We start from the raw sequence: 57,671 nt of genomic DNA on the forward strand, positions 1-57,671 counted from the left end.
TCTCTCAACGCTGGCGGCGGCGATCAGCTCGAATACGATGCGCCCACCAACCGGTACTACAACGCAGCGAGCCGCTGGACGTCTTCTGGCAATGCGTCGACCAACGGCGCCTGCTCGGCGGCCTCGCCATGCACGCCGGTGCTCACTATCGTGGACGCAGGCAACCGCCGTGTTGTTACCCGCCTGAACACGGGCAATAACGCGCACTCAGTTGCGATCGATCCGGCGACCGGTCTCATCTTCGTTCCGTATTCTTCAGCGACATCGCCTGCGGGGTGTCCGGGTTGCGCAGCGAACGGGTTCGTCAATGGCGGGGTGTCGGTATTCGCGGCGCGATGAGACCCGTAACGGCAACAGACCGACGCGGCGGCATGGATGCGCTCGATGGCAGGCCATTTGCCTAAAAGCGTTCGCGATCGAACTCCGGCAGTGCACGCGTTCCTTCAATAGCGACGGCGTGCAGCAGTTCAGGATCCAGCCGTTCGTCGGGCAAGGCGATAAGCATGCCGACTTTGCGTTTGCATACGGCGCGCCGGCGGGCCCGATTGCTTTCGTCAGCACGATCAAGCTTCGCAAAGCGGGGTTCGATACGGCCGTTGATACCCGTGACGCATTTTGCAACGCGCAGCAGTATTTCATAGACCGGAAGCTCCTGCCCCCGCATCGTGATAGGTCCAGGGAGGCAGATCGCCGCGTCAATCCGTTGGCCTGGCCGACGCTCACGCACGTGACCGTCTCGGGTGTAGTGACACTCATCTGCGCGCTGATCGTTTATCAGGCCGCGTACCTCTCCGAAGTCATCCGCTCCGGCATTGAGGCGATTCCTCGCGGGCAATTCGAAGCGGCACGCGCGCTCGGACTCGGCTACATGACGACGCTGCGGCAGGTGATCGTGCCCACATTCACCGCTATCGAGCGACGAATGTCGGCAAAGCGATTGGAACAGTCGCACTGCATCGAGCGGTGACGGATCGCTAAGGCCGATGAACGGAATTCGTATCACCGCAGTCAATATGGGCCGCACCGCCGGTCGCCAAAAGCGCGTCGCACAACGCCTGCAAAGATAATCTTCGTCGTTTCGCTCGCCCATGACCCGGCTCGATATGGGACTTAAGTGGCATTCTTCGGCATTGACGAACCGTCGGACGTTGATCTTTTTCAGCTGCAAACGGCTGTCGGATGGATGCAGCCATGCCCGCGCTGCTGGACGTGTCTCTTCGCTCCGATCATCCCCTTCACACACGGCATTTCGGCGCAGGTCCACATGTTGGTCAGGATCAGACGGTCGCATCTTTTGTCGCTTTTTGCCTTCAGGGCGCAGTCATGCCAGCAATGAACCTACGCGCTGCATCGACCTGCAAAGTGGCAACGCACAGAAAGGATCCCAACATGTGTGGGACCGCTCTGAGTAGCGAAAACCCTGGCGAGATCGATCTTCCATGGTCAAACGTAGCTGGTATGATGACATCATGACGGCATAAGTGACGAGCGCAAAAACAAAAATAACGCATCGCCCGCGACTGGTTTTGCAGTGCACAAACGTTGACAAGGAGACAAACGATGAAGGCCTCAAAACGCTGGGTCGCGCTCGCCGCAGCCACGCTCACCCTCTTTACCGCGACGGGCACCGCACAGGCGGCCAACCTGATCGCCATCATTACCCCATCGCACGACAATCCATTTTTCAAGGCCGAAGCGGACACCGCCAATGCGCGCGCCAAAGCACTCGGCTACGACACGATCGTGCTGGTGCATGACGACGACGCGAACAAGCAGTCCAACCTCGTCGACACCGCAATCGCCCGCGGCGCCAAGGCGATCATTCTCGACAACGCCGGTTCCGAGGCATCGATCGCGGCGGTGCGTAAGGCGAAGGCGGCGGGCATCCCGTCTTTCCTGATCGATCGCGAAATCAACGCGACGGGTATCGCGGTTTCGCAAATCGTGTCGAACAACTACCAGGGCGCGCAGCTTGGCGGCCGCGCGTTCGTCAAGGCGCTCGGCGAGAAGGGCAACTACGTCGAACTCGTTGGACGCGAAGCCGATATCAACGCCGGTATCCGTTCGAAGGGCTATCACGACGTGATCGACCAGTTCCCGAACATGAAGATGGTCGAGAGGCAGTCGGCGAACTGGAGTCAGACGGAAGCGTATCGCGTCATGGAGACCGTTTTGCAGAGTCACCCGGACATCGAAGGCGTGATCGCGGGCAACGATACGATGGCGATGGGAGCCTCGGCGGCATTGAAGGCGGCCAAGCGCAGCGACGTCATCGTCGTCGGTTTCGACGGCAGCAACGACGTGCGCGATGCGATCATGCGCAACGACATCCGCGCGACCGTTCTGCAACCGGCGGCGCTGGCCGCGACGGAAGCGGTCGAGCAAGCCGATAAATACATGAAGACCGGTTCGACCGGCAAGCCCGAAAAGCAGTTGATCAACTGCTCGCTGATTACCAAGGCGAACGCCGGCAAGCTGGATATGTTCGCCCTGCGCTAAAGCGTGTCTGTCGCCCGGGGCGGCACGTCCCCGGGTTTTCCTCCGGCGTGGAATGAGGACATTCATGAGAGCTTCTGTATACGCGGCCATTCTGCTGGTCGCGGGCGGTGCGCTGTCCGGCTGCAAACTCGTCAAGCACGATCCTCAGGCATCCAAAGGGTCGCGCGATGCGTACGCGTCGGCCGGCTACGATCCGAACGCGATGGTCGCCTCCATGTGGAGCACGAAAGTGCTGCCCAGCGTCGAGAAGCGCGCGACCGATATCAAGGTGTTGCTTGACGCCATCAAGGCCGATCCCGACGCGGCCGGCAAAAAATATGGCTACCGGGGCAAGGACGACAGCGCGCCCTGGAATTTCCCGACCAGGGTGCGGGGCACCATTGTGTCGGTCGATACGGACTCGATTCAGGGCACGGTGGGCGTCGATACGGACGGCGACGGCAAGGCAGACGTGATCGTCGACATCGGCCCGACGGTGTTGGGAACGACTCTGCGCGATTCGCTCGACTTCGTCTCGTTCGCGGATTTTCGCAATCAGATCGAATACGCCCGATTCGGAACCGCGCTCAATGCCTACGCGGCGGCACATGTGATGAAGCCGTTGCCGCGCAACGACCTGAAAGGGCAGCCGATCACGGTGACAGGCGCGTTCTCCTACGACGGCGCGAGCGACCAGCCGGAAGTGGTGCCGCTGGCTCTCGCGCTCGGGAGCAAGCCATGAGCGCGGCCCTCGTGGAGAACGATGTCGTCCTTCAGGTCGAGGCGGTGACGAAGGTGTATCCCGGCACGGTCGCATTGAAGGAGGCGAGCTTCACCGTGCGGCGCGGCGCGGTCAACGTGCTTGTGGGAGAAAACGGCGCGGGCAAGTCGACGATGATGAAAATCATCGCCGGTGCGGAGCAGCCCAGCACGGGGCGGCTGCTTCTCGACGGCCAGCCCGTTCAGCTCGCGAGCAGTTCGGACGCGCTGCGTCACGGCATCGGCATCGTGTTTCAGGAACTCAACCTGTTCCCGAATCTGTCGATCGCGGAGAACGTCTTCATCGCGCATGAAATCACGCGCGGGCGCATCGACATCGATGCCGGCGCGCAGCGCCGCAAGGTGAGCGAGTTGCTCAAGCGCCTCGAACTCGACGTCAGCCCGGATACGCTGGTCGAGGATCTACGCATCGGTCAGCAGCAGCTCGTTGAAATCGCCAAGGCGCTGGCGCACGACGCGCGCATTCTGATTCTCGATGAGCCCACCTCCGCACTGAGCGCAGCCGAGGTCGATGTGCTGTTTCAGGTGATCGCGGATCTGAAGTCGCATGGCGTCGCGATTGTTTATATCTCGCACCGGCTCGAAGAGCTGATCCGTATCGGCGACTACATCACCGTGTTGCGCGATGGCCGCATCACCGGCCATCAGCCGATGAACGAGGTGGACGTGCCGTGGATCGTGCGGCAGATGGTCGGCCGCGAGACGAAGGATTTTTCACGCCCCATCGGACACGAACGCGGCACCGAAGTGCTGCGCGTGCATGACGTATCGCTGCCGCGCAAGGGAGCCGGCCTGCTTGTGGACCACGTGTCGCTGTCGCTGCATGCGGGCGAGATCGTCGGCATTTACGGGCTGATGGGAGCGGGGCGCTCCGAACTGTTCGAATGCATTCTCGGCTGTCATCCGCATGCAACGGGCGACGTCGTGCTCGACGGCAAGCCGTTGAACGGCAAGCCGGTTGCAAAGCGTGTGGCGCAAGGCCTCGCGCTGATCCCCGAAGACCGCAAGGCCGATGCGTTGCTGCCGATCCTGTCGATCGGCAGCAACATGACGCTGTCGAGCCTCGCCGATTTCGCGCGGGGCTTTCATATCGAGCGGCAGCGCGAGCAGAACGCCGTCACGCGTTTCATCCGCGATCTGGCGATCAAGGTGGCCGACTCGCATCTGCCTGTGAGTTCGCTCTCCGGCGGCAATCAGCAGAAGGTCGTCATCGCGCGGGCGTTGATGACGGCGCCGAAGGTGTTGCTGATGGACGAGCCGAGCCGCGGCATCGACGTCGGTGCGAAGGCGGACATCTTCAAGGTGATGCGCGATCTCGCCGTCAAGGGACTCGGCATTCTGTTCGTCACGTCCGACCTCGAAGAAGTGATGGCGCTGTCCGATCGCATTCTGGTGATGTCGAACGGGCGCATCACGGCGGAATTCGGTGCAAACGAAGCCACGCAGGACGCGCTCGTTGCGGCATCGGCGATCGGACACCGCGTCGACACGCGCGGAACCGGACAACGCGCCGCCGCCTGACCAGAATCGATGCAACCCGGGATGTAACCCAAAGACGCAGGCCTGACTGGACGATTGGAGACCTTTTCATGACCGTAGCGATCAAAAGCGCCGCGCCCGGCGCAAACCTCGGTGAAGCGCCGCTTTTACTCCTGCTCAAGCTGCGCACGTTCATCGCGCTCTTTGCCGTCGTCATTTTCTTTTCGTTCGCGGCGCACAACTTTCTGAGCATCGAGAACCTGCTGATCATGTCGCGTCACGTTGCGCTCAACGCGTTTCTCGCGATCGGCATGACCTTCGTCATCGTGGCGGGCGGCATCGATCTGTCGGTCGGCTCGATCGTCGGCCTGTCAGGGATGATCGCGGGCGGGCTGATTCTCAACGGGATTCCACTTGGCAGCAGCTACACGCTCTATCTGAGCGTGCCCGAGGTGATCGGCGTCGCGCTGTTGTCGGGCGTCGCGGTCGGCGCGGTGAACGGCCTGCTGATCACGCGGCTCAACGTCGCGCCGTTCATCGCCACGCTGGGCACGCTGTATATCGCGCGGGGCGCGGCGCTGTTGTCGTCGGGCGGCGAGACGTTTCCCAACCTGACCGGCAATCCGGATTTCGGCACCACAGGCTTTCCGATTCTCGGCAGTTCGTCCATTCTCGGCATTCCTCTCACGATCTGGCTGCTCGTCGTGGTCGGTGCATTCGCGGCCTATCTCGCGGCCCGCACGCCGCTGGGGCGGCAGATCTATGCGATCGGCAGCAACGAGCGCGCGGCGCAGCTCTCCGGCGTGCGCGTGAATCGCGTGAAGATGTTCGTCTATATGTTCTCGGGGTTTTGCGCGGCGATTGTCGGGCTGATCATTTCGTCGGAACTGGTCGCGTCGCATCCGTTGAGCGGCGAGACCTTCGAACTCAACGCGATCGCCGCGGCCGTACTGGGCGGAACATCGATGTCGGGCGGACGCGGCAAGATCGGCGGCACGATTATCGGCGCGTTCGTGATCGGCATTCTGTCCGACGGGCTCGTGATGATGGGCGTCAGTTCCTTCTGGCAGACCGTTATCAAGGGTGTCGTGATCGTCGCGGCGGTGGTGGTCGATCAGATCCAGCGGCGGGTTCAGCAGCGCTTCGCGTTGCAGAAACAGGCGGCGACAGGAGCGTGAGCGATGAGTGCAACGGACGCAACGCAGGTAATCAGCGCAACGACCACAACGACCACAACGGTGAAACGCTTCAAAGGTGCGTTGATCGGATGCGGCTTCTTCTCGCGCAATCATCTGCACGCATGGCGGGACATCGACGGCGCGGAGATCGTCGCGCTGTGCGATGCCGATAGCGAGCGGTTGAAGGCGGCAGGGCAGGCGTTCGGTATCGAGCGTCTGTACAGGGATGCAGCGGCGATGCTAAGCGCCGAGCAACTGGATTTCGTCGACATCGCCACGACTGCGCCGAGTCATCGTTCGCTTGTCGAGCTGGCCGCGCAAGCGGGCGTCGCGGCGATCTGCCAGAAGCCGTTCGCACTGACGCTCGCCGATGCGCGCGCAATGGTCGCCGCTTGCGAGCGGGCCGGCGTGCCGCTGATGGTCCATGAGAACTTTCGCTGGCAGCCGGCGATTCAGGCCGTGGGACGCGCGCTGCGTGACGGTGCGATCGGCACGCCGTTCTGGGGCCGCGTGTCGTTTCGTTCAGCGTTCGACGTATTCAGCGGGCAGCCGTATCTCGCGCGAAACGAACGTTTCATTGTGGAAGACCTCGGCATTCATATTCTCGACATCGCGCGCTTTCTGTTTGGCGACGTGACGCGTCTTGCCGCGGGGACCTCGCGCGTGAATTCCGCGATTGCCGGTGAAGACGTTGCGACCATTCTGCTCACACACGAAAGCGGCGTGACGAGCGTGGTGGATTGCAGCTACGCGTCGCGTCAGGCACGCGAGCTGTTTCCGCAGACGCTGGTCGAAGTGGACGGCGCTGAGGGCACGCTGCGGCTGTCGGCGGACTACCGGCTGGAGATTCACAACCGCGACGGCACGCGCACCGCAACAGCGGCGCCGCCGCCGTTGGCGTGGGCAAGCGTGCCGTGGGAGGCGATCCAGGCCAGCGTGGTGAATATCCAGCGCCACTGGATCGCGTGCCTTCGCAATGGAGGCGAGCCGCAGACGAGCGGCCGCGACAACCTGAAGACGCTTGCGCTCGTCGAAGCAACGTATCTCTCCGCGCGTGAAGGCCGCACGGTCGTGTTGAAATCGCTCGACGCAGAAGCGCCTGCGGTCACGTCCACTTCTTCCGGTGCGGTGCGGCGATGAATAGCCGTGACGCCTCGCTCGCCAACATTTACTACGGCACCTCGCAGATCGAGCCACGGGGGCAGACGCTGACGGCCGGCCCGTGGTCGGCGCTTTTCATCGACGGTGCGTTGCGCGATATTCGCTACGGCGGCACCGAAGTGATTCGCGCGATCAGCTGGCTGGTGCGCGACCGGGATTGGGGCACTTGCCGGCCGGACATTCGAGACGTCGAAGTCGACTCGCATGCGCGAGGCTTTCGCGTCTCATACGCCGCGCGCTGCGCGAATCCCGACGGCCATGTTCTGACCTACACGGTCCTGATCGAATGCGATGCGGACGGTGCGTTCGAATGCAGCGCTCAGGCGACGGCGCAAACGGATTTCGTCGCGGCGCGCTGCGGCTTCGTGGTTCTCCATCCGATCGAGGGCGTCGCCGGTGCGGCGGCGCGCGTGGAGCACGATGACGGCACGATTGAAGTATCGTCGTTTCCTGCGCTGATCGATCCGTGGCAACCGTTCACGCGTATCCGCACGATCGAGCATGCGCTTGCATCCGGCGAAACGGTGCGCTGCGCGTTCACGGGCGATGTGTTCGAGATGGAAGACCAGCGCAACTGGTCGGACGCATCGTTCAAGACTTACTCGCGTCCGCTCGAACTGCCGTGGCCGTATACGATCGAAACGGGCTGGACGGGCGAGCAGTCAGTATGTATCGAAGTCGACGGTGCGCCGCGCCAATTGAACGAGGTAGCGGCACCGCCGCGGCAGCATGGCGAAAGTCGGCATAGCGAAATACTGATCGACTTGCGTGGCATGAACGAGCCGATGCCTGATCTCGGCGTGGCGATCGCGCCCGACGAGATCGACGCGACGCTTGCCAATCTGTCATTGCTGGCCGAACTTGCGCCGCAGCGCCTGACGCTGCACTTCGATCCCGTCGCCGGTCATGGTGCGGCGGAACTCGTGCGGTTCGCGCAGTTGCAGCGGCGCGCCGCGATCCCGGCCGTGCTCGAATGCGCGCTGCCTGGGGTGAATGCGCCCGAACACGAATTGCAACGGATCGCGGCGCGGATTGGGGAAACCGGCCTCGAGTTGACCGGCATCGTTGTCAGTCCGTCCGTGCACCGGCAGTCGAACCCGCCGGGGAGCATCAGCCCGCCATGCCCGCCACTCGACGAGGTCTACCGCGCCGCACGCCGCGCGTTTCCCGGCCTGCGTCTGGGCGGCGGCATGCTGAGTTACTTCACGGAACTCAATCGAAAGCGGCCGCCGCTCGAGTTGGTCGATTGGGTCACGCACGCAACCTGTCCTATCGTTCACGCAGCCGACGACCGCAGCGTGATGCAAACGCTCGAGGCGATTCCCCACATCACGCGTTCCTGTCGCGCGTTGATTGGCGCGCGGCCGTATGCGATCGGTCCGGTATCGATCGGCATGCGGCAGAACCCGTATGGTTCGCGCGTGATGCCGAATCCGCAAGGCGAGCGCGTGGCGATGGCCGGCGACGACCCGCGTCAGCGCGGTCTGTTTGGCGCGGCGTGGCTGGCCGGTTATGCAATGGCGCTCGAAGGCGCGGCGCTCGAATGCCTGACCCTCGGCGCACTGACGGGGCCGCGTGGCCTGGTCGATATCGCGTCCAGTCCGGCGCGCTATCCGATGTTTCATGTCGCGGCCGCGATGGCGCGGATGGCCGGTATGGACCGGTTGCAGTGCGGCGCGGCGAATCCTCGCGAGGTGGCGTGTTTTGGCGCGCGCGACGGGAAGGGACGCCTGCGCCTGGTCGTCGCCAACCTCACGCCAGATCCATGCGCGGTCCGCCTGAGGTTCGCCGGCGGCGAGGTGGTGGGCGACATGAGCGTTTCGACGCTCGATGAATCGTCGTTCGAAGCGGCGCGAGGCGGGCAAATCCCGGTGGACTGTCTGAGCCCCGGGCACGGCACCGTGTCCCTCAAGCCCTTCGCCTGCGTGCAGGTAGCTGTCGGGCTGACGCCTTTCGGACGGCCCATCTCCGCTGCCCGCCACTCATAAACCGCTCGGTGAATACCCCACTGTCCGCACTTTAAGCATCATGGTCTACTCATCACACCAGTACATCACATGAGTGATGTGTCGAGGCGACCTGATTGGAGGATGTGAGATGCAAACCGTACCCGTGAATCAGGTCGAGCGATCGGCCATACGCAAGGTATCGATTCGCCTTGTGCCGTTCGTGGCGCTGATGTTCTTCATCAATTTTCTCGACCGCACGGCGATCTCGTTTGCCGGTCCGAACGGCATGACGAAGGACCTCGGCCTGAGCGCCGCGCAGTTCGGTCTCGCGGCCGGCGTGTTTTTCATCGGTTACATCGTGCTGGAGATTCCGAGCAATCTCGCGTTGCATAAGTTCGGCGCGCGCCGTTGGCTCGCTCGCATCATGGTGTCGTGGGGCATCGTCGCGTTGCTGTTCACGTGGGTCAGCAGTATTCCCGGCCTGTACACGCTGCGTTTTCTGCTCGGCGTGACGGAGGCGGGCTTTTTCCCGGGCGCGATTCTGTTCCTCAGCATGTGGGTGCCGTCGCGCTATCGCAGCCACATCCTCGCGCTGTTCTATCTCGCGCAGCCGCTGACGATCGTGATCGGCGCACCCGTTGCCGCGTTGCTGATCGAAGCGCATGGCCTCTTCGGACTTGCCGGCTGGCGCGTGATGTTCTTCGGTGTCGCCGTGCCCGCGATCGTGATCGGCGTGGTGGCGTGGTTCTATCTCGCCGACCGGCCGTCGCAGGCGCGCTGGCTGACCGCGGCCGAGAAGACCTGGCTCACCGCCGAACTCGAAGCGGAAGAACTCGCCCGCGCCAATGCGTCGACACAGCACTCGATGCATGCGCGAGCCGCGCTCAGAAGCGGCCGCGTATGGATGTTCGCGTTGATGTACTTCGGCCTGATCTACGGACTCTATGCGCTTGCCTTCTTTCTGCCGACGATCATCGGCGGCTTTGAAGGCCAGTTCGGCACGCACTTCAACGTGTTCCAGAAGGGCTTGATCACCGCGATCCCGTATCTGCCCGCCGCGCTCGCGCTGTATCTGTGGAGCCGCAACGCGACGAAGCATGGCGTGCGTGCATGGCACATCGGCGTGCCGGCACTGATCGGCGCGGCGAGCATTCCCCTCGCGCTGTACATGCAATCGCCTGCCGCGACCGTCGCCGTGATTACCGTCACCGCCTGCGCGATCTTTTCCGCGCTGCCGAACTTCTGGGCGCTGCCCGCGCGCTTTCTCTCCGGCGCCGCAGCCGCGGCGGGCATCGCGCTGATCAACACCATCGGCAATCTCGCCGGCTTCATGGCGCCGTACGTCACGGGCGCCGTGAAGGATGCGACGGGCTCGTATCACGCGCCGATGTTCGTCGTCGGTGTGCTGATGCTGATGAGCGCGGGACTGGCCTTCGCGTTCTGCAGCAGCGCGCGCCTGCCTAAGCCCGGTGACGGCATCGCGCCCGTCACGCTCGAGCCGCAATCGCATTCGAGCTGATCGCCACGAATTTCAATGAATCCATGCAAGGAGCTCACACCATGAAAGAGAAAATCGCACTGTTCGGCGCCGGCGGAAAGATGGGCTTTCGCCTCACCAGCAATCTGCTGAAGTCCGACTATCGCGTCGCGCATGTCGAGGTGAGCGAGGCGGGGCAAAAGCGCCTCAAGGAAGAACTGAACGTCGACTGCGTGTCGACCGATGCCGCGCTCGACGGCGCACAGGTGGTGATCCTCGCCGTGCCCGACACACTGATCGGCAAGCTCAGTCATGAGATCGCGCCGAAGCTGCCGGCGGGCACGATGGTGATGACGCTCGACGCCGCCGCGCCGTTCGCAGGCCATCTGCCTGAGCGGCCCGATCTGACGTATTTCGTCGCGCACCCGTGTCATCCAATCATTTTCAATAACGATGACGATCCGAAAGCGCGGCGCGATTTCTTCGGTGGCGCGTACGCGAAGCAGTCGATCACCAGCGCGCTGATGCAAGGCCCGGAAGAAGCGTTCGACCTCGGTGAAGACGTGGCCAAAGTGATCTACGCGCCGATTCTTCGCTCGTATCGTTTGAGCGTCGACCAGATGGCGCTGCTCGAACCCGGCTTGTCGGAAACGATTTGCGCGACGCTGCTCTACGTGATGCGCGAAGCGATGGACGAGACCGTGAAGCGAGGCGTGCCGAAAGAGGCCGCGCGCGACTTTCTGCTCGGGCACATGAACATCCTGAGCGCGGTGATCTTCAACGAAATTCCCGGCGCGTTCTCCGATGCGTGCAACAAGGCGATCGAATTCGGCAAGCCGCGGCTGATGCGCGACGACTGGAAGAACGTGTTCGATCGCGCGGAAATCGCCGAGAGCATCCGCCGGATCACGTGATAGGGCGATGTGCGCCTTCTTTCCGATTTCCAAACAGGGATTGATATCGTGAGCGAACGTATTCACGCGACTTACTGGCTCGAAACCGGCGACGATCCACAACGTGCTGCCGACGTGATTGCCGGCGAGCAATCGAGCGGCACCTTTGTCGCGCTGCCGAACGAAACGCCGGAATTGAAGGCTCGCTCGGGCGCGCGCGTCGAGCATCTCTCGGTGCTGGAAACGGTCGGCAGGCCGAGTCTGGCTGGCGGAATCGTGTCGGAGCGGTATAGCCGCTGCACGCTCGAACTGTCGTGGCCGATCGAAAATCTCGGTGCGTCCCTGCCGAATCTGATGTCGACCATCGCTGGCAATCTGTTCGAGCTGCGGCAGGTGTCGGGTTTGCGTCTAACCGGGCTGACGTTGCCGCCGTCGTTCGCTTCGGCGTATCCGGGGCCCGCGTTCGGTATCGAAGGCACGCGGCGGCTGAGCGGGGTCGCGCACGGTCCGTTGATCGGCACGATCATCAAACCGAGCGTCGGGTTGTCGCCCGTGGAGACGGCGCAGCAGGTGCGCGAACTCGTCGCGGGCGGCATCGACTTCATCAAGGACGATGAATTGCAGGCCGACGGTCCGCACTGTCCGTTCGACGAACGGGTGCGGGCCGTGATGCGTGTGGTCAATGCGGAAGCGGATCGCACCGGCAAGAAGGCGATGGTCGCGTTCAACGTGACGGGCGACCTGGATCAGATGCGTCGTCGTCATGATCTCGTGCTGGCCGAGGGCGGCACATGTGTGATGGCGGTGCTCAACTCGATCGGTCTGGTCGGCATGCATGAACTGCGGCGGCACGCGCAATTGCCGATTCACGCGCATCGCGCCGGCTGGGGTTATCTGTCGCGCTGCCCCGAGCTTGGCTGGGACTACGCGCCGTGGCAAATGATCTGGCGTCTCGCGGGTGCCGACCATCTGCATGTGAACGGACTGCGCAACAAGTTCAGCGAGTCCGACGACAGCGTGATCGCCGCCGCGCGCGCGGTGCTCGCGCCGGTGATGCGCGAAGCGCCGATGTCCGCGATGCCGGTGTTCAGTTCAGGGCAGACCGGCTTGCAGGCCGCGGACACGTACGCCGCGATCGGCTGTGCGGATCTGATTCACACGGCCGGTGGCGGTATCTTCGGTCATCCGGGCGGCGTGGCAGCGGGCGTCGAGGCGTTACGCGAGGCGTGGGTCGCGGCCGTCGAAGGCGTGCCGCTCAAGCAGCATGCCGCAAGACATCCGGCATTGAACGCCGCGCTGGAGTTCTGGAAATGAACGGGACGGAGCCGGCGGAGCCGACGAACGGGACGAACGCGACAGCGTGGCCTGCCGGGCTGCTCGCCTATTACGGCGACGACTTCACGGGCTCGACGGACGCGATGGAAGCCATGCAAGCCGCCGGCGTGCCAACCGTGCTGTGTCTGCAAAAGCCTTCGCCCGAGTTGCTGGCGCGTTTTCCAGAAGTGCGCTGCGTGGGCATGGCGGGTTCTTCGCGTGGACGCTCCAGCGCATGGATGGACGACGAGCTTCCGGATGTTTTCGCGAGCCTTGCCGCGCTCGGCGCACCGATCCTGCAATACAAGGTCTGCTCGACGTTCGATTCGTCTCCCGAGGTCGGATCGATCGGCCGCGCAATCGACATCGGCGTCAGGCATATGCCCGGCAACTGGTCGCCGATGGTGATCGGCGCGCCGCGCCTGAAGCGTTATCAGATGTTCGGCAACCTGTTCGCCGCCGTGGATGGTGTCGGCTACCGGCTCGACCGGCATCCGACCATGTCGCGGCATCCCGTCACGCCGATGAACGAGGCCGATCTTCGCCTGCATCTCGCGAGGCAAACGGCGCGGCGCATCGAACTGATCGACATGCTTGAACTGCGCGGCGCCGATGTCGCGACGCGGGTGCGAGCGCTGTGCGCGCCCGACACGCCGGTCGTCCTGATCGACGTGCTCGACGAAGAGACCCTGGCCGAGGCGGGCCGTCTGGTTTGGGAGCAGCGTGGCGAAGGGATTTTCACGGCGTCGTCGTCGGGTCTGCAATACGCGCTGGCGGCGCACTGGCGCGCGCGTGGGTGGTTGCCGCCGACGCCGTCTCTACCGGTCGCCGATCCCGTGCCGGCGATCGCGGCAGTGAGCGGCAGTTGCTCGCCGGTAACAGCCGCGCAAATCGGCTGGGCGCGCGCACACGGTTTTCACACCGAGCGCCTCGATCTGCCTCGGGCGCTCGATTCGCGCGACGGGGCCGCCGAGATCGAACGCGTCGTGACGGCAGCCACGCAGGCGTTGACTCGCGGCATCAGCGTGATCGTGCATAGCGCCGAAGGGCCGCACGACCCGGCGGTCACCGGCTTCGACGCCATTGCGTCCGCTGCGGGACTTGCGCGGCACGATGCGGCGCGCAAGGTCGGACGCGCATTGGCCGAGGTGATGCGGCGGCTGCTCGATAGCGTCGAGCTGACGCGCGTGGTCGTCGCCGGTGGCGACAGTTCGGGGGAAGTGGCGAGCGTGCTCGGCATCGATGCGCTGAGCGTCATGGCGGGGCTCGTCCCTGGCGCGCCGATGTGCCGCGCGTGGTCCGCCGAGCCGCGGCGCGATGGTCTGCAAATCGTGCTGAAAGGCGGCCAGATCGGCGATGCAACGTTCTTTGGCATGGTCAGGGAAGGGCGGCTGTCGAGGGGGTAACGTGCGGTGCGCGTTGAACCAGCGAGCGGTCGCGCCGCGCGCCACCCGGTCTTGTCAGGTCATAGGTGGCGACGGCCCCCGCGCCCTTCCATCCGGCGGCGTGTCCGTGGTAAGGTCATTACACCACTTGGTTTTACGCGGACATGTCATGGCTGAGATCATTCAGCGCCGAAAGCTGTATCAGGAAGTTGTCGACCGGCTCATGGAGCGAATCCGTTCGGGCGAAATCGCGCCCGGCGCGCAGCTTCCGTCTGAGCGGGAGTTGATGGAAATCTACGGTGTGGGCCGGCCCGCCATCCGCGAGGCGCTGCAAACGCTGGAGCGCTCCGGCATCGTCGAGATCGTGCACGGCGAGCGTGCGAGGGTCGTTGTTCCCACGGCCGACCGGCTGATCGCGCAGATCGCCGGCGGCGCGATGCACCTGCTGCGCAGTCATCCCGACATGCTGGCTCACCTGAAAGAGGCGCGGGTCTTTCTCGAGACGGGCACCGCGCGCATGGCGGCGGAGCGCGCGACCGAAGAGGACGTGGCTCGCCTGCAACTCAGCGTGGCGCGGCACCGCGCTTCCATGGTCAATCTCGAGGAGTTTATCGAGCGCGATATGGCGTTTCATCGCGAGATTGCGCTGATCAGTGGCAATCCGATTTTCCCGTCGATTGTCGAATCGCTGTTTCGCTGGGCGGGCGAATACTACCGGCCGCTCGTGCGCGCGCCGGGCGCAGAAGAGTTGACGTTGTCGGAGCACCAGCGAATCGTCGATGCGATCGCGAAACATGATGGCGACGGTGCGGCTGAAGCAATGCGCGCGCATCTGAATCGTGCAAACGAACTGTATCGAACGCTTAGCCGGACGTAATCGAGGGCTCTACCAGGTCACGTCTGCGCTACGGTCCAGGATGCGGCGAATCTGTCACGACGCGTACTGCAATGCCTATCTTTGTTAAACGCAGCCCAGCAGGTTGGCTGACTGGGGCGATTCATCAGCTTCTGGACCTGCACGCTTCGGACGCGCCAGACCGGGACAGCCGGAAGAGCGGTGGCGACGCGATATCCCATTCACCTTGAGAGTGGAGATCAATGGCGTGCTTTGTCGATTGCGAGTCCGAACAGTGAGCGAAGAGGTCGATCGGAAAGGCCACCATCGGCGCCATTGACCGACCATGGGGGACAACGACGTAGTACGCGTCTTTGGGCTTATATGGTGTTGATTTGCACGGAATCCTGACCCAAGGGGGGCGGATTCCGTGCAAATCAACACCCCAACGGACATCATTAGTGGAATTTGCGAACTTCAACAGATTGTGGTCGCTGATCGAGCCACTGCTACCTGCGCGAGCACCACGCAATCGCCAGTTTGCGGGCCGCAAACCGACACCCGATCGGGCGGTGCTGACCGGCATCGTGTTCGTGTATGCCACGCTAGCAGAATTAACGGACACTATTAGCGCCTATGGCCACGGCTAGCAGAATTAGCGATCTTCAACAACGGGCGCAAGATGGACGGCGGCGGAGCAGGGCGGCCGCGACGGATTGCCCGGGGTTCAGGGGCGCCAGAAGGCCTGGCAGAGATTGTTCGTCGCCGACGGTTTCGATGATCGGGCAGCGTCCGGGCGTGGCAGTAACTGGCGGATGGACCGCCGCCATGCCGGCCGGCAGACGATGCTCACGGACAACTGAGAAAGTGTTCGGCGCGTTTTGCATCACCGCACTGCATGGCGACGAGCAGCGCTTAACGGGGAGGGGCCGAGTTCGCCCTTCCTCACCACCGGGTGACTGCCTGCGCGTTGTGGACGACAAGAGGGCGATCAGAAGCGCAGCTACAATCGCCGGCTGCTCGGGCGGCCCAAGCGGGAGTGCTTCCAGGCCATCGTGCCCACGCGTGTCACCAACCGGCTCCGGACGTTCTACTCCAGCACGTCCGACTCTTCGTAGCAACGCATTGCCGCTTGCAGGGGCGTGGCGTCCATCCAGTGTTGCCGGTCGTCGGATTTGATACCGCCGCGAGTTACCTTGCCGACACAAGCGACAAATTGTTTTCCTAACTCTGCATCGGCAATTTCGCCGACGACGATTCCCAGTTGTTTCAGGTCATCCAAGGTCATTGTCATTTCTTCTCTGTGGGCTGTGCGGAGATCCGCTCGCCATCTGGTCCCATCGGACGGGCTGCGTCCAAGGGCACTGGGCCGAGTGGATACTGTTATCTGTACGGTATACAGCAGCGTCAGGCCGCAGCGACCGGCGAGGTGCCGCCCTCCGGCGCGCCGGCAAGCCGGGGTGGGCGCCGGCGTCGCTCCTTCTTCCCTCGGGCGAAAAAAGCTGACCGCGAAGGTTCGCTCTAACCGTTCCCTACCTACGTTGAGGGACCGCGGTGAAGGACTTCAGGGCTGAGTGACAAGCAGCGGCCAACGTAATAACATTGTGTTGACGCGATCCGCTCGACGGCATAACATTGTACTTACGGTGAGCTTATGAAAACGACGATTCGCAGGATGGGTAATTCGCAGGGCGTGCTGATTCCAAAGCCCGTCCTTGCGCAGTTGGGATTGGAGAACGAAGTGGAAATGGAAGTCGAAAACGACGCGATCGTGCTGCGTCGCCCCCGCCATAAGGCTCGCGAAGGCTGGGCTGAGGCGAGCAAGGCGCTTGCTGAGAGCGGTGACGACGCGCTGGTGATGGGTGAGTTTGGCAACGCCGACGATGCGGAGCTTGCATGGTAGTGCGCGGCGAAGTCTGGCTCGTTGCGCTCGATCCGACGCTAGGTAGCGAGATTCAAAAAACGCGGCCCTGTGTAGTGGTATCGCCGCCTGAGATGCACGACCATCTGCGAACGGTCATCGTTGCACCGATGACTTCGAAAGGGCGCCCTGCGCCGTTTCGCATACCTGTGACGTTCAAACGGAAACAGGGGTTGATTTTGCTGGATCAGATTCGCGCGGTAGACAAGGTACGACTGGTAAAGAAGGAAGGCGCGATTGCCGATAACACGATGTTGGACACCCTGCGTACCTTGCAGGAAGTGTTCGCGGAATAGGAAAAGTTGTCACTACAAATCGGGGACAGAAAAACGGGGTGGGGAATATTTTGGCGCATGTTTCTCGGCGAACTTTTGGCGTCTCTGGCGTTGATAGCGTTGTGCTTGGTAACGCCGCTAAAGCCGCTGTTGTATGGTGGCCAATGGATACTCTGGCATCCAACTATCACGGTGTGCTCGGTCAGTGCGTAAGTTGACATAATATAAATTATCAACAAATCGCATGTGCCAGCTAAATTGAAATGTCGCGTTTCCCCCCCAATGCCACACCAGCCGCTTCACCGCCTCACCATCAAGGCCCAGTAACAAACCGCCAAAGCGCCGCACACTCGGCACGCGACAACTGGAAATGAGGCATCGACTTACGCAGCAGCACGCTTGCTGGATCGATGCCGTCCTCGATGGCTCGACAGAACGCCACCGGGTCATACTGACTCGGCGGCCCGCCTCGGCGGCTCTTTGCGTCAAGCAAGTAGCCGCGTGTCAGCGGCGGCGCAAAGCTGGGCGCCGGCTCCGTCCGCGTGTGGCAATTGATGCATCGCGTCGTCCATTCCGGCAGCGCTTGATTGTCGTCGCGCAGATGCGCCGCTGCCGGACGTTGCCCGGTGAAAATCGCGCACCCAAGATCGTCCGGTTTGCAGCGCTCTTCAGCATGCGCAAAAAGCGCAGCGCCAAGTAGCGCCAGGCAAACCGTCCAGCGAGCCGCGAGGCGCGAGGTTGTCGACGTCGTCATCAGTGGAGGCGCAACGTGCGTGACACGCTCGGCACGCCGTTCGTGTTCAACGCGAACAGCATGTAGTAGCCGGGAATCACAACACCAGGATCGGCGGGAATCTTCAGGATGAATTCGCCGGCCGTACCGATCGTGAAACTCAACGGCACGCGTCGCTGCTCGTTGTTCACTGCATGTGTGTTGGACGACAAACGCATCAGCGCGAACGCCTTCACGCCAGTAGTGGCTTTCACCGCGATGGACGTGCCGAGTTGCGCGTCGGCCGGTACGTTGCTGAGCGTCGGCCGCGTGGCCGCCGAACCATCCGCATTGAGCAGATACGGCGGTGTGAGTATTTCGATGTCCGTATGGTTGGTCGCACAACCACCGCACAAACCGCCGCCGCCGCTGAGCACCCGGCCGTCCGGCAATAGGAGCGCAACGCTGTGATAAGTCCGCGGCACGGCCTGCGGCGCGAGTTGCGAAAAGACCTTCGTCGTCGGGTCCCACAACTCGGGAGTCAGCACCGCGGTGTCGTCCGAGAAAGGCTGTGCGAACGCCTGGCCGCCCACCACGACGACCTGTCCGTTCGGCAACACGACGCTGCTGCTGAATGCCCGCGTATAGCTCATCGGAGGCAGCGCGGTCGCGGTCGCCGTACCGGTGCTGATATCGATGAGCGTCGCATTCGAAGTCGCATTCGACTGCTCATAACTCGGCGCCCCGCCGACCGCGAGGATCTTCCCGATGTCGTACATGACCGCGTTGCCGTTCATCGCATCGGTATCGTTCGCGCGCTTGCCCGCATCGGTCACATTGCCGTTACCCGCGGTGTCGAACCAGTGCATGGCCTGGCTCGGCCCCGCGTGGAAAACGCGTCCGTTGGCCACCGCGAACAACCACGCGTGGTTATCGGCGCGGAATATGCCCGCCGCGTCCTGCGTCAATATGTAGTCGGCGAGTATCGCGCCGTTGATTTGCCAACCCACGCCCGATGTCCACGTCTCGCCGTTCTTGCCGCCCTCCCCGCCATTCCACGAGCCGCCCAGCGTGAACACGCTGCCGTTGCTCAACGTGACGGTGCCCTGATAGCCGCGCGGGATTTTCATCAGGTTGCTTGACGTCCATTGACCCGTCGACGGCGTGTAGATACTCGTCTTCGAACTGCTCGATCCGCCGTTGACCAGCAAGCGGCCGTCAGGCAGATTCGCGATGCCTGGACAGAACATGTCGTGCCCGGTATTGCTGACCAGTACCTGCTTGTTGGTCCCTGTGGTTGGGTTGAAGACTGCGGTGTAGGTCTTTCCCGGCGTGATTTCACCCGAGGTGAAATCGAGCAGCATATCGGAGGACCACACCAGCACGTTGCCATCGGGAAGATTGGCTGCCGCTGCGGGAACCATCGGCACGCCGAAAGGCCCCGACCATTTCGACGGCAACGTCTTCACATTCAGACCGCTCAACTGCCAGGTCTGCAGCGCGCTGCCATTGCATGTCTGCTGGCGGATTTGCTGAGCCCATCCAGTGAGACTCTGCGCGGCCAGACACAAGCCGCTATGCGCAGCCACTATCGCGTAGCCGTTGCCTTGCGGCTTCGCGGTGAAGGTCTGGTTCGTCTGACCGTTGCACGACCACTGGATGATCGCGGCGCCCGCAGTCTTGCTCTCCGCGTTCACATCCATGCACAGGCCGCTGTTCTGATTAACGAAATGGAATTGCGACCCGATAGGTACAGGCCGCCACTGCTGATTGGCGCCGCCCGAGCAGCCCCAGGAGATCACCGAGGCGCCGGGAGTGGTCGATGCAGAGTCGACGTCCGCGCACACATTGCCGCCGAGCGCTATCGACCCTACCGTTTGCGCTTCTACGCGTCCGGCAAACATGGCAAGCGTCAACGCCAGTGCAGCGACGAAAAATGCATTCATGCACTTGCCGGCATAGCGCGGGAAGAATCTGACAAACGGAATTGGCGCCACGGTTTCTGCTCCAGTGAAGGTTGTACTACGCGCGCCCCAATGCGCTCAGCGCATTGCAAATTTCATCTGCACGCGGAAGATCCGCGCTGCGCCAGCGCAATCGCGCGTTGGCATCGAAGCAGTAGATCTGGGTTGCGTGATCCGCAATATTGCCGAGCGGCAGGCGGCTGCCTGCAAGCGCCATACGCATGCCGTCGATGTCGCGCAATGTGGGTGTCGCCGCAGTCCATGCAGGGCCCGCCTGAAAGCGCTTGAGCCACGCATGCAACGCGGATGGCGAGTCGGAGAGCGGATCGATTCCTATCGACAGCAATCGAACCGGATAACGCCCACGTATTTGTGGCAACCGCTCCTGGACCGCGCTGAACAGCGCTCCTTGCAAAGGACATACGGAACTGCATCCGGTATAGATGGTTTGAAGCGCAGTCACGCCGCCTAGCAACAAGCTGTTGAGCAATCGCTCGGTGCCGGCCTGATCGACCAGCCGCGTATCGTCGAGACGAACAGGCGGCGTGACGAGACCCGAAGTTCCATGCTGTGCATATGACGGCAAAGGCGCCGCCGCGATAGCAAGCGATGCGATATCGCGCAGGAAGACGCGACGCGACGATCTTTCAAGCGGGATGGACTCGCCGGCTTTAGCGCGCATGAGAGCTTTCGGATCAAACAAGGTGTCGTCCTCCGCAAAAGCTCTTTGGGGAAGTCGGCGATCGCTACGTTGCTTCGGTTTCGGGGGGCGGAAAACCGGTCACGTATTGGAGGTAGCGATTAACGCCGACGGCAAACGATCGTATGCGAAGATCGCGGCTTCGGTTTGTTTAGTACCCCACACTTCACAGTGTTTGATGACGCAAGCGAAAGCACTGCGGCGATCTCTATTAATTCGCGTGCCGCGATGCTGTTTTTTAACCCGCGCTGGCATTGCTCGCGAGCAGCATTCCCGAACCGCGAGCCTGCGAATAGCCCGTGCCGCAGCTCATCGCACTGTTTCCTGTGACCGACATGTCGGTGCAGCCAGACAGATTCATGCCGGTCTCGCAACGGCGCACGAGATTCGCCGACACAACGCCGCCGATGCGATTTGCCGCTGCAATTCCGCTTCCGCCCGGCCCGTTGAAACCTTCGACGACATTGCCGACTACCACGGCGCCCGTCGCGCTCGCCTCGAGATAGATGCCGTGCTTCGCGCTTTGCTGACCGAGTACGGTATTGCCGTTGATCACGGGATCGGACACGTCCATGCAATGGATTCCATGCGCGCCCATGTAGCGCAGGTTATTGCCGAGAATCGACGGCGAATCCTGATACTGCGCGAAAATGCCCATTGCGCCATCCGCGGCATTACACAGCACACTGTTATTGGTGACAGCGGTGCCCTGCCCGCGCTCATGCCATTTGAAAGTCAGTAGGGGCGAGCCGGCGCCTATCGGATTGCTTGCGAGCAGCGCAGTCCCCGCAACACTCACAACGAACGTCGCTGACGGCACGCCTGGCCCGGTGATGAGTTGCCCGAGTTGCACGGCCGGATTTGCAGATGCAAGCGTGACGCGAGCCGTGCCGTTTGTCGCCGCCCGCTGCTCGACTGCGACCGCGTCATCCACGTCGGAGCCCAGCAAGCAGATTGCGGCTCTCGCGTGACCGCGCGTGAGATCGATGGTATTGCCCGATATCACGCATTGCACCGCTCCGCCATACACGGCAATGCCGGCGTGAATCGGGTCCCATGCGGAGCCGGTGCCGTCGGTTGCGGCGCGGTCGAATATCACCGTATTGCCCGTGACCGAGCACGCCAGCGATCGGACGATAGCGATGCCCCACCACTTTGCGCCTTCGCAGGTGTTGCCTGTGATGGTCGAGTTGTTGACGTTTTCCGTGACGATGCTTCGTCGAAACGGACCTCGCACGACATTGCCGACCACCGTACACATGTTGTCCTGCAGTGGGAAAGAGTCGGCATGGTAGTCTGCCAGCCCTTCCATGTGGATGCCGATGCGGCAGTCCTGACCGGCCTTGGCCGTCACGAGATTGCCGGTGATCGTCGCCGCGCAACCCCACACCGTGATACCGTCGCCGCGATCCTCGCCATACGTGGATTTTTGCGTGGGCCCGCCGCCAGCGCCGATACAGTCGATAACCCGGTTATTCGCGATGATAAAGTCGTGGTACTCACCGGTCGATTCAACCTGGATGCCATTCTGAAAATAGCGAATGGTCGAGCGCGTCACGGAACCCAGACTTGCGCGAAACATGATGCCGACGTTTCGCGCCCCGCTATTCGACTGAAGCATGTTCGGGTTCGTCAGATAGACGCCGTCAAATTCGCAGCCTGGAGCAGTCACCGTGATCGCCGCCGCATTCGCGATGCCTGCGGTAAAGCGCAACTCGCCGCCGCCCATCACCCGAATCGTCTTCTCTATCTTGAGCGGCTTCGTCAGCTTGAACACGTACCCGCCTGGCACATTCACTACTGCGGCGCTGCTGCTGAAAGCCGCTTGTATCGCGGCGCTATGATCGAGCGACGGCGCGCCGGAGCGTGCGTCAGCGCGTGCCTCGGCTGACATGAAGTCGAGCACGCTTGCTTCACCATTCGGCCCGCGTACATTGACTGCATTCGACGCAGTTGCCGGATTGGCCGAAAAGTACCCCGCCACTGCCGCGCCCGCGGTCGTAGTTATCTTCGTCAGGAAGTTGCGCCTTTGTTCACTCACAATTTTTCCAGCAAGTTGGAGTACAACTGTTGGCCGCTGCGACTTACTGTGCGATTAACCGGCATTCGTCTGCGGCTTGCCAAGGCGAGCAAAGTTCAGCGTTCTGATCAGTATCGACTTGAACGTGCCCAAAGGTAGAAGCCGCCAGGCGAGCGGCACGCCCGTCATTTGCGCGGCAAACCACGGTAATGAGGAATCATCTTCGATATCGAATGCGCTCAGGCGAAACGGATCGCTTCTTTCGTCGTTCCAGCCCACTGCCGTAGTGCGTCCGGTCTTGTATCCGGTCGCCTTGAGCATCGCCACCTCGCGCGATCCATATCGGCCATACGGGTAAGCAAAGTGTTCGCAAGGTGAGCCGGTCAACTGCTCAACCTCACGCTTCGATTGCGCGAGTTCGTCGATACATTCCTGATCGTCGAGGCGTGTGAGCGTCGGATGAAAGCGCGTGTGCGATTGAAAGTCCACGTACGGCAGCATGGCTTCGATCTGCTCTCTGCTTAGTCCGCTGACCGGTGCTTCGTCGCTGCGCACGTCCTGTTGAAATCCGCGCCGCGCTAACTCCTCGAGCCTTTGCGAATTGGGGAGCTTGATCAGACGCTTGACTCCCGCATGCTGCGCGCCGGGTGTCAGCCACCAGTGAGTGCGCTCGTGCGCAACGATACTGCTGCAAATGTAAATAGTCGGACGAACACCATGCTTGATGAAAACCGGCAACAGTGCCGCGTTTCCGACGTGGCCATCGTCGAATGTCAGTGCTGCGCGCCGGCGACCCTTACCCGGTTTATTTACTTCGGACATCGGAACAAAATCGCAATACCGCTTCAGATACGCAAGATGTGAATCCAGTGTGGCAGGATCGGGATCGTGATAAAGAAGTACAGCAACCCGGTCTCGCCATAGCAGCAAGCGTGTGAGCGCGGGCAAGCCGCTTACAAGAATGGCGTGCGTAAAGATCGTGCGCATTAGTTGCTTCGGCTTCATGTCACCTCTTGAGATCACGAAGTACAGCACGTGTTGTGCGCTTCCTTATACCGTTGCCGATAAGGTGCGAACGTACGGTTAACCACAAACGCGCCGTGTGCGCCGACTTTCGCGTAACGGCTTTGCTTTTTGCGAATACGATCGCTAGAAAACGCAGCGCAAATGATCCAATAGAACTTGTGCGCTCGCGAACATACGCGTCGAAAATGGCACCGCAGACTCTGGCAGTGCTGACCGGTGCGCGTCACGCAGTGCGCCGCCTTCACACCGTTCTACATGCGACCCGGCTTCATTCAGGCACGAAGCGAGTGTGACGAGTCGCAGCATTCCGACAACGTATGAGCCTTGTTTGCCGCCATGTTTTATCGAGGCAAGAAAGAGGCGTCTGATCGGCATTTCCACGGGTTCGAACGACGCTCCTTGACCCGAGCGGAAAGCAATGAGCCGCGGCGCTTACGCGCGGTAAGCAGACCAATAGCATCCGGCAACGGAACTTCGCTGGCATCGGCGGCTGCGCATCAATGTGTGTGCGGGCAGTCGGTTAAACCTCTTCGATGATGGGTTCCCTATGAACGAGTTTTCTCCAAAATCGCAGGCTGCCGGCTCCGGCCAGAATGACGTGAATCTGGTGCGTTACGTCGACGTCGTCCTCGCGAACCGGTGGCTTGTACTCGCCATTACGAGCATGGTGCTGGCAATCGGTGTCGCGTACAGCTTTCTCGCGCCGCCCGTTTATCAGTCGGATATTCTCCTGCAGGTTGAACAGGAGAGCCCCACCAACACCAAAAGTCTGCTAGGCGACGTGTCTAGTCTGTTCGACGTTAAAACAGAAACCACCGCCCAGATTGAAGTACTGCGCTCGCGCATGGTCGTGGGAAATGCAGTCGACAATCTCAGACTCTACATAAGCGCCGAGCCGAAACGCTTTCCGCTAATCGGCAATTGGATCGCGCGCTGGAACAAGAGCCTGTCTCAGCCCGGCCTGCTCGGCGTCGGCGGCTTTGCGTGGGGCAATGAATCGATCGATGTCGGGACGTTCGATGTCCCCGAGGATCTCGAAGGCGATGACTTCAAGCTGACCTCGCTTGGCGGAGACCGCTATGTGGTCGACCAGAAGCAGCTTGATGCGCCGATCTACGGACGCGTCGGCGAGACGATCGTTTCTAATGAGAGCACCGGCAAGATAACGCTGCGCGTGCAAACACTCAATGCGAATCCCGGCACCGAATTCGTGCTCGTGCGCAACGCGCGACTGAAGACGCTGGAAAACCTGCAAGACAAGTTGTTCATTGTTGAAAAAGGCAAGCAGAGCGGCATCATCGGCGCGTCATTGACAGGCACGGACCGGCAACTGACCGCGAAGATCCTGAACAATATCGGCGATGAGTACGTCGCGGCAAATATCGCGCGCAAGGCTGCCGAGGCTGAAAAGTCGCTCGCGTTTCTCAGCGATCTACTGCCGCAACTGAAGAGCGAGCTTGAAGAATCCGAGCGCAACTACAACGCATTGCGAATCAAGCGCGGCACATTCGACATCAGCGAGGAAGGCAAGACGTATCTGCGCGAAAGCGTCGAATTGCAGGCGAGCGCGCTGGCACTCAAGCAGAAGCGCTCGGAACTCACTGCACTTTTCACGAGCGAGCATCCGTCGGTTCGTGCCGTCGACCAACAGCTTGCCTCGCTGAGCGCTAAAGAAGCCGCGGTCTCGCAGCGAATGACTTCACTGCCCGAACTCGAACAGGAATCGTTGCGCCTGATGCGCGATGTGCGCGTCAATAACGATCTCTACGTCGGCATGCTCAACAACATGCAGCAGTTGAAGCTCGTGCGCGCCGGCAAAGTCGGCACCGTGCGCCTGCTTGACCGTTCGCTCGTACCGAAGGAGCCCATCAAGCCGAATAAGCCGCTGCTGATCGCAGCGTCCGCGGTACTCGGCCTCTTTCTGGGGATAGCCGCAACTTTCATGCGCCACATACTGCGCGGCGGCGTGACGAACCCTCAGGACATCGAGCAGGAAACCGGTCTGACCGTGTATGCGACTGTGCCGGTGTCGCGCACACAAGCAACGCTCGAGCATGATTCGCCAGAACGCAGCGAGGGCTTGTTGTTGCTGGCGTCGCATTCTCCCGGAGACCCGTCGGTCGAGAGTCTGCGCAGTTTGCGTATCGTGCTGCAGCTTTCAATGCTGGAAGCGGGCAACAATCGCGTGCTGCTCACCGGTCCGAGCGAACAGATCGGCAAATCGTTTCTATGCGCGAACCTTGCGGCCGTGATGACCGGCTCCGGCAAGCGTGTGCTGCTGATCGACGCCGATTTGCGCAGAGGTCATTTGAACGACTATTTCGGCAAGGAATCTCAACCAGGGCTCGCGGACGTTTTGACGTCGAATGCCACGCTGGACGAGGCTCTGCAGCGTAACGTCGCGCCCGGACTCGACTTCCTTCCCAACGGTACTACGCCGTCCGACCCCGCAGAACTTCTAATGGGCGACGCAATGGCGCGTCTTCTCGAATCGGTCGGCGACAGTTACGACATGGTGTTGATCGATACGCCGCCCGTTCTCGCGGTATCCGATGCGGCGGTAGTCGCGCACCGTTGCGGCACCGTGTTCCTTGCCACGCGCTTCGGCACGACTTCGGTCGATGAAGTGCGCGAGTCCGTCAAGCAACTCAGGCATGCGAACGTGGAAGTCAAAGGCGTGATCTTCAACGCCTTTCATCCCGCGGCCTATCGCTACAGCCTCGGTTCGCATGCGGGGCGCAACCGGTATCTGTCGTATCAGTACGCGACTGCCTCGAGCGACTCCAAATCCAATAGTTGACCGGCGTCCAACGGTATGCCGCAAAAAGCCTTTTCGGCCGATGCGGCATGACCCGGACGGCTTTGCCCAAACCGAACTCCAAATAGAAGATGATCGTCAATGTAAAGCATTCGGTGGTTAGTATCGCGGGCGTTGTCCTTAGCCAGGCCGCGAACTTCATTGCGGTCATCCTGATCGGCAAGTTCTGCGGGCCGAGCGAGCTCGGTTACTTCAGTCAGTTGAATGCGATTGGCCTGTTCGCCGGTTCTGTGCTGGGCTTGCGGCTCGAAGTGGCCTGCATGGCAGCGGATAAGAAGCTCGCCGTTCAGGCGCTGGTGAGTTCGAGCTGCGTTGCGACGGCAATCGCTCTGCTGCTCGCCGCCGTCGCGGTGGTCACTGGCCAGCAGAAGTACTTGACCGTCGTGGTGCTCGCGACCGGCGTATTCCTGCAGCAGGCACTGTCTTCCGCACTGGCGAGCGAGCGCAAGTACCTGAGCATTGCCGTGCAGCGTGCATTTCCCAATGTTGCATTCGCGGTCGCATTTATTGCACTGATGATGGCAGCGAGACACCCGTGGAGCGGCCCGGATATCTTCGCGGTATATAGCTTCGTGTTTTTTGCTTCGGCCGTCGTCCCATTGGTCGGCTATCTTTTTGCTTCCCGACCGATGCTTTCGTCGGAGTGCCTGAAGTTCTCCCGGCTGCAATTGGATTACGCCAAGTTCTCTCTGCCGACAACGTCGCTTAATTCGGTCGTGATCTACTCAATCGCGATCCTGATGCCGCTCGCTTTCGCCCCGCACGACGCGGGCGTGTTTGCTCTCGCCTATCGCGTCGGCTATTTCCCCGCGTCGCTTCTGTCGCAGAGTCTCGGGGCTGTATTTCGCCGGGACCTGATCGATCTGGTGGAAAGAGGAGCGGACGTGCGCAGCGGCAGAAATCCGGCGACATCGTTCTCGCTGGTTTTGATGCCGTTGAGCGTGGTGCTCATTGCCGCCGGCTATCTCGGTCTCGCGCTCATCATCAACTTCAAGATGGGAGATTTGTGGCAGCAGTCGATGGAAGTCTACCTGCTGTTTTCGCCGTACTTCCTGACAATGGCCGTGTTCGGTTCGCTTGCACAGGTTTTTATCGTCTTCAGGCAGCAGAAGTTCGATCTGATGATTCAACTGATGAGCGCCGCCAGCATTTTCGTCATTTTCTCTTTCAAAAGCTTCTTCAGGCTCGACTTCATGTCCGTTGTGCTGCTTCTCAGTTTTATGGGAACGCTGGTGGCATGCATCGGAATCTACTATTCGGTGAACGTGGCGAAAGGCGGCATGAGCATCAAGCCGCGGGATTCAGTCGCAATCTAAGGGGATGAACGTGCGCATTGTCAAAGTACCTGGGCTGATCGGGCCGAGCGCGAGTCCCGGTGTGTCGGCGACAATCTGGGTGCTGCTGCTCGCGCTTCTTTGCTTCGTTGCCGTCGCGCATGAAACGGTGCTGCCGGCCAAGTTCCTGCTCGACGAGCAGGTTATCCTCGAACGCATGGTGACGGTTAGCCGCTTCGAAGCGTTCGGCGACTCCTTCGACAACCTCGCATGGACTTTGCGGTGGCTCGGCGCGGGTACGGCGGGAATATCCCTGATCGGATTCTTCGCGTCCACCGTCGGACTGGTGCTCGCGATCTGGCGTTCGGGCGTGACGTCCCTGACCGGCACGGAGTTCCTGCTCGCCTGCTTCTGGCTCGTTGCACAAACGGTTTACATCGGCATGCCGTCGAAGGAGATCGTGATCTCGCTGGCGGTTCTCGTGATTCTGCAGTGCAAGGACTCGCGGTTCATCGTTGTCATATTCACCGCTTGCGTCGCGCTGATCGCCGTTTTCTTTCGTACCTACTGGGCGATTACATTGGCGCCGGCGCTATTGCTCTACTTCGGGCCCGCCGTGCTGCGCAAGCCGCTGTCTCTTGCGTTCGTGGCTGTCGTCCTGTTCGCGTGCGTGGCCGTCAACTTCCGCATTCAATACGGCGAAACGCTGGACTTCGCACGCCAAATGGTCAACGAGTCGAGATATCCGAACGAGGTGGGATCGCTTATCGTACAGATCATTCCGGGTGGCAATATAGTCTCGGACGTGACGAACGCCATGCTCATTCTCGGGACATTCCTGCTGCCATTACCGCTGATTCTCTCGGGTGTGGCGACGCAGACCATCGGCGGAATATGCACGTTTTTTACGCTGGCGTTGATGTTCTCGCGGTATCAGGGAAGACGCGCGGTGGCGGCGCCCGATCGTTTCGGGAAGCTGTGCTTCTGTTTTATCGTCAGCTTTCTTGCGACTCAGGCGATCTTCGAACCGGACTATGGATCGTTTCTCCGCCACCTATCGCCGATCTCACCGCTTATGCTCTATCTGCTGCTTTCATCGCGTTCGGAGCGGGAGTCGGAAGCGCCTCGCTCCTCTATGATCCGGAGCGCCCGCTCGCATTCCGGCCAGCCGGCGCGCGGATAACCGCGATCGCACGACACTCAATGAACGCGCAGCGCCGCGTTCAGGCAGCGGTCTATTCCCGACGAGGCGATCACGTTATTCCACCGCAAGTGAGTGAGACCGGAAGGGTCGTTCGCTGGCACGGTCTCATCCGACAGGTGACCGATTCCTGCAAAGATGTCGCGCCCCGTTACCTTGCACAGTATTCCGAATTCGGCAGCGGCCGTGAGGTTCGACGGCGAATCGTTGCAAATGATCCTTTTGCCTAACGCGGCATACTCGAGGAGCTTCGTCGGCGTCTGCACGTTGTACGGGCGCGAGTAAGGAATCGTGGAAATGGCGTACTCGCAGTTCTTCACGACATCGAGCGCGTCGCGCTGCGGCAGTTTTCCCGTGAATATCAGGCCGGGCGCGCCATGATAAGCGTCGGCAATTTCCTTTTCCACGGCACCCACAAGCACCAGGGTTTCAGAACCGCGCCGCGCCGAGGCGAAACCCGCGAGGAATTCATCGACGCCCCGCTCCCGCGTAATTTCACCCATATAGCAAAAGGTTCCTGCGGGCAGCGACCCGTTGCGGGTTCCCCTGCACGAGAAGATCCAGTCAGGCACGCCCATCGGCAACAGGATGGTTTCCACACTGTCGTCGAAGTTCATGACCTTCTGCATCGATTCGTTCTGAAAAATCCGGAGATCCGGACGCGGCTGCAGTAGCTTCTTCGCAGTGTCTTTCAGCTCAATGTAGCTACCCACCGACAGCGAGCGATAGTCGTGAATCACGTAGCGCGACGGCAGTCTGCGTGGATAGAACCCCATGATGCACCAGAGCACATAGTTCTGCGGGTCGGAGATCTTTCTGTATTCGGCCATCGTCCCCGAGTCGACAAGATAGCCGTTCTTCTGGAAGTACTCGGTGTATGCGGCGACCTCGGGATAGTTCGCCTTGCCCGTATGCAAAATAAACAGTTTCACTTTGTCCTACCTCCGTTTCTCACACCCGGCACCCAGGTGATCGACGAACTCTCTGTCTCTGACGGCGTTACTCTTATTGGCTCAAGTTTAGTTTTTGCGAAATATAGCTATTGATGTTCGACTTCTCGATCACGCTGTCCCACGCAAGCTGCGTGAAGTTCGCCCTTTCATTGGGCTTCGCCGTTTTCATGGTGGCGATCGTCATGCCGGCGAAGATGGAGGAGCCGGTGATGATGCTGTTGATGCGCAAATCCTCGCAACACGCGACGTTCGACGGCGAGTCATTGCACAAGATCTTCTTTCCGAGCGCCGCATACTCGAGCAACTTGGTTGGCGTCTGATAACAATGCGGACGGTGGTACGGAAAGTACGACACCGCAATCGACGACTTCGCGACAAGTGCAAGCGCCTCGCGCTGCGGCAACGGGCCCGCGAACACCAACCCGCGCTTGCCGGCGTATCGCTCGTGAAGACGCGGCTCGGGCTTGCCTACGAGCAATAGCGAAACATCGCTTTCGCGGAAGTTCTCAAGGAACGCGTCAATGACGAGATGGAATCCCCGCTCGAAGCTCATGTCGCCGATATAGCAGAAGTCGGCGATATCTTCGGCATCGGGCGCTTGTTGCGGCACCTCGAAGATCCATTTCGGAACGCCCATTGGAAGTATCACTGACGGCACGTCGTCATTGAACTTCATGATGTTCTGCTGCCGCGTGTTCTGGAAGATCCGCAAATTGGGCCGCGCGTTCAGATAGCGCTTTGCGATGTCTTTTAGTCCCGCCGAGCCGCCGACGGACAGCGACCGGTAGTCGTGAATGACGAAGTCCGACGCCAGTTGCTTCGGATAGAACCCCATGATTGCCCACACCAGAAAGTCTGCCTTGTTCTCCAATGCCTTGTAGTCGGTCAGGGTTCCGGCGAGTACATCGACACCGCGTGCAGCGTAGTAGTCCTGGTATGCCAAAAGCTCGGGATAATTGGCCCGCCCCGGATGCAGCAAGAAAATTTTGTACACAGTGGGTCTCTCTGAATCGTTGGTGCGCTCAACTAGTCGATCGGATCGAATGCCGGAACTACACTGACTTGTCCGGGTTAGGCTGGATATCGCAAGGTCCGATCGAATGGGTGTCCATGACTTCCTTGCTGCGTTTTTCCGTGGTGGACTCGTAAGTGCTCAGCCATCTGTGAAAGATGATGTCCATCGAAAATTTGGCGACCGCGAGTTCTCTTGCGGCCGCGCCCATCTTTTCTCTCAGTTGCCGATTGCCGCGGAGCTGCTCCACGTAACCCGGCATCTCTTCGTCGGACCCGACGAATCCCGTCACGCCGTGAACGACCACGTCGCGATTGCCGACCACGTCCGTCACGACCGCGGGGATGCCCGCGACCTGCGCTTCGATGAGCGCCACGGGCATGCCTTCCCAGCGCGAGGTCTGCACGTAGATGTCGAGTTCGGACATCAACGCCAGCGCGCGCGAACGAGTTAGCCAGCCACTGCATGTAAGCGCCGACGCCTGACTCGCATCGGGCACCTCTTCTCGATTGCCGCCGATCCACACAAAGCGCGTGGTCGAGTCGTGCAATGTGTTCGCAAGAGAGATAAAGAGCTCGTGATGTTTCTGGAACGACGCGCGGCCATTCATTCCGATGACCACATCTCCGTCGTCGCGAATTCGGCGCAATGGGATGCTGCTAATGTCGACGCCGTTCTCTATCAGTTCCGCGTCCTTCACTCGCACCTTCTCTTCGATTTCGCGCAGCTCTCCCGGCGAACACGCGACCACCGTTCCGCCCATCAGGTCGGCCATACGCTCGAACATCAGATACGCAAGCTGCTTCGTGCGAGAAACGTCGCGACGCAAGAATGCAAGACCGTGCGGCGAATAGAGAACCTTCGCGTTCTGCGTCGCAATTTTGGCGGCCGCGCGCCCTAATACGCCGGCCTTCGACGAGTGAAGATGAATCACCGTCGGGTCGACGCGCCGCATGTGTCTCGCCAGTTCCCACACGCTCGACCAATCCTTGCGAACATGCACGTCCCTGCACATGGACACGTGCACGAGGTCGACCTTGGGGTGGAACAGTTCGATGAAATTCCTGGGCGTTTCAGGTCGTGTCGAGTAAAGCACCGTGACATGCGCGCCGACTGACGCCGCGCGGTTGCAGAGCTCCGTGAGCATCGACAGAACGCCTCCTCCGAATGCCTCGGTAACGTGAACGATTCTCATGGGGCTCCCACGCCAATTAACGATTTGCCAACTTATTCGCCCTGCTCGCCGTCCAGATATGCGCCAATTAACCGGGTGTCCTGGAGCCTGCGTCCGTTTTAAAACGCAAAATGCGAAAATTAATCTGCGCAACTGGAAGTCATGCGTGAAGCGTCGCCAGGTAATCGATTTCAGGGCGCCGCGTTCTTTTTTGCCCGTAGCGAACAGCGTTCAGGCCGCAATACGCGAAGCAATACAATGGATTAATACCAGTTAACGCGAACACGCAATTCGAGTTGCTAATTAACGCGAGACTTAGCTTTTTTCGGATTGATGCCTGTCGATCAACAAGCAAACAAGGAAGGCTACTGCTTCTGCAAACGCGGATTTCGCAAACCGCGATGGAACAAAAAGGAAAATCAGGCTCGCCGCATCTTTTAAATGCCGAAAAATGCAATGCGCAAAACCCTGCGTGACGATAAAAGTCTAAAAGTTATCGCTCCGTGCGGAAGGACACATCGCGCGGTAAGTTTTGCAAATGGCGTTTTCGAAGGAGCGGTAAGAGTGACTTTCAGATAATATTATTACTTGGTGGGGATTTTTCGATTTATTCTGGGTCCCACCCATTGATTCGCAGTGAAGCGGCTGAAATGGATATAAGCATGGTTCATTCACAGCGGATAGACCGCCGGAGCGCTTCTACAAACGGGCGGCCAGGGGCGAAGAGAGCAGCGTATGCTTGTGTCGGAAGATCCGGGACGCGCAGCGCAACGCCTGCTCCTGGCAGGCATGGCCGTAACAGGCGGTGAACGTTCTACAACGAAGCTGTGACCGTCGTCCTGTCGTTTTGATCGTGTACGCTTTGCTTTTTCTATGGAGTACGGCGTTGACAGCGATTCCGATGGCCCTGAGGATCAAGCACGCGTTCTCCGTTGTACGCGTGCTGTGCATCTTTCTTGTGCTTACCGTTTGCATGCAAGTCGTCCAGACCTTCGAACGGTTCGCCGAGCGGCGCAAGGCGCGTCGCGACAATAAATAGCTTTGGCATCGCGATGCGCCGGGTGGCGCGGCTGCGCTTCTCGCCCGGCGTCGGTAGTAAACGAGTTCGAAAGACCGTCGTCAAGCAAGCCGATAAACGCGCGAGACTGTGCCGCGAAACAGTGCCGCGCGTTCGTCGGCGCTTGCATGCGCAGTGAGGCGCTTGAACGCATTCCAGCCGTTGCTATACGGATACGAGCCTTTGTCGACGGGGAAATTGCTTTCGAACATGCAGCGGTTCACACCGAACGCCTCGATGCAGGTATGCATCCACGGTTTCCAGGCGTCGGCCAGTTCTACCGACGACGGCGGACGCTCGCCCTTCTCGAAGTCGAAGCCGTTGATCCGCATTCCAAGGCCGCCGACCTTCACATAGACGTTCGGCAGTTGCGCCAGTTGACGCATCGAGCGCGACCAGTTGTCGAAAACCTCTTTGCGCTTGTCCGCGTAGCTCGCAATGCGCACGACCCCGCCGCAATGATTGATGATGATCGGCATGTCGGGGTATGTCTTCGCGAGATCGAACAACTCGGGGAGTTGCGGAAAGAACAGCCACGCATCGTATGAAAGACCGCGTGCGGCCAGTTGCGCGACGCCTTCGCGATAGCTCGAATCGAGCAGCAGACCGCGCGGAACCGCGGACAGCGGATTGACCAGGGTTTGATCGGCGTCCCACGTCACGAGGTGCCGAACGCCCCGAAAGCGCCCTTTGCCCGCCTCGATATGCGCGTCGAGCACGCTTTGCACGGCCGCGCCGCGACGAAGATCCGCGTAACCGACAATGCCCTTTGCGACCTGCGGCGAACCGGCGGGCAACGCGGCAACGGCGTTCGCGACATACTCCGTTTCCCCCACCGGGCGCAGCTCTTCGGGGCCGCTCTGACGATAGCGCGTCAGTCCCTGCATGAAGACGGACGCCGTGATGTTATGCCCCGAGCGTGCATCGGCGAGATAGTCGTCGAGCAGATAAATCCAGCCGGGACGCTCGTAGAAGTGATGATGCGCGTCGATGATCGGCATCTCCGGCTCGATGGCGGCTTCGGTGGCCGACGCGAGCCATTCCGGGCGAACCGGCAGATAGTTGCTGGTGGTCTTCATGCTGTGCGTGTCCTCTGTGGCGAACGCATGCGTGGGTGCGATGGCGCAAGCCGCAACCGATGTCGCGGCAGCGCTGAGAAAGTTGCGTCTTCCTCGTGAACGGATTGTGTTCATGGTCATTTTTATTGGTCGCGATTGAATGCGTAGAGCGACAGCGTCAGCAGCGTCGTGATGCCGAGCACGATGGCAAGCCCCATCATCCCCGCCGTGAACGTGCCGAAACTGTCCTTCAGATAGCCGACGAGATACGGGCCGGCGAAGCCGCCCAATGCGCCGATCGAATTGATCAGCGCAAGGCCGCCCGCGGCTGCCTGTCCCGACAGAAAGCGGGCCGGCAGTGTGTAGAAAATGGTTCGTCCGGCAATCGTGCCGATGAGCGCCAGCGTCACGCCGAGCAGCGCCGGGCCGAGTTGATGAAAGTGCGTCGATACGCCGAGCGCCACCGCGCCGATCAAGAGGCCCGCCGCGAGATTCGCAATCGCTCCGCCCCGGCGATCGACGCGTTTCGCCCACCACAGCAGCGCTATCGTGGCAAAGAAGTAAGGCACCGCGGAGAGCCAGCCGGTCTGCGTCACGCTCATGCCGTGTCCCTTGAGCATCTGCGGCAGCCAGATGCCGATGCCGTACGAGCCCATCGTGAAGCCGAACGAGATCATCGCGAGGATGTAGACGCGCACGTCCTTCAGCGCCGCGCCGAAGTGCTTTTCCTTGCGTCCCGACGATGCTTCGCGATCGAACGCACCCTGCAGCGCTTCGCGTTCTATCGGCGACAACCATTTCGCGTCGGCCGGCCGATCCGCGAGCATCTTAAGCACGAGGAAGCCGAGCACGCACGCGGGCAATCCTTCGATGATGAACATCCAGCGCCAACCGGCCAGACCCAGCACGCCGTCGAGTTGCAGAAGCCAGGTCGACAGCGGCGCGCCGATCAGCGATGAAAGCGGCGTCGACACGGTGAACCACGCGAGCACGCGAGTGCGGTATTGAGCGGGAAACCACACAGCCAGAAAAAAGATCACGCCGGGAAAGAAGCCCGCTTCGCCGATGCCGAGCAGCAGCCGGATCGCGTAGAAGCTGTTGGGCCCGACCGCGGCCGAGGTGGCGGCGGCCATCAAGCCCCACGTGATCATGATCCGCGCGAGCCAGCGTCGCGCGCCGAAGCGATACAGCGCGAGGTTGCTCGGGACTTCGAAGATGCAATATCCCGCGAACATGATGCCGGCGCCCCAGCCGAACTGCGTCGCCGTGAGCCCGAGTTCCTTGTTCATCGTCAGAGCGGCGAAGCCGACGCTCGTACGGTCGAGATAATTGAAGAAGTACGCGAGCGCGAGCAGCGGAATAAAGCGCCACGCCGCCTTGCGCACCGCCTGCTGTTCGAGCGAACTGTCGTTCACGCTGCCGGCAGCCATGCCGGGGGAAATTGAGGTCATCGTCGTCTCCATGACTTCGCCGGGCCGCTGCGAGAATGGGCGCGGCGAGGCGGTTTGATGCGTTGGCGGTTTTAACTCTTGCGGTTGCGGCGCTTGCGGTTTTCACCACTAACCGCTTCAGGCACTGGCAAGCTCGTTTGCAGATGGGCTGATGCGATCGCCGGCCTGCCACTCCTGACAGCGGACAACGCCGGCCTCGGTCAATTGCCTGACGTGCTCAGCCGTATAGCCAAGCTCCGACAGCAGCGCCTGCGTGTTCTGTCCAAGCGCCGGCGGCGCGGCGCGCAGGCGCAGCCGCTCGCCGGCAAGCGTCAGCGGCAACAACGCCGTTCGCGTGGTAACCGGCTGTCCCGCACCGCTTGCGTCGGGCGGCAAGGTCACGTCGGCGAGTCCGCCGGTCGCGAGAAGATGCGGATCGTCGAACAGGTCCTGGGGCTTCGTGATCGGCGCATAGGGCAAGCCGATCCGGTCGAAAATCCGGCTGATTTCCGCCGCGCTGAACGCCTCCATGTGCGTGCGCAGCCGGGGCAACAACCAGTCGCGCGCCTGAACCCGCTGGTTGTTGGTCGCGATCCGTTCGTCCGCTTTGAGCTCGTGCAGACCGAACGCATCGCAGAAAAGCGCCCACTGCGTGTCCGATACCACGGCGAGGAAAATCTGTTCGCCATCCTTCACGGAGAACACGTCGTACACGGCCCACGCGGACAGGCGATTCGGCATCGGCGCGGCGGCTTTGCCGGTCACCGCGAACTGCATCATGTGCTGCGCGACGAGAAACACGTTGTTCTCGAAGAGCGCACTCTGCACTTCCTGGCCCTGCCCCGTGCGTTCGCGCTGCGCGAGCGCGGCCATCGCGCCGATCGCGCCGAACATGCCGCCCATGATGTCGTTCACGCTCGTGCCGGCGCGCAGCGGCCGGCCTTCGGGCCCGGTCATGTACGCGAGGCCGCCCATCATCTGCACGACTTCGTCCAGTGCCGTGCGGTGGTCGTAAGGCCCCGGCAAAAAGCCCTTGTGCGAGACATAGATGAGGCGCGGGTTCAGCTTCGACAGCGCGGCGTAGCCGAGCCCGAGCTTGTCCATCGTTCCGCTCTTGAAGTTCTCGCTGAAGATGTCCGCGCCGCCCAGCAGCTTGTGCACGATTTCGAGCCCGCGCGGATCTTTGACGTCGACGGCAATGCTTTTCTTGTTGCGGTTGAAGGTGCTGAAGAAGCCCGCACCCGAACCGCGGAGCGCGCGCGTGCTGTCGCCGGCGATCGGCTCGACCTTGATGACCTCCGCACCCAGGTCCGCGAGCACCATGCCGCACGTCGGGCCCATCACCATGTGGGTCATCTCGACCACGCGCACGCCGCTATAGGGCAGCGATGGGTTGTTGTTGGCATCGCTCATTGCGCGGCTCCTTTGAGGCAAGCTTCGGGCTGGACGGCGCTTGGGCTGCGACCGTCGGCGTACGTGAATCCCTTGGGCAAGCCGGCGTCCTGCACGTGTCCGTACAAGGCTTCGCCGGGGAGCGCTTCGGCCAGGATCGAGCGCGCGGCAACGAGCGCATCGATGTCGATGCCGGTGTCGTATCCCATCGCTTCGAGGAGGAACGCAAGGTCTTCAGTGACGATGTTGCCGGTCGCGCCTGGCGCATAGGGGCATCCGCCCAGACCTGCCTGACTCGAGTCGATGGTCGTGACGCCCACTTCGAGTGCCGCGACCACATTGGCGAGACCCTGGCCGCGCGTGTTGTGAAAATGCGCGCCGCCCGCCTTGCTGCCGAACTCGGTTTGCAGGCGGCGAAAGAGACGCCGAACCTGGGCCGGATTCGCATAGCCGCTGGTGTCGGACAGGCCGATTTCGTCGACGCCGCATGCCGCCATCGCGGCACACATGCGCATCGTCTGGTCGTCGCTGACCGCGCCGGCAATCGTGCAGCCAAACGCAACCGACACACCGGCTTCGATTGCAATGCCGGGAAATTCGGCGTCTCGCAACGCGACGATCTGCCGGACCTCTTCGATCATCTGATCGGTCGTCTTGCGGATGTTGGCCAGCGAGTGCTCGTTCGTCACCGACACCGGCAACGTCACTTTATGGACGCCCGATTCGAATGCCGCCTGGCATCCGCGCAGGTTCGGCGCGAGGACCGCGACGTTCAGTCCTGGGATCGTCAGCGCGTGCGCGACGACCTCGCGGATGTCGGCCATTTGCGGCAGCAACTTCGCGGGCACGAACGAGCCGACTTCGATTTCCTTGAGCCCGGCTGCGGCGAGCGCGGAGATCCAGCGCAGCTTCGCGTCGGTGGGCATGACGGTTCGGATGCTCTGAAGGCCGTCGCGCGGACCGACTTCACTGATCATCACCGGTAAAGGGAGAGGCGTATTCAAGAGATGCTCCTTATCGTTCTGCTATACAGAATGGTGTTCTGTTAAACAAAACTATAAGAGCGTGGTGATTGCGCATCAAGCGGGTAAACCCGTTCGCCGTGTCCGCTTTATAGAATATCGTTCTTCTATGCAGAACGACGTGGACAGTGTTTACCCTTGTATGGGTTACGCCCGACGTAAGTTGACGCATCTTCGGCGAACCCCTACGATGGTCTGCACAACAGAACGGTATTCCAGATGCAAGCGGACGATGCAGACAAAGGTGGCGTAGCAGCACTAGACCGGGCCTTCGCCATTCTCGGCGTGTTCCAGCCGGGCGAACGCGCGCTTTCGCTCGCCGAAATTGCCCGGCGAACGGGCTTCTACAAAAGCACGATTCTTCGATTACTGAGCTCGCTCGAACGCGGCGGCTTTATCCGAAGGCTTGACGGTAACTATTCGATCGGCCCCGAGCCGCTTCGGCTGGCGCAAATATTCCAGGAGTCGTTTCACATCCGCGAGGTGATCGAGCCGGTATTGCGGCAGCTTTCGGACGATTCGGGCGAGACGTCGTCGTTTTACGTCAGGCAGGGCGAATATCGCGTGGTCTTGCATCGCGTCGAGCCGCCGCGTTCGGTGCGCGTGTCGATTCGTGAAGGCGAGCGTTTTCCGATCGATCGCGGCGCGTCGGGGAAAATACTCATCGCATTTTCAAAGCCGTCCCGAGCCACTCACGATGCGGTGCGCGAAAGATTGTGGGCGTTGTCCTACGGCGAGCGCGACCCCGACACGGCCGCCGTTTCGGTTCCGGTCTTCGGGCCGAACAGCGAACTCGCGGGCGCGTTGACGTTGTCGGGTCCGAAAGATCGCCTTGGCGCCAGCGACAAGATGCGAGCCGCGTGCAATCTGTTGCTGACCTCGGCAGCCCGGGCGACGGCTGCGCTCGGCGGCGATCATCGCCTCTTCGCGTATGGCATCGCGCTCGCCGCGCAGTTCGATTTCGCGCTGCCGGGTGAAACGCAAAAAGCGTGAGCGTGTATCGCGGATATGGCCTATGGGCGATTCGTCGCATAGACCTGCGGCTCACTCTCGCCCTGCAACTCAGCGCATATGCCGTAGTGTCGAACATCGTCTGACGCGGCAATAGTCCGACACTCTGAAACGCCACGCTGATCTTGTCGCGGCCTGGATCACGCAAGCCTTTGGCGTTGCGTTTAATGCGCTCATCGTCGGAATGACTAATACGTTCTGGCGCATCGCCCCGCATTGCAAGCGCTGACAACTCTCCCTTCCCTGTTCGTTTCTCCGTCACGCGATTCGCTTCGCTGCGGGCGGACGGCGCGCGCGATAGTACCTTTCCTAGCGGCATCAACGTTCGCGCAGCGACGCTGCCGTCGCCGGCGTGTGTGCGGCTGCCAAGTGCTCGCAGACGCGCGATGAGCGGCAGTAAGCAGGCACCAGACGACTAGCAAGCGATCAGCAAGCCGACCGCTCATCGGCCGCCGAATCCGGCTGACCGGCTCTATCGCCTCGACGCACTGCATGCATTGCCGCTCGCCCTTCATCCATTGCACGCCGCCGGCGGCCCGTGCCCGCACTAGCACTCGCACTCGCTGCACAGCGATCCGGTTCACGCGGTCACGACATCGAGACAACTCAACCAGGGAAATACGACATGCCTCAGATCGAACCAGGTTCCTCCGCATCCGGCCACAACCCGCACCTGCCGCCGCCCGGCGGAATTCCCGCCGAGGAGCCGGCCACGCCGTCGGCTACACCGCAACCGCTCTCGCCCAGCCTTCCGACTGCCAGAGCGCGAGGCCCCGAAGGTTCCGGCGAGCCCGCGCCGTCGGCACGCCCGCGCCAGGCGCTGCCGGCATCGAAGACCGACACAGCCGCGCCGGCGCAGAGTAAAGAATGGCCCGCCAGGATCTCCATGCGCGACTATCTGACGCCGGAGAACTGCGGCGCGCTCGCTCGCGATGGCTCGCTTTCGATGCTCGGACGCGCGCTGCCGCGGCTGACGCCGCAGACGGTCGGACGTTATTTCAAGGAGCCGGTGGGCGACTGGCCGCGCGATCGCAACAAGCTTGGCCCCGCGGTCAGTAAAAATCTGACGCTGCTCGCCAGCATGGAGGAAGGACCGAAGCGCGAGCAACTGCACTTAGAGACGACGCTGCAATGGCACGCGCTCTGCGAAGCCGAGCAAGGCGACGTGCTCGAAGCGCTCGGCACGCGGCAAGCGGACCTTCTCGGCGATACGGCGCGCCAGGCTTCGAACGATCTGCCGCGCACGCCGGTTCGCGACTGGCTCGAGCATTCGGCCGTCTTCATGAAGCCCGAAACCGCCGCACGGCTGCTCAATTCGTGCACGCCGGAGGCGCGTCAGAAGCTCGACATGCCGATGCAAGCCGCAGGCGACGACGCCGATCTCAAAGCGCTTCTGAAGGACCGCTTCACCGATCTGCGCATGACCATGCCGCTCGATCACATGTACGACTACACCGGTTTCTGGTGGGACAACAACCGCCAGGTGGGCATGCTGCCAGAAGGCGTCGCGGAGAACCTCAAGGTCTGCGTGGTCGGTGCGGGCCCGGCCGGCATCATGGCGGCGGACGCGTTGAACCGCATCGGCGTGAAGCCGGTCGTGCTCGAACAGGCGGATCACATCGGCGGACGGATTGCGTCGGGACGCTGGGAAGACGACCCCACGCCCTATCATCCGGGCGGCATGCGCTTTCACACGACGCGCGGCAACTTCTACTGGAGCCTCGCCGAACACTACGGCCTGGAGCATGTGCCGTTTCCGAATTCGAGTTCGGTGCAGACGTCGTATCTTATCGGCGGCAAAGTGTATGAAGCGCAGCCCGGCGAGGCGCCGGAGAACGCGACGATGCGCAAGGTCGCGGAAGACGTCATGCGTTCGATGACCGAGCCGCTGCTCGCGCCTATCCGCGAAGCCCGCGACGCAGGCGATACCGCGCGCTTTCGCGAGCTGTGCGACGACGCCAAGCAGAAATTCGACAGCCACACGTTCCAGTCCGGCCTCAAAGAGCTGCTGAAGGAAAAAGGCATCACCTGGAACAAGGACGAATGGCGCACGTTCGGCGCGACGGGCATCGGTGTCGGCGGCTATTCGGGCTACTTCAGCACGGGCTTTCTGGAGGAATTCCGTTTTCTCGCGGACGAGCGTCTGGAGGATCACGTCGCACTCGTCGACGGCGCCGATGCCCCGCTCTACAAGGTGATCGAAGATAGCGACGACTTGCCCGAAGGAGCCGTTTCGCTTGCCGAGCAGAACGCGATCCAGCTCAACGCCGAAGTTACGAGCATCAAGAAAGTGGACGGAAAGTACCAGGTGACGTGGCTCGACAAGACGAGCAAGGAAACGAAAACCGCCGAGTACGACGAACTATTTTTTGCCGGCGGTCCGCGCGAGGCCGTGCGTCTTGGCCTGACCGGTCCGCAGGAAGGTTCGGAGCCGCTGCTGCCGGACGATTTCGCCGCTGCCGTCAAGGACGCTCGCGTGGTGCCCGCCACCAAGATGGCCGTGAAGATCGCCGCGGATCTGCTGGAAGACCGCCAACTGCCGGGCAACGTTCAGGCGGACGAACTATTTCAGCAGTCGTACGTGGTGCCTGCCCGCGATGGCGGCGCCGTGGTCTATCCGAGCTATACGCTCGGCGACAATTCGACGAAGGTCGCCGGCATGACGGGCCGCGAACAGATGGACCTGTTTATCCAGACGCTTCGAAACGTGGCCTCGCGCGATCCGGAGAATCCGTCGCATAAGAAGCTCGCGGATCTCGCCGACGTCGTCGAGCAGAGCCGCGAGGGCATTGCGTATACGCACTGGGGCCTCGAGCGTCATCAGTGGGGCGCGTTCAAGATGGACGGACCGGACCAGCTCGACAACACGCGCACGCTGTATGCCGCGCTGCTGCGCATGAGCGACGGTGCAATCGCGATCGGCGAGGAGCTGACGTTCGAGGGCGGCTTCGCGAGCGGCGCGCTGGCGTCGGCGACTCATGGCGTGCAGCAGTTCGTGCGGCGTCAGGGCGGGACACTGCCGCCGAATTCGCCGTACTACCAGGAGTTGCTGTAAAGCCGGCATGGCAAACGGCGACCGGCAAGCAGCAAAACAAGTGCTTTCCCTATAACCGTCCTAAGTGCTTGACATGGGAAATTTGATTTCATAAATTCGTTTCCAGTCTGTCGCCATGAATCTTGTGGCGGCACACGGCAACGTTGCCGTGCTACACATGGAAGGCTATGCAGCCCCCTAACCTTGCGTTTTCAACGCTGGTCAGGGGGCTTTTTGTTTTGGGAGACGAAAACAGCAATGTCGCACTACGACCTCGCAAAGCCCGGCTCAGAGGAACTCGTCATCGCGTGCGTGCAGATGGAGCCGCACATCGGTGCGAAGCGCGCCAACGTGGCGCGGCTGATCCGGCATGTGGAAACCGCCGCGGGTAACGGCGCATCGCTCGTCGTATTGCCGGAACTGGCGACGACCGGTTACGTGTTCGCGGACCGCGACGAGGCGTTCTCGCTTGCCGAAGGCTTGCCCGATGGCGAGACGTCCCAGCTCTTCGCCGAGACCGCGCAGCGCCTCGGCGTTCATATCGTCACCGGCATCGCCGAACGCGCGGGCAAGCGTCTTTATAACTCGGCGCTCTTCACAGGTCCTTCCGGCCACATCGGCATTTATCGCAAGCTGCATCTGTGGAATAACGAAAACCGTTTCTTCGAGCCGGGCGATCGCGGCGTGCCCGTGTTCGGCACACCGCTCGGGCGCATTGCGATTGCAATCTGCTACGACGGCTGGTTTCCGGAGACTTACCGGCTCGCGGCGATGCAAGGCGCGGACATCGTATGCGTGCCGACCAACTGGGTGCCGATGCCCTCGCAGCCCGACGACCGCTCGGCGATGGCGGCGACACTCACGATGGCCGCCGCGCACAGCAACGGCATGGCGATCGCGTGCGCGAACCGCATCGGCACCGAGCGCGGGCAACTGTTCATCGGTCAGAGCCTGATCGTGGGCGGCGACGGCTGGCCGCTCGCGGGGCCCGCGAGCGTCGACCGCGAAGAAGTGCTCTACGCGACGATCGACGTCAAACGCACTCGCGCCGCGCGCACGCTGAACGCTTTCAATCACGTCCTGCGCGATCGCCGCGCGGACGTGTACGACCCGATGCTGGGCGCGCGCTGGCCTTCTTTTCAGACATGAAGCATGCCGTATTCGTGCAACTCCCCTACTCTACTCACCACCACTGCGAAGGACATCATGAGACCGTTCACTAAACTCTTCCTGGTTGCCGCGGTCGCGGCAATGGCCGGCGCGGGAACCTGCGCGAACGTGTTCGCCGCGGACCCGATCCGCATCGGCGTCGCGGTTGGACTGTCCGGCGCGAACAGCGTGGTCGCGCCCGCAGTGGTGCAGGCGTCGCAACTCGCCGTCGATGAAATCAACGCAACCGGCGGCATTCTCGGCCGGCCCGTGCAACTCGAGATCGCCGACGACGCATCCGGCGCGGTCGGCGCGCAGAAGGCGTACGACACGCTCGTCTTCCAGAAGAACGTCGACGCAATCATCTCGATGGAAACCAGCGCCGCGCGCAATGCCGCGCTGCCGATCGTCGCGCGCGGCAAGAAGCCGTTCATCTACACGTCGTTCTACGAAGGCCGCTCGTGCAATCCGTGGATGTATGTGAACGGCTGGGTGCCCGAGCAGCAGGTCGCGCCGGTGGTCGACTACTTCGCGAAAGCCAAGAGCGCGAAGACGTTCTATCTGGTCGGCAACGACTACGCGTTCGGCCGCGGCATGCTGCAGTTCACGCGCAAGTACATCGAGGCGCACGGCGGCAAGGTCGTCGGCGAGGAATATCTGCCGACCGACGGCACCGACTGGACGCCGATTCTTTCGAAGATCCGCGCGGCGCACCCCGACGCGCTGATCAGCGCGACCGCGGGCGGTGCGCCCAACGTCGCGCTCGCGAAACAGTTGAAGGGCTCGGGCCTCACGCTGCCGTACGGCAACCTCGCCATCGACGAAGGCACGGCGAAAAGCATGGGCGACGTGGCGACCGGCATCTACATGTCGGGCTCGTATCTGACGAGTATCGATACCTCGGCGAACAAGAAGTTTCTCGCGTCGATGGACAAGCGCTTCGGCAAGGACATGAAGACGCCGAACGAACTCTCCGAGCCGCAGTACGAGGCGTTTTTCCTCTACAAGGCCGCGGTCGAAAAAGCCGGTTCCGCCGATCCGGGCAAGGTCATCAAGACGCTCGATCAGGTATCGTTCGATGGACCGCGCGGTCAGATCGAAATGGTCAAGAGCCGGCATACACCGCTCGCGATGCGTCTCGGCCAGATCCAGTCGGACGGCTCGGTGAAGATCCTGCAGACTTTCCCGGACGTCGATCCGGGCGCGCAGTGCCCGAACATCAAGTAGGCGCTACCGGCAATAAGGCATCCGCCTGAGCGCGCGGCTCGCCGTGCGGATGCGACTGGAGACAACCATGGTTCTCGCATTAGACATTCTCACCACCACAGCCGTGCTGTTCATCGTGACGGCCGGCCTGATGGTGATCTTCGGCGTGATGAAGATCGTCAATTTCGCGCACGGCGCATTGCTGACGATGGGCGCTTACGCGAGCTTCGTCGTCACGCAATTGAAGCTCAACCCGTGGCTCGGCGTGCCGCTTGCGATCGTCGTCGGCATCGTGGTCGGCATGCTGGTCGAGCTGATCATCGTGCGGCCCTTGTATAAGCGTCCGCTCGATGCGATTCTCGCGACGTGGGGCCTCGGCATCGTGATCGGACAGATCATCGTGATGGTGTTCGGCCGCGAAGTGCAGTTCGTCGAAACGCCGCTCAAGGGCGTGGTGTCGATTGCGGGCACCGACTATTCCGCCTACCGCCTCGTGCTGATTCCGGTTGCGCTCGGCATCTGCGCGATCATGACCGCGCTGCTGACCGGCACGCGCTTCGGCGTGAAGACACGCGCGGTCATCATGAACGAAGACCTCGCGCGCGGACTCGGCATTCACTCGGGACGTATCCGCTTTATCACCTTCAGCCTCGGCGCGGCCTTCGGTTCGCTCGCCGGCGTGCTCATCACGCCGTTATCGAGCGTCGATCCCGACATGGGTCTACCGTGGCTCGTCAGTGCCTTCATGCTCGTGATGGTGTCGGGCCATTCGATGCTGAGCCTGCTCGTCACCTGCTTCGTATTCGGCGCCTGCCAGGTGCTCGTCAGCACCTTCGTGAGCCCGGTGCTCGGCGGGCTGACCATCGCCGTGCTGGCCGCGCTCACGCTGCGCATCCGTCCGCGGGGGTTCTCTCATGGCTAAAGTCAACGCGTCGCTGGATCATGCCGGGCGCGACTCGTCGCCGGGCAGCAAGCGCTTAGGTACGCAGCAAAAATCGTTGCGCGGTCTTGCGATGATCGGCGTGCTCGGCATTCTGTTGATCGCAGCGGGACCGTTCCTGTTCGGCTCGTATCTGCTGAACGTGCTGATTCAGGCGTTCTTCTTCTCGATCGTCGCGGTGACGGTCGATATTTTGTGGGGCTACACCGGCTATCTGACGTTCGGCCAGTCGGCCTTCTTCGGACTCGGCGCGTATGCGGCCGGCCTGGTGTTCACGCATGGCGGCTTTTCGACGGCATACGTGCTGCTCGCGCTCGCGGCCACGCTTGCCGTGACGGCCGGCGTCGCCGCCCTGCTCGGCTGGCTGTCGTTCTATCGCGGCGCTTCGCCGTTCTTCGCAACGGTCATGTCGCTCGTGCTGCCCATCGTGCTGAGTCAGTTGCTGCTCTCCGGCGGCGAGTGGACCGGATCGAGCTCGGGGCTGACCGGCTATCAGACCTTCGATCTCTCGCTCGAAGCGTGGTACTGGATCGCAGGCGCGGCGCTCGCGGTCGTCGTGGGACTCGCGTGGGTCTTCGTGCGCAGCGACGGCGGGCGCGTGCTCGCGGCGATTCGCGACAACGAATCGCGCTGCCTGTATCTCGGCATCAACACGTCGCTCGTGAAGATCGGGCTGCTCGTCGCCACTGCTGCGGTCGCGGGACTCGCCGGTTTCGGCTATGGCTCGTTCAGCGGCGTGGTCGCGCCCGAACTGACCGGCTTTGTGCTCGGCACGCAACTGATCATCTGGGTCGCGCTCGGCGGACGAGGCACGTTATGGGGCCCGGTGATCGGCGCGCTGCTGATCAACGTGGGCACGTCGTATCTGAGCGGCATCATGCCGTTCGCGTGGCAACTGATCTTGGGCGCCGCGTTCGTCGCGGTGATCGTGTTGTTGCCGCAAGGTCTCGTGCCGCTGCTCGTCAAGCCGCTGCGCCATCTCGCGGGCGAGACGCGCGAACCGGAGCTGATCGAGCGGCCGGTACGCGACGGCGACGCGCTTCATGCCGCCGCGCCCGCGCTGCGCATGAGCGGCGTCGCGCGTCATTTCGGCAGTCTGAAGGTGCTGCAAGGCATCGACCTCGACGCGCAGGCGGGCGAACTCGTCGGGCTCATCGGTCCGAACGGCGCGGGCAAGACGACGCTGATGCGCTGCATGAGCGACGGCGCGGAACGCTCGGCCGGCACGGTCATGTTGTGCGGCAACGATATCCGGCAATTGCCGCCCGACCGTTGCGTGCGCTTTGGCCTCGGGCGCAAGTTCCAGAACGCCAACATCTTCGAAACGCTGACCGTCGCGCAATGTCTGCGCATTGCGGGCACGCTGATCGAGCGGCCGTCGCTCGTTCGGCGCTCGGCCACGCTCGCATTGCCGCCGTATGCGCTTGAAGTGATTCGCGCGACGAACCTCGAGCGCAAGCTCGGCGCCGTCGCGAAAGATCTCTCGCACGGCGAACAGCAGGCGCTCGAACTCGCGATGGTGCTCGCGCTCGAACCGCGCATCGTGCTGCTGGACGAGCCGACCGCGGGCCTCACGAAAACCGAGCGCACGCAGATCGGCAACGTGCTTGCGACGCTCGCTCACCGGTACAAGCTGTGTTGCCTGCTGGTCGAGCACGACCTGGATTTCGTCGCGGGCATCGCCACGCGTATCGTGGTGCTGCATCAGGGGCGCATCGTGATGCAAGGCAATTTCGACGAAGTGGTCAACTCGGAACTCGTCAGAACCATTTATGCCGGCACCGCGCAAGGCGATGCAGCCGCCGGCGCGGCGACACAACGGGAGGCGTCGTGAGCCAGATCGCGTTGAATCTGAAGGATGTGACAAGCGGATACAAGGCGTCGGTCGTGCTGCGCAAGCTGTCGTTCAGCGTCGCGAATGGCGAAGCCGTCGCGCTGCTCGGCAAGAACGGCATGGGCAAGACCACGCTGCTCAAAACGATCATGGGTTATCTGCCGAAGCAAAGCGGCGCGGTGCATGTGCATGGACAGGACATCACGCGGCTGCCGCCGCATCGCATCGCGCGGGCCGGCATTGCCTACGCGCCGCAGGAACATGCGCTGTTTCAGGATCTCAGCATCCGCGACAACCTGCGGCTCGGGCTCGTGAACGTCTCCGTGTTCGACGAGCGCTTCGCCGAAATCGAGCCGATTTTTCCGGTGTTCGGCAGCCGCTTGCGCCAGTACGCGGGCACGCTGTCGGGCGGCGAGCAGAAGATGCTGCTGGTGGCGCGCGCGCTGATGATGCGCCCGTCGATCATCCTGCTCGATGAAATCACCGAGGGTCTGCAACCTTCGGTGATCGACCGGCTGGCCGATGCGCTGTTATGGGAGCGCAGCCGTCATGGCACGACGCTTTTGCTGATCGAACAGAACGTGCCGTTCGCGCTCAAGGTTGCCGACCGCTACGCGGTGCTCAAGCAAGGCGAGATCGTCGACGAAGGCAACGCGAAGGACGATGCGGCAGCCGAATCGATCTACGAACATTTGCGCGTTTGACTCTCCTCTGCACTCACGCCATGACTCTTGCCCAATCGTTTTATCGACCGCAATCCGCTTATGCGCTGCTTGAGCGCGGCGCGCAGAATCCGCATGAACGCAGCAGCCGTGCCGTGCTCGAATCGCTCGCGCGCATCGAGCAAGTCGACGCCGAAGTTCGCGCGATGACCGCGGTTGCCACGCACGAAACTGCGCGCGCGAACGCGTCCGCCGCGCAAGGGCCGCTTGCCGGGCTGCCCGTCGTGGTCAAGGACATCTTCGACACGCACGACTTCGTGACTTCGTACGGTTCGCCGATCTACGCGGATCATCGGCCGAAGTCGGACGCGGCTATCGTCACCTTGTTAAAGCGCAACGGCGCGGTGCTCGTCGGCAAAACCGTGACGAGCGAATTTGCTTACATGGCGCCGACCGTCACGCGCAATCCGTGCGACCCTGGCCGCACGGCGGGCGGTTCGTCGTCCGGTTCGGCCGCAGCCGTTGCCGCCGGCATCGCGCCGTTCGCGATCGGCTCGCAGACGGGCGGCTCGACGATGCGGCCCGCTTCGTTTTGCGGCGTCGCCGGTTTCAAGCCGACGCTCGGCATGCTGCCGACGGCCGGCATGAAATGCTTTTCGTGGTCGTTCGATACGGTCGGCCTCTTTGCCGCGGGCGTGCGCGACGTGGCCTATCTCGCGCAGGTTTTAAGCGGACGTCCGCTCGCGCTCGAACGAAACGCGGAGCCGCCCGTGTTCGGTGTGCCCGAGACTTATCCGTGGACCGAACCTTCGGCGAATGCGAGCCACGTGCTCGACACAGCGATACGTGCGATCGAGCGCGCGGGCGGCCGCGTTCGGCCGCTGCGCTTCGATTCATGGATGGCCGAACTGATCGCCGCGCACGACACGATTCAAAGCTATGAGGCGTGGCAAACGCTCGGCTTCGAGTACGATTGTCATCGCGCGCAACTGTCGCCTGTGCTGTTTGCGTTTCTCGCGCGCGCATCGAATGTCGATGCCGCGGCGTATGCGAACGCGTGTGCGTCGATGGCTCGCGCGAAAGCCAGGCTCGCCGAACTGTTCGACGGCGTCACGGCGCTGCTCACACCGAGCGCGCCCGACGAAGCGCCCGACGGACTTGCGTCGACCGGCGACCCGGCGTTCAATCGCAACTGGACGCTGCTCGGTTGTCCGTGCGTGAATGTGCCGGGCCTCAGCGGCGCGCGCGGCGCGCCCATCGGCGTGCAGGTGATCGGCCGGCCGTTAGACGATGCACGCTGCCTCGCCGCCGCAGGGTTCGTCGAGCAGGCAATCATCGCAAGTGCGGGAATAACAGTTAGCCAACGCGCCGCGGTCTAACCGAACGCAAAGCGCAGCGCAGCGAGGAGAACACTGAATGGAGACGATGGAGACGAACCGGCAACAGCCCGCGAAACCGCTGTCCGCCGAATCGGGCTGGCGCGTCGGCGTGCTGTTCTCGCGCACGGGCGTGACGGCGGCCACGGAGTCGGAGCATTTCTTCGGCACCGTCCTTGCAATTGAGGAAGTCAACGCGGCAGGCGGCGTGGACGGTCGTCTGCTCGACCCCGTCGTGTACGATGCGAAAAGCGATCCCGACGAATATCGCCGGCTCGCGTCGCGCATGTTGCAGGAGGACGAGGTCACGGTCATTTTCGGCTGTTCGACTTCGTCGAGCCGCAAGGCGGTGTTGCCGGTCATCGAACGCTATAACGCGCTGCTCTGGTATTGCTCGATCTACGAAGGATTCGAATACTCGCCGAACGTGATCTATACCGGCGCGGTGCCGAACCAGAACAGCATGCAACTGGCGGCCTACCTGTTGCGCAATCATGGCCGGCGTTTTTTTCTGGTTGGCGCCGACTACATTTATCCACGAGAATCGAACCGCATCATGCGCGACATGGTCGAGCAGCATGGCGGCGAGATTGTCGAAGAAGTCTATCTGCCGAGCGACGCGGAGCCTGCGGCGCTGCAGGACGTCATCGAGCAGATCCGGGCAGTCGAGCCCGACGTGGTATTTTCGACGCTGATTGGCCGGGGCGCGCGTGCGTTTTACAAGCTCTATCGCGAGCACGGAATCGATCCTGCACGCATCCCGATTGCAAGCTTGACGATGACCGAGGGCGAAACGCGGATGATCGGTCCTGAACTGTGCGGCAACCACATCATTTCCGCGAGCTACGTGAACACGCTGAAGCTGCCGGGCAACCAGCGCTTTCTCGGATCGTGGCGAGCGCGCTTTGGCGACCAGCCCGCGAGCATGTGGTCGGAGATGGCCTACAACCAGGTGCATCTGTTTGCGCTCGCACTGGCACGCACGCGCAGCCTCGATACGGCGAGGCTGGTCGACGCTGTGTACGAGGTCGAATTCGATTCGCCCGAAGGCTCGCTGCGAATCGACCGCGCGAACAATCACGCGATCCTCACGCCGCGCATTGCGGTGTGCCGGCCTGACGGAGCGTTCGACATCGTCTGGGAAGGCCGTCAACCGGTCAAACCCGATCCTTATCTGACTTCCTACGGATTCGCCGAATTCTGGCTCGACGGAGAGCCGGTATGAACGCAGGCGCGCGCCGCATCTTCGACGATCTGCGCACGCTGCGCGTGGTGGTGATTCATCCGCCCGGCGACGACCGCAGCGTGCTCGAAGAGCAGTTGCGGCGCATCGGCTGCCCGGTTCGCGCGATCTGGCCGCTGCCGGCTCATCTGCCCACGGATGCCGACGTGATCTTTTTTCTGGTGGGCCCCGAAATCAGGAACGCGGGCAACTGGAGCGCCGCCGACACGCAAGCCACGCTGATTGCGCTGTCCGACTACGAGAACCCCACTGCGTTAAAGATGCTGCTCGATACGCAGGCGCACGGCGTCATCACGAAGCCGTATCGCTCGACCGGTGTGCTGAGCACACTCGTGCTGGCGCGCGCGTCGTCGGGTTATCAGCAGCGGCTGCACGCGAAGATCGGCAAGCTCGAGGAGGCGATCAAGGCGCGCCGACATATCGAGCGGGCCATGCGCATTCTGATCGACGCGCATCGGCTGAGCGAGAACGAAGCGTATGAGCACATGCGTTCTCGCGCGACCGAATTGCGCGTGACCGTCGGCGAAATCGCGACGATCGTGATCGACGCTCACGAGGGCATGGAAAAGCTCGGGCTGGGGAAACGGTCGAAGCTTTAGCTTGTAGCTGCCGTGGCTCGCTGCCTGGCGGCCTCGCCGCTTCGCTTTAGCGGCGTCAACTTCCGAACCGCGCATCAAACGAAAATTCGCCGCTGCTACAGTTGGCTCGATCCTGCATGCTCAACCGATCTCGTCCCTTACCTTCCGAGCGAGACCACCATGATCGATGCCGCCGAACTCAAACGTCTAGACCAGCTCATTCATCAGCTCGGGCCCGGCGGTTCCGGCACGGGCAGTGCAAGCGACGAGAACATCGCGCGCGAGATCGAGCAGATTCTCGCCGATCTCTTCAGCGATAGCGGCGCGTCAGGCTCCGGCATGCCCTCGATGCCCTCCATGCCTTCGCGGCCTTCGGCAACTCGCGCCGCGCCCGCCAGCTACAGAAGCACATCGACGACAGGCGGCGTGCCGGCCGGCGACGGCTCGGGCCAATCCAGTTCGGCCAGCACGCCTGAAGCCAAAAAAACCGCGCAGTACTTCATGACCAATCTGCAACGCGACTTCGGCCTGACCCGCAACCAGGCCGCGGGCGTCGTCGCGAATCTGTGGCACGAAAGCGGCGGGATGAACCCAGGCATCAACCAGGGCGGCGCAATCGGCGCGCCGAACTCGAACATGCAATCGGGGTACGGCATCGCGCAATGGACCGGCTCGCGCAAGCAGGACTATCTCGACTATTGCTCCGCGAATCATCTCGATCCGTCGAGCGAGCAGGCCAACTACGGCTTCCTCAAGCACGAATTGCAGACCACGCAAGCGGGCGCCATCGACGCGATAAAAAGCACACAGTCGGCGCAGGACGCCACCGTTGTGTTCTGCAATACGTTCGAGCGTCCAGGCGATCCGCAGATGTCGAGCCGCCTCGCCGACTTGCAGTATGTGTTGACCGCGTGATCGAGCATGTTCGGCGCGCGCGGTTCTCAAGGCCACTTGTGTTGAGAACGGAACGCGCCGGACACGCCGTTTAGAACAGCACGCGCCGCGTCACCGCTCCAGCGTCTCCGAAGGCGCCTCGTGAAACTGCTTGCGATAGCCGCTCACCAGCGTCGAACGATTCTGCACGCCCCACTTGTTGGCCGTGAACAGCACCGTGCGCTCGCCGTTAAACGAATCGTCGAGAAGGTCCGCGCGAATCCGCTCCATCCGCAGACGGCGAATCAGTTCGGTCGGCGAAAGACCTAGCGAATGCTTGAACGCGCTTTGCAACGCGCGCTCGGTCACGCCGACTTCGGCGGCCACTTCGCGCACCGACAGATCGCGTCGATCGAGGTTTTCCTGCAAGTAGCGATAAGCGCGCCGGTAACGCGCGGGCAAACGTGCGGCGACGTCGTCCAGTTGCGGCGCCTGGCGCGCGGCCTTGCCCGCATACGACACGAGCACCTGCGAATCGTCGCGCAGACATTGCGTGGCGATCAGCGCGTACCGGCCGAAAAACAGCATGCCCTCGCGGCTGCGCCCGAGCGCCTGATGCGTCTTCGCGACCGCATACAGATATTCGAGCTGCCGATGCCCCGTCGACGCCGCGTGGTCGATCCGATGCAGCGGCTCGAGCAGCATCTCGGCCAATTGCGGCGCGTCGGACGCGAGCGCGGCGAGCACGACTTCGAGCCGCGTGGTGCGCAGATAATCGCCGAAGCCGCGCTGTTGCGCCCAGTTCAGATGCGCGGTGATGCCGTCGAGCGCCGCGCGTTCGCCACGCGCCAGCGCGCGCAACTGACGCAAATAATCGACGCGTTGGCGCAAGAGCGGCGTGCAGACGTTCAACGCTTCGACTTCGTGAAGATCGGCTTCGTCGCTTGCGGAGGCCATCGAGCGGAATGCGCCGGGTGTGCCTGGTGTGCCCGCGCCGCGCAGCGTCTGGTCGCCGAGGCCCGACTGCCAGTACGCGTGATCGGATAGCAGCGTCGCGCCGCGTAATTCGCGCTGCACTGCGACGTCGAAGCGCAACGTGGCGATCATCTCGCGCCAGTGCCCGAGCGACGGGTCGGTGATCGCGGCCGCGAGTTCGTCGAGCGCGTCGCCCGAATCGCGCGAACGGCCGAGTTCGTGCAACGCACCGACAATGCCGAGCCGCGCTTCGATCTGCTGCGCCGCGTCGACGTCGGGCTCGTCGACGAGCCGTGCGAAGCACGACAGCGCGGTCGCGAGCCGGTGACGAAACAGTGCCTGCCAGCCGGCGTTGCGGCACGACGCCGCGCGGATCGCCTGACGCGGCGAGCGGATCGCCTTCTGCGCGCGGCGATACTGTTCTTCGGCTTCGTCGCAGATGCCGAGCGCCATCTGCATGTCGGCATGCAGGCGCAGCAAGTCGGGCGAGCCCGCAGCGCCGCGCGCGAGGTCCGACCAGCGGCTCGCCTGCGCGCCCGCCGGTTGCAGATCGCCGTCGCGTATCTTGTTGAGAAACCCGTCCGGCAGATCCTGCACGGACAACGACGCCGCCAGGGGAAAGTAAAGCGTCAGGAACATTGCGCTACTCCTCGTTGATGCGCGCGGCTCGATTCACCCGCACGCATGCTGCTGCAAACCGATCGTTGCGAATGCCACCATCGTTCGCATCCCCTAATCTATGCAGATATGCGGCGCACATCTTCAACAAATCTGAGCGTTCGGGCCGATTTGAGAACTGTTGAGATTCGCGATGCTTGCCGAACGTGGGCAGGCCCGCGCGCTGGACCCTATTGCCGAACCATGCAACTCGCAATAAGCTGACGAATCCATTGCCCGGCGAAATTGTCAAAAGGCGTCGACCGCGCGTGCGCCGCGAGAACGCCTCTGCGCACGCGGCCACGATCGACATGACCGGTGAGCATTTGATCCGCCGCACGCGGTGGCGCCCAGCCGACCGGGCTCGCCGAATCCGCTGGAGATCCACGATGCCGTCATTACGACCGAACGAAACGATCCTGGCGTTCAGTCGCTTCACGCTGTCCCAGGAGCCGCCGCGGCTCGTCGCCGATGGTCTCGAGGTCGAGCTCGGCGCGCGGGCGCTCGAACTGCTGATCGCGCTCGTCGAGGCGCGCGGCCGGCCTGTCGCCCAGGCCGAGCTTGGGCGACGCGGCTGGCCTGAACTGAACGTCGACGTCAATACGGTTCAATCGCAGATTTCCGCGTTGAGGCGCGCGCTCGGCGACGATCGCGATTTGATCGTCACCGTGCCGGGCTTCGGCTATCGCTTTGCCGCCGAGGTTCAGACCAACAGCGCTGGGGATTACGTTCCGCCAGCTTCGCCCACTCCGCCCGCTCCACCCGCTCCGAGCTGGCAGTTGCCGAGCGAGCCGCCGATCGTGACCGCGCCTCTCGCGGCGCAGCCCGCGTTTGGCGCAGCGGCGAGCCCCGCCCGCACGCAACAGCAACTCACGCCGTTCATCGGCCGGCATGCCGAGCTTTCGGAAGTGCTCGGCCTCATATCGATCACGCGGCTCATCACGCTCGTCGGCGCAACCGGTGCGGGCAAGGCGCGCCTCGCACACGAAGCGGCGCGCCGCCTCGCCGCGCGCTTTCGCGACGGCGTCGTGCCGGTGGCGCTCTCGGCGCTCACGCCCGACGACGGTTTCGCCGCTGCGTTCGCGCTTGCGTTGCATCTGCCCGCGGGTTCGGGACAGACGCCGCTCGCGCGTTTGCTCGACGGCGTGCGCACGCGCGACGTGCTGCTCGTCGTCGATTGCAATGAGTGCGACGGAGCGCTCGCGGCCCACACGCTCGACGCGTTGCTGGCGGCCGGACCGAACGTGCGTGCGATCGTGACCGCGAGTGCGCCGCTTGGCTTGTGCATCGAGGAAGTCGTCACGCTCGGCCCATTGCGCACGCCCGAACAGCCTCGCGTGAACGCGACGCTCGCGCCGGAATACGACGCGCTGCGTCTGCTGTTCGCGCGGCTCGCGACGCTGTCCGCGCGGCGGGAGCGGCAACGGGTTTCGCCGCAAACGTCGCAGCAAACGTCCCAGCAAACGTCGCCGCGTCCGCTGAGCGGCAACGCGCTGCTGACCGCGCTCGACGGCGGGGCGATGTCGCAAGCCGCCATCGACGCCGCCGTGCTCATCACGCAACTGCTCGCCGGCGTGCCGCTCGCGCTCGAACTCGCCGCGGCGACCATCGACCAGAACATGCGCGCCGGCGAGCCGCTCGAAAGCGCACTGGCCCGCTACGCGCAATGTCTGGATGCGCTCATCGGACCACGCATCGAAACGCCCGGCGTTCCGCATTCGCGCTCGGCGCCGATCACGCTCGCGTTCGACTTGCATTTCGCGCGGCTCGACCGACGCGCGCGTCTGCACTTGCTGCGCCTCTCGATGTTCGCCGGCGAATTCCCGCGCTGCGCGGCCATCGGGCTGCTTGGCGCCTGCGAGCCGCCGATGGCCGCAAGCACAGGCGTCGGAACGCCGGAGCAAACGCACGAACGCACGCCCGCCACCCTGCACGACGCAATCCGCAGCGACGCGCTCGCCGACGCCGCGCTCGACGCGTTGACCGAAGCGGGCCTCGTCGAGGAAATCGACAGCAGCGGACAGTGGATGCTGCATATCCGGCGACCCGTCCGCCATCTCGCGCGCGACATGCTGCGCGACGCCGGCGAATACGACCGCACCGCGCTCGCGCTCGCAACCGGCCTGCCCGTGCGGCTGAACGCGCATCGCAAGCGCGGCGAGCGCGCGCATATCGACGCGCTCGACATCAGCGATCTCGAAGACCTGCGCGCGTCGCTCGAATGGAGCACGCAATGCGAACGCTTCGAGACGGCGATCTCGCTGCTCGAAGGGTCGGCCTGGCTGTGGACGCGGCTTTCGCTCGAACCCGAATATCTGCAGCGCAGCCGTGCGGTGCTCGCCGGCGTGCAGGCCGGCGCCACGCCGCGTCGACGGGACGAGATGCGCGTTCATGCGGTTCTCGCGAGCACGCTGCCACTCGCGCATGCGCCGGTCGCGCAGGCCATCGCCGCATGGGAAACCGTCTACGAACTGGCCAACGCGTGTGCGGACAGCGCGTTCCGCGAGCGCGCGCTGACCGGTCTCATCGTGTGCTGTAGCGAAGCCGGCGATACACGTCGTGCGGCGGAATTGCAGGCGCGTTACGACCGCATCGTGAAAGCGGGCAATGCGCGCAGCGGGGCCGCGTCGCGATGACGGCGCTGACTTGGCCGACATCGCTTGCGCATTGCGGCGACTTGGCGTGGAATTCATCGCGGGCATCGTCACGTGTATTCATTGCCTAACGCTTCGGCAATGCGCGCGGCAATCGAGTCCCCGCCGATGCTCAAAAACTTCGCGACGATCGCGAGCGCCGTGGGATCGCCGCTGCGCAATACCGCAGCCGCGCAACGCCGCCAGTCGCGATCGGCGAGCATGTACAGACACCAGGCCTGCAATGCGGTGACGACGGGCGAACCGTAGCCCTGCTCGTCGATCTGCCGCAACAGACGCAACGCATCGATCCAGCGCCGCGAATTGACGAGCAGCCTCACCTCGCAGATGTCGACGACCGCCGGGTTCGGATGAAGCTGGCGCAACACGAGCAGCAGTTCCTCGAGGTCTGCGTGCGCGCCGAGCCGCAGTCCCACGGAGAAGATCGTCAGCAGCACACCCAGCACCGCGACACTGCATGGATCGTTTTTCATTGCACGTACCTGGGCGAACGAATGGCATAAAGCGACACTCTGCATTCTCGGACGCGCGGCGCGTGGCTATCGCGCGCATACGAAGCGCGGAGCGTGATCGCGAAGCATGCGGTTGTGGCGCGCGGATTTCGCGTGCTCACACCCCGCTTCGCATCCGTCCGCGCACGCCGATGCCCTTCCCATAGTCTGTCTGTGTTGAAGTCGGCGCGATCTGGCGACCTCATCAGTCTTCGTTATCCGCATGAATCAACCTTGTGAGAGGAACCATGACCACCAATAACGTGAACTCCGCGTACTACCAGAGCCCGACGTTCCAGTACCCAGGCGGGCAGCAGAACGGCGGCGCGAACCAGGCGCAGATCGACGCCGACATCCAGCAGTTGCTCAACGACCTCGGCATCACGGGCGGCCAGTATCCGGGCGGCAGTCAGTATCCCGGCGGCGGCCAGTTCCCCGGCTCGACCGGTCAGTATCCCGGCGCGCCGTCGAACGGCAATCCGCCGCTGCGCTCCATCAAACTCTCGACGCGCTCCGGCGGCGAAGTGAGCCTGCTCGAAGATCCGTCCGGCAATCTCTACGACAAGAACGGCAAATCGGTCGGCACGGTGGGCGCGGACGGCAGCGTGAGCTTCACGGCCGACGGCAAGAAGGAAGTCAACGAACTGATGACGAACGGCCGCTCGCCTTTCGACCTCATCATGAGCGGCGGCCTCGTCGAAGGCGAGAAACAGAGCGACGGCACGTACAAGTTCGCAGCGGATCAGGTGAACATCGGCGCGGGCGATCTGAATCTGAACAGCGCGCCGAACAATCGGGTTCAGCCGCTGACGGTTGAGCAGCCCGCGCAGTTGCCGGGTAATTACACTCTTAACGTGTGACTTTTACGTTCGACGTGCCGTTCACCGATACACGCACGCATGCTGATGGCGAACCGCCGATGACCTGCGAGATCCCGGACCCAGGCTCGTACAGCGTGCTGCCGTCGATCATCGGCACGGGTTCGGGCGATCCGTATCCGCTCTATGGATGGTTGCGCGCGCATCGGCCGCTGTGCCGCGACGCGAGCGG

Annotated in this window: 47 protein-coding genes and 1 pseudogene (1 of these 48 running past the window's edge); 32 read left to right on the forward strand and 16 right to left on the reverse strand. The window is 62.4% G+C overall.

The window, feature by feature from the left end:
* From C8K18_RS33510 to C8K18_RS21550, 13 genes and pseudogenes are all read left to right on the forward strand, one after another.
* Nucleotides 1-339 (forward strand): annotated as a pseudogene (locus C8K18_RS33510) (hypothetical protein); the annotation flags it as partial.
* Nucleotides 340-457: 118 nt separating this feature from the next.
* A complete protein-coding gene (locus C8K18_RS34155; RefSeq protein WP_258196174.1) occupies nt 458-967 on the forward strand; it encodes an ABC transporter permease subunit in 510 nt (169 codons plus the stop codon).
* A 593-nt stretch (nt 968-1,560) separates the two neighbouring features.
* Entirely contained in the window at nt 1,561-2,499 is a 939-nt protein-coding gene (locus C8K18_RS21500; RefSeq protein ID WP_107709694.1) for a D-ribose ABC transporter substrate-binding protein, read from the forward strand.
* Nucleotides 2,500-2,563: 64 nt separating this feature from the next.
* A complete protein-coding gene (locus C8K18_RS21505; protein ID WP_107709696.1) occupies nt 2,564-3,220 on the forward strand; it encodes a DUF2291 family protein in 657 nt (218 codons plus the stop codon).
* Nucleotides 3,217-4,779: a sugar ABC transporter ATP-binding protein gene (locus tag C8K18_RS21510; RefSeq protein ID WP_107709698.1), complete on the forward strand. Its 1,563-nt coding sequence runs from the start codon at nt 3,217-3,219 to the stop codon at nt 4,777-4,779. Before C8K18_RS21505 ends, C8K18_RS21510 begins: the two co-directional genes overlap by 4 nt.
* Before the next feature lie 68 nt (nt 4,780-4,847).
* Entirely contained in the window at nt 4,848-5,915 is a 1,068-nt protein-coding gene (locus tag C8K18_RS21515; RefSeq protein WP_006052132.1) for an ABC transporter permease, read from the forward strand.
* Between the two features lie 3 nt (nt 5,916-5,918).
* A complete protein-coding gene (locus C8K18_RS21520) occupies nt 5,919-7,055 on the forward strand; it encodes a Gfo/Idh/MocA family protein (RefSeq protein ID WP_207909693.1) in 1,137 nt (378 codons plus the stop codon).
* Nucleotides 7,052-9,064 (forward strand): hypothetical protein, encoded by a 2,013-nt coding sequence (locus C8K18_RS21525; RefSeq protein WP_107709700.1) that lies wholly within the window; start codon nt 7,052-7,054, stop codon nt 9,062-9,064. Before C8K18_RS21520 ends, C8K18_RS21525 begins: the two co-directional genes overlap by 4 nt.
* A 109-nt stretch (nt 9,065-9,173) precedes the next feature.
* Nucleotides 9,174-10,544 (forward strand): MFS transporter, encoded by a 1,371-nt coding sequence (locus tag C8K18_RS21530; RefSeq protein ID WP_107709702.1) that lies wholly within the window; start codon nt 9,174-9,176, stop codon nt 10,542-10,544.
* A gap of 41 nt (nt 10,545-10,585) precedes the next feature.
* Complete coding sequence (locus tag C8K18_RS21535; RefSeq protein ID WP_107709704.1) at nt 10,586-11,416, forward strand: phosphogluconate dehydrogenase C-terminal domain-containing protein; 831 nt, start codon at nt 10,586-10,588, stop codon at nt 11,414-11,416.
* 48 nt (nt 11,417-11,464) lie between these two features.
* Nucleotides 11,465-12,709: a ribulose-bisphosphate carboxylase large subunit family protein gene (locus C8K18_RS21540; protein ID WP_107709705.1), complete on the forward strand. Its 1,245-nt coding sequence runs from the start codon at nt 11,465-11,467 to the stop codon at nt 12,707-12,709.
* The gene (gene oiaK, locus C8K18_RS21545; protein WP_107709707.1) at nt 12,706-14,115 is read left to right on the forward strand and encodes a 3-oxo-isoapionate kinase OiaK; all 1,410 of its coding nucleotides are present in this window, start codon (nt 12,706-12,708) and stop codon (nt 14,113-14,115) included. The genes C8K18_RS21540 and oiaK overlap by 4 nt, the downstream gene beginning before the upstream one ends.
* A 148-nt stretch (nt 14,116-14,263) precedes the next feature.
* Nucleotides 14,264-14,971 (forward strand): transcriptional regulator NanR, encoded by a 708-nt coding sequence (locus C8K18_RS21550; protein ID WP_006052125.1) that lies wholly within the window; start codon nt 14,264-14,266, stop codon nt 14,969-14,971.
* Nucleotides 14,972-16,019: 1,048 nt separating this feature from the next.
* Here the strand turns inward: C8K18_RS21550 and C8K18_RS21560 are convergent.
* Nucleotides 16,020-16,217, reverse strand: coding sequence for a hypothetical protein (locus C8K18_RS21560; RefSeq protein ID WP_132384601.1), 198 nt, complete (start codon nt 16,215-16,217; stop codon nt 16,020-16,022).
* 366 nt (nt 16,218-16,583) lie between these two features.
* On the opposite strand from C8K18_RS21560, the gene C8K18_RS21565 reads away from it, so the two are divergent.
* Nucleotides 16,584-16,832, forward strand: a complete 249-nt coding sequence (locus C8K18_RS21565; protein ID WP_107709710.1) for an AbrB/MazE/SpoVT family DNA-binding domain-containing protein — start codon at nt 16,584-16,586, stop codon at nt 16,830-16,832.
* Nucleotides 16,826-17,146, forward strand: a complete 321-nt coding sequence (locus C8K18_RS21570; protein WP_107709712.1) for a type II toxin-antitoxin system PemK/MazF family toxin — start codon at nt 16,826-16,828, stop codon at nt 17,144-17,146. Before C8K18_RS21565 ends, C8K18_RS21570 begins: the two co-directional genes overlap by 7 nt.
* Nucleotides 17,147-17,438: 292 nt before the next feature.
* On the opposite strand, the gene C8K18_RS21575 is transcribed toward C8K18_RS21570, so the two are convergent.
* The 5 genes from C8K18_RS21575 to C8K18_RS21595 all read right to left on the reverse strand — a co-directional run bounded on the left by C8K18_RS21575 (nt 17,439) and on the right by C8K18_RS21595 (nt 23,526).
* The gene (locus tag C8K18_RS21575) at nt 17,439-17,879 is read right to left on the reverse strand and encodes a hypothetical protein (RefSeq protein ID WP_254597495.1); all 441 of its coding nucleotides are present in this window, start codon (nt 17,877-17,879) and stop codon (nt 17,439-17,441) included.
* The gene (locus C8K18_RS21580) at nt 17,879-19,783 is read right to left on the reverse strand and encodes an RICIN domain-containing protein (RefSeq protein ID WP_165919842.1); all 1,905 of its coding nucleotides are present in this window, start codon (nt 19,781-19,783) and stop codon (nt 17,879-17,881) included. The genes C8K18_RS21575 and C8K18_RS21580 overlap by 1 nt, the downstream gene beginning before the upstream one ends.
* 76 nt (nt 19,784-19,859) lie before the next feature.
* Entirely contained in the window at nt 19,860-20,483 is a 624-nt protein-coding gene (locus C8K18_RS21585) for an SCO family protein (protein ID WP_044020130.1), read from the reverse strand.
* Nucleotides 20,484-20,739: 256 nt separating this feature from the next.
* A complete protein-coding gene (locus tag C8K18_RS21590) occupies nt 20,740-22,542 on the reverse strand; it encodes a right-handed parallel beta-helix repeat-containing protein (protein WP_107709716.1) in 1,803 nt (600 codons plus the stop codon).
* A 54-nt stretch (nt 22,543-22,596) separates the two neighbouring features.
* A complete protein-coding gene (locus tag C8K18_RS21595) occupies nt 22,597-23,526 on the reverse strand; it encodes a polysaccharide deacetylase family protein (RefSeq protein ID WP_107709718.1) in 930 nt (309 codons plus the stop codon).
* A 568-nt stretch (nt 23,527-24,094) separates the two neighbouring features.
* Between C8K18_RS21595 and C8K18_RS21600 the strand changes: the two genes are divergently transcribed.
* The 3 genes from C8K18_RS21600 (at nt 24,095) to C8K18_RS21610 (ending at nt 28,822) form a co-directional block, all read left to right on the forward strand.
* Entirely contained in the window at nt 24,095-26,347 is a 2,253-nt protein-coding gene (locus C8K18_RS21600; RefSeq protein ID WP_107709720.1) for a polysaccharide biosynthesis tyrosine autokinase, read from the forward strand.
* A gap of 248 nt (nt 26,348-26,595) precedes the next feature.
* A complete protein-coding gene (locus C8K18_RS21605) occupies nt 26,596-27,681 on the forward strand; it encodes a hypothetical protein (RefSeq protein WP_232292222.1) in 1,086 nt (361 codons plus the stop codon).
* 4 nt (nt 27,682-27,685) lie between these two features.
* Nucleotides 27,686-28,822, forward strand: a complete 1,137-nt coding sequence (locus tag C8K18_RS21610; RefSeq protein ID WP_216649091.1) for a hypothetical protein — start codon at nt 27,686-27,688, stop codon at nt 28,820-28,822.
* A 17-nt stretch (nt 28,823-28,839) separates the two neighbouring features.
* Here the strand turns inward: C8K18_RS21610 and C8K18_RS21615 are convergent, their stop codons facing one another.
* The 7 genes from C8K18_RS21615 to C8K18_RS21650 form a co-directional block, all read right to left on the reverse strand.
* Nucleotides 28,840-29,772, reverse strand: coding sequence for a glycosyltransferase (locus tag C8K18_RS21615; protein ID WP_107709722.1), 933 nt, complete (start codon nt 29,770-29,772; stop codon nt 28,840-28,842).
* Nucleotides 29,773-29,845: 73 nt separating this feature from the next.
* Entirely contained in the window at nt 29,846-30,787 is a 942-nt protein-coding gene (locus tag C8K18_RS21620; protein ID WP_107709724.1) for a glycosyltransferase, read from the reverse strand.
* Between the two features lie 58 nt (nt 30,788-30,845).
* A complete protein-coding gene (locus C8K18_RS21625) occupies nt 30,846-32,000 on the reverse strand; it encodes a glycosyltransferase (protein WP_165919843.1) in 1,155 nt (384 codons plus the stop codon).
* Between the two features lie 1,098 nt (nt 32,001-33,098).
* A complete protein-coding gene (locus C8K18_RS21635) occupies nt 33,099-34,229 on the reverse strand; it encodes an amidohydrolase (protein ID WP_171799893.1) in 1,131 nt (376 codons plus the stop codon).
* Between the two features lie 8 nt (nt 34,230-34,237).
* Nucleotides 34,238-35,545: an MFS transporter gene (locus C8K18_RS21640; protein WP_029970685.1), complete on the reverse strand. Its 1,308-nt coding sequence runs from the start codon at nt 35,543-35,545 to the stop codon at nt 34,238-34,240.
* A gap of 117 nt (nt 35,546-35,662) precedes the next feature.
* Nucleotides 35,663-36,937, reverse strand: a complete 1,275-nt coding sequence (locus tag C8K18_RS21645) for a CaiB/BaiF CoA-transferase family protein (RefSeq protein WP_107709728.1) — start codon at nt 36,935-36,937, stop codon at nt 35,663-35,665.
* Nucleotides 36,934-37,893 carry a hydroxymethylglutaryl-CoA lyase gene (locus C8K18_RS21650; protein ID WP_107709730.1) on the reverse strand — a complete coding sequence of 320 codons (960 nt, stop codon included), beginning with the start codon at nt 37,891-37,893 and terminating at the stop codon, nt 36,934-36,936. The genes C8K18_RS21645 and C8K18_RS21650 overlap by 4 nt, the downstream gene beginning before the upstream one ends.
* Nucleotides 37,894-38,157: 264 nt before the next feature.
* Between C8K18_RS21650 and C8K18_RS21655 the strand changes: the two genes are divergently transcribed.
* The 11 genes from C8K18_RS21655 (at nt 38,158) to C8K18_RS21705 (ending at nt 51,886) form a co-directional block, all read left to right on the forward strand.
* Entirely contained in the window at nt 38,158-38,931 is a 774-nt protein-coding gene (locus C8K18_RS21655; protein WP_006047150.1) for an IclR family transcriptional regulator, read from the forward strand.
* A 643-nt stretch (nt 38,932-39,574) separates the two neighbouring features.
* Nucleotides 39,575-42,004 (forward strand): FAD-dependent oxidoreductase, encoded by a 2,430-nt coding sequence (locus C8K18_RS21660; protein WP_107709732.1) that lies wholly within the window; start codon nt 39,575-39,577, stop codon nt 42,002-42,004.
* Nucleotides 42,005-42,241: 237 nt separating this feature from the next.
* Nucleotides 42,242-43,132 (forward strand): nitrilase family protein, encoded by an 891-nt coding sequence (locus C8K18_RS21665; protein ID WP_006047148.1) that lies wholly within the window; start codon nt 42,242-42,244, stop codon nt 43,130-43,132.
* Nucleotides 43,133-43,189: 57 nt separating this feature from the next.
* A complete protein-coding gene (locus C8K18_RS21670) occupies nt 43,190-44,359 on the forward strand; it encodes a substrate-binding protein (RefSeq protein WP_107709734.1) in 1,170 nt (389 codons plus the stop codon).
* 67 nt (nt 44,360-44,426) lie between these two features.
* On the forward strand, nt 44,427-45,260 hold the full coding sequence (locus tag C8K18_RS21675) for a branched-chain amino acid ABC transporter permease (RefSeq protein ID WP_006047146.1): 834 nt from the start codon (nt 44,427-44,429) through the stop codon (nt 45,258-45,260).
* Nucleotides 45,253-47,112, forward strand: a complete 1,860-nt coding sequence (locus C8K18_RS21680) for an ATP-binding cassette domain-containing protein (RefSeq protein WP_006047145.1) — start codon at nt 45,253-45,255, stop codon at nt 47,110-47,112. Before C8K18_RS21675 ends, C8K18_RS21680 begins: the two co-directional genes overlap by 8 nt.
* A complete protein-coding gene (locus C8K18_RS21685; protein WP_053860668.1) occupies nt 47,109-47,816 on the forward strand; it encodes an ABC transporter ATP-binding protein in 708 nt (235 codons plus the stop codon). The genes C8K18_RS21680 and C8K18_RS21685 overlap by 4 nt, the downstream gene beginning before the upstream one ends.
* Nucleotides 47,817-47,836: 20 nt before the next feature.
* On the forward strand, nt 47,837-49,153 hold the full coding sequence (locus C8K18_RS21690; protein ID WP_107709736.1) for an amidase: 1,317 nt from the start codon (nt 47,837-47,839) through the stop codon (nt 49,151-49,153).
* Between the two features lie 46 nt (nt 49,154-49,199).
* Complete coding sequence (locus tag C8K18_RS21695) at nt 49,200-50,375, forward strand: transporter substrate-binding domain-containing protein (RefSeq protein ID WP_107709902.1); 1,176 nt, start codon at nt 49,200-49,202, stop codon at nt 50,373-50,375.
* Nucleotides 50,372-50,992, forward strand: coding sequence for an ANTAR domain-containing response regulator (locus C8K18_RS21700; RefSeq protein ID WP_006047141.1), 621 nt, complete (start codon nt 50,372-50,374; stop codon nt 50,990-50,992). Before C8K18_RS21695 ends, C8K18_RS21700 begins: the two co-directional genes overlap by 4 nt.
* Before the next feature lie 159 nt (nt 50,993-51,151).
* Nucleotides 51,152-51,886, forward strand: coding sequence for a phage tail tip lysozyme (locus C8K18_RS21705; protein ID WP_107709738.1), 735 nt, complete (start codon nt 51,152-51,154; stop codon nt 51,884-51,886).
* A 90-nt stretch (nt 51,887-51,976) separates the two neighbouring features.
* On the opposite strand, the gene C8K18_RS21710 is transcribed toward C8K18_RS21705, so the two are convergent.
* Together C8K18_RS21710 and C8K18_RS21715 are read right to left on the reverse strand one after the other, a co-directional pair.
* The gene (locus tag C8K18_RS21710; RefSeq protein WP_006047139.1) at nt 51,977-53,458 is read right to left on the reverse strand and encodes a helix-turn-helix transcriptional regulator; all 1,482 of its coding nucleotides are present in this window, start codon (nt 53,456-53,458) and stop codon (nt 51,977-51,979) included.
* Between the two features lie 4 nt (nt 53,459-53,462).
* Nucleotides 53,463-53,789 carry a hypothetical protein gene (locus C8K18_RS21715; RefSeq protein ID WP_044020119.1) on the reverse strand — a complete coding sequence of 109 codons (327 nt, stop codon included), beginning with the start codon at nt 53,787-53,789 and terminating at the stop codon, nt 53,463-53,465.
* A gap of 76 nt (nt 53,790-53,865) precedes the next feature.
* Between C8K18_RS21715 and C8K18_RS21720 the strand changes: the two genes are divergently transcribed.
* Nucleotides 53,866-56,112, forward strand: coding sequence for a winged helix-turn-helix domain-containing protein (locus C8K18_RS21720; protein WP_107709740.1), 2,247 nt, complete (start codon nt 53,866-53,868; stop codon nt 56,110-56,112).
* A gap of 68 nt (nt 56,113-56,180) precedes the next feature.
* Here C8K18_RS21720 and C8K18_RS21725 read toward each other — a convergent pair whose 3' ends face one another.
* The gene (locus C8K18_RS21725; RefSeq protein WP_006047137.1) at nt 56,181-56,603 is read right to left on the reverse strand and encodes an HrpB1 family type III secretion system apparatus protein; all 423 of its coding nucleotides are present in this window, start codon (nt 56,601-56,603) and stop codon (nt 56,181-56,183) included.
* Between the two features lie 266 nt (nt 56,604-56,869).
* On the opposite strand from C8K18_RS21725, the gene C8K18_RS21730 reads away from it, so the two are divergent.
* Nucleotides 56,870-57,481, forward strand: a complete 612-nt coding sequence (locus C8K18_RS21730) for a hypothetical protein (RefSeq protein WP_006047136.1) — start codon at nt 56,870-56,872, stop codon at nt 57,479-57,481.
* Between the two features lie 59 nt (nt 57,482-57,540).
* Nucleotides 57,541-57,671, forward strand: the beginning of a protein-coding gene (locus C8K18_RS21735) for a cytochrome P450 (RefSeq protein WP_107709904.1). Its footprint extends 1,069 nt past the window's final position; only the first 131 of its 1,200 coding nucleotides appear in the window; it begins with the start codon at nt 57,541-57,543; the stop codon falls past the right edge of the window.

Source organism: Paraburkholderia sp. GV068 (genome assembly GCF_003058125.1).
Classification (GTDB): Bacteria; Pseudomonadota; Gammaproteobacteria; order Burkholderiales; family Burkholderiaceae; genus Paraburkholderia; species Paraburkholderia graminis.

Coding starts and splice junctions, on each gene's coding strand:
- C8K18_RS21715 (WP_044020119.1), bottom strand. CDS start 53,789: ATGTCGATCGTGGCCGCGTGCGCAGAGGCGTTCTCGCGGCGCACGCGC.
- C8K18_RS21665 (WP_006047148.1), top strand. CDS start 42,242: ATGTCGCACTACGACCTCGCAAAGCCCGGCTCAGAGGAACTCGTCATC.
- C8K18_RS21520 (WP_207909693.1), top strand. CDS start 5,919: ATGAGTGCAACGGACGCAACGCAGGTAATCAGCGCAACGACCACAACG.
- C8K18_RS21500 (WP_107709694.1), top strand. CDS start 1,561: ATGAAGGCCTCAAAACGCTGGGTCGCGCTCGCCGCAGCCACGCTCACC.
- C8K18_RS21635 (WP_171799893.1), bottom strand. CDS start 34,229: ATGAACACAATCCGTTCACGAGGAAGACGCAACTTTCTCAGCGCTGCC.
- C8K18_RS21505 (WP_107709696.1), top strand. CDS start 2,564: ATGAGAGCTTCTGTATACGCGGCCATTCTGCTGGTCGCGGGCGGTGCG.
- C8K18_RS21710 (WP_006047139.1), bottom strand. CDS start 53,458: ATGTTCCTGACGCTTTACTTTCCCCTGGCGGCGTCGTTGTCCGTGCAG.
- C8K18_RS21580 (WP_165919842.1), bottom strand. CDS start 19,783: ATGAATGCATTTTTCGTCGCTGCACTGGCGTTGACGCTTGCCATGTTT.
- C8K18_RS21720 (WP_107709740.1), top strand. CDS start 53,866: ATGCCGTCATTACGACCGAACGAAACGATCCTGGCGTTCAGTCGCTTC.
- C8K18_RS21585 (WP_044020130.1), bottom strand. CDS start 20,483: ATGCGCGCTAAAGCCGGCGAGTCCATCCCGCTTGAAAGATCGTCGCGT.
- C8K18_RS21600 (WP_107709720.1), top strand. CDS start 24,095: ATGAACGAGTTTTCTCCAAAATCGCAGGCTGCCGGCTCCGGCCAGAAT.
- C8K18_RS21645 (WP_107709728.1), bottom strand. CDS start 36,937: ATGAGCGATGCCAACAACAACCCATCGCTGCCCTATAGCGGCGTGCGC.
- C8K18_RS21725 (WP_006047137.1), bottom strand. CDS start 56,603: ATGAAAAACGATCCATGCAGTGTCGCGGTGCTGGGTGTGCTGCTGACG.
- C8K18_RS21530 (WP_107709702.1), top strand. CDS start 9,174: ATGCAAACCGTACCCGTGAATCAGGTCGAGCGATCGGCCATACGCAAG.
- C8K18_RS21575 (WP_254597495.1), bottom strand. CDS start 17,879: ATGACGACGTCGACAACCTCGCGCCTCGCGGCTCGCTGGACGGTTTGC.
- C8K18_RS21510 (WP_107709698.1), top strand. CDS start 3,217: ATGAGCGCGGCCCTCGTGGAGAACGATGTCGTCCTTCAGGTCGAGGCG.
- C8K18_RS21680 (WP_006047145.1), top strand. CDS start 45,253: ATGGCTAAAGTCAACGCGTCGCTGGATCATGCCGGGCGCGACTCGTCG.
- C8K18_RS21535 (WP_107709704.1), top strand. CDS start 10,586: ATGAAAGAGAAAATCGCACTGTTCGGCGCCGGCGGAAAGATGGGCTTT.
- C8K18_RS21660 (WP_107709732.1), top strand. CDS start 39,575: ATGCCTCAGATCGAACCAGGTTCCTCCGCATCCGGCCACAACCCGCAC.
- C8K18_RS21670 (WP_107709734.1), top strand. CDS start 43,190: ATGAGACCGTTCACTAAACTCTTCCTGGTTGCCGCGGTCGCGGCAATG.
- C8K18_RS21690 (WP_107709736.1), top strand. CDS start 47,837: ATGACTCTTGCCCAATCGTTTTATCGACCGCAATCCGCTTATGCGCTG.
- C8K18_RS21565 (WP_107709710.1), top strand. CDS start 16,584: ATGAAAACGACGATTCGCAGGATGGGTAATTCGCAGGGCGTGCTGATT.
- C8K18_RS21650 (WP_107709730.1), bottom strand. CDS start 37,893: ATGATCAGTGAAGTCGGTCCGCGCGACGGCCTTCAGAGCATCCGAACC.
- C8K18_RS21515 (WP_006052132.1), top strand. CDS start 4,848: ATGACCGTAGCGATCAAAAGCGCCGCGCCCGGCGCAAACCTCGGTGAA.
- C8K18_RS21525 (WP_107709700.1), top strand. CDS start 7,052: ATGAATAGCCGTGACGCCTCGCTCGCCAACATTTACTACGGCACCTCG.
- C8K18_RS21570 (WP_107709712.1), top strand. CDS start 16,826: ATGGTAGTGCGCGGCGAAGTCTGGCTCGTTGCGCTCGATCCGACGCTA.
- C8K18_RS21550 (WP_006052125.1), top strand. CDS start 14,264: ATGGCTGAGATCATTCAGCGCCGAAAGCTGTATCAGGAAGTTGTCGAC.
- C8K18_RS21655 (WP_006047150.1), top strand. CDS start 38,158: ATGCAAGCGGACGATGCAGACAAAGGTGGCGTAGCAGCACTAGACCGG.
- C8K18_RS21625 (WP_165919843.1), bottom strand. CDS start 32,000: ATGAGAATCGTTCACGTTACCGAGGCATTCGGAGGAGGCGTTCTGTCG.
- C8K18_RS21700 (WP_006047141.1), top strand. CDS start 50,372: ATGAACGCAGGCGCGCGCCGCATCTTCGACGATCTGCGCACGCTGCGC.
- C8K18_RS21705 (WP_107709738.1), top strand. CDS start 51,152: ATGATCGATGCCGCCGAACTCAAACGTCTAGACCAGCTCATTCATCAG.
- C8K18_RS21610 (WP_216649091.1), top strand. CDS start 27,686: ATGAACGTGCGCATTGTCAAAGTACCTGGGCTGATCGGGCCGAGCGCG.
- oiaK (WP_107709707.1), top strand. CDS start 12,706: ATGAACGGGACGGAGCCGGCGGAGCCGACGAACGGGACGAACGCGACA.
- C8K18_RS21675 (WP_006047146.1), top strand. CDS start 44,427: ATGGTTCTCGCATTAGACATTCTCACCACCACAGCCGTGCTGTTCATC.
- C8K18_RS21560 (WP_132384601.1), bottom strand. CDS start 16,217: ATGACCTTGGATGACCTGAAACAACTGGGAATCGTCGTCGGCGAAATT.
- C8K18_RS21640 (WP_029970685.1), bottom strand. CDS start 35,545: ATGACCTCAATTTCCCCCGGCATGGCTGCCGGCAGCGTGAACGACAGT.
- C8K18_RS21695 (WP_107709902.1), top strand. CDS start 49,200: ATGGAGACGAACCGGCAACAGCCCGCGAAACCGCTGTCCGCCGAATCG.
- C8K18_RS21595 (WP_107709718.1), bottom strand. CDS start 23,526: ATGAAGCCGAAGCAACTAATGCGCACGATCTTTACGCACGCCATTCTT.
- C8K18_RS21730 (WP_006047136.1), top strand. CDS start 56,870: ATGACCACCAATAACGTGAACTCCGCGTACTACCAGAGCCCGACGTTC.